The sequence below is a fragment of the uncultured Corynebacterium sp. genome (genome assembly GCF_946998835.1).
Classification (GTDB): domain Bacteria; phylum Actinomycetota; class Actinomycetes; order Mycobacteriales; family Mycobacteriaceae; genus Corynebacterium.
This window is the reverse complement of the sequence record NZ_CAMQAZ010000003.1, coordinates 57,672-115,342: the sequence shown is the minus strand read 5'-3', so window position 1 is coordinate 115,342 and position 57,671 is coordinate 57,672. Positions and strand designations below refer to the sequence as shown.

Annotated in this window: 44 protein-coding genes (2 of these 44 cut by a window edge); 25 read left to right on the top strand and 19 right to left on the bottom strand. The window is 58.9% G+C overall.

Annotated elements, in window-relative coordinates:
- Both Q0U90_RS01880 and Q0U90_RS01875 read left to right on the top strand, forming a co-directional pair.
- Positions 1-1,114, top strand: partial view of a DUF3068 domain-containing protein gene (locus Q0U90_RS01880; protein ID WP_297450853.1) — the 3' portion only. The gene continues 47 nt to the left of window position 1, outside the view; only the last 1,114 of its 1,161 coding nucleotides appear in the window; its start codon lies off the left edge, out of view; the stop codon is at positions 1,112-1,114.
- A gap of 112 nt (positions 1,115-1,226) precedes the next feature.
- Complete coding sequence (locus Q0U90_RS01875; protein ID WP_297450850.1) at positions 1,227-3,071, top strand: hypothetical protein; 1,845 nt, start codon at positions 1,227-1,229, stop codon at positions 3,069-3,071.
- Here Q0U90_RS01875 and Q0U90_RS01870 read toward each other — a convergent pair.
- Positions 3,051-4,229: a glycosyltransferase family 4 protein gene (locus Q0U90_RS01870; RefSeq protein WP_297450847.1), complete on the bottom strand. Its 1,179-nt coding sequence runs from the start codon at positions 4,227-4,229 to the stop codon at positions 3,051-3,053. The two genes, Q0U90_RS01875 and Q0U90_RS01870, sit on opposite strands and share 21 nt — an antisense overlap.
- Before the next feature lie 94 nt (positions 4,230-4,323).
- Between Q0U90_RS01870 and Q0U90_RS01865 the strand changes: the two genes are divergently transcribed.
- The 12 genes from Q0U90_RS01865 (at position 4,324) to Q0U90_RS01810 (ending at position 22,398) form a co-directional block, all read left to right on the top strand.
- Complete coding sequence (locus Q0U90_RS01865) at positions 4,324-5,145, top strand: class I SAM-dependent methyltransferase (protein WP_297450843.1); 822 nt, start codon at positions 4,324-4,326, stop codon at positions 5,143-5,145.
- Positions 5,146-5,312: 167 nt separating this feature from the next.
- Positions 5,313-6,890, top strand: coding sequence for a type I restriction-modification system subunit M (locus tag Q0U90_RS01860; protein WP_297450840.1), 1,578 nt, complete (start codon positions 5,313-5,315; stop codon positions 6,888-6,890).
- A complete protein-coding gene (locus Q0U90_RS01855) occupies positions 6,883-7,920 on the top strand; it encodes a virulence RhuM family protein (RefSeq protein WP_297450837.1) in 1,038 nt (345 codons plus the stop codon). The genes Q0U90_RS01860 and Q0U90_RS01855 overlap by 8 nt, the downstream gene beginning before the upstream one ends.
- Complete coding sequence (locus tag Q0U90_RS01850) at positions 7,917-9,140, top strand: restriction endonuclease subunit S (RefSeq protein WP_297450835.1); 1,224 nt, start codon at positions 7,917-7,919, stop codon at positions 9,138-9,140. The genes Q0U90_RS01855 and Q0U90_RS01850 overlap by 4 nt, the downstream gene beginning before the upstream one ends.
- A 135-nt stretch (positions 9,141-9,275) precedes the next feature.
- Positions 9,276-10,598: an ATP-binding protein gene (locus tag Q0U90_RS01845; RefSeq protein ID WP_297450832.1), complete on the top strand. Its 1,323-nt coding sequence runs from the start codon at positions 9,276-9,278 to the stop codon at positions 10,596-10,598.
- 8 nt (positions 10,599-10,606) lie between these two features.
- Positions 10,607-11,206: an RloB family protein gene (locus Q0U90_RS01840; RefSeq protein ID WP_297450829.1), complete on the top strand. Its 600-nt coding sequence runs from the start codon at positions 10,607-10,609 to the stop codon at positions 11,204-11,206.
- A gap of 71 nt (positions 11,207-11,277) precedes the next feature.
- Positions 11,278-14,487, top strand: coding sequence for a type I restriction endonuclease subunit R (locus Q0U90_RS01835; protein WP_297450826.1), 3,210 nt, complete (start codon positions 11,278-11,280; stop codon positions 14,485-14,487).
- 262 nt (positions 14,488-14,749) lie between these two features.
- Positions 14,750-15,985 (top strand): acetyl-CoA C-acetyltransferase, encoded by a 1,236-nt coding sequence (locus Q0U90_RS01830; protein ID WP_048760224.1) that lies wholly within the window; start codon positions 14,750-14,752, stop codon positions 15,983-15,985.
- Positions 15,986-16,059: 74 nt separating this feature from the next.
- Positions 16,060-18,291 carry a 3-hydroxyacyl-CoA dehydrogenase NAD-binding domain-containing protein gene (locus Q0U90_RS01825; RefSeq protein WP_297450820.1) on the top strand — a complete coding sequence of 744 codons (2,232 nt, stop codon included), beginning with the start codon at positions 16,060-16,062 and terminating at the stop codon, positions 18,289-18,291.
- Between the two features lie 917 nt (positions 18,292-19,208).
- Complete coding sequence (locus Q0U90_RS01820; RefSeq protein WP_297450816.1) at positions 19,209-20,024, top strand: hypothetical protein; 816 nt, start codon at positions 19,209-19,211, stop codon at positions 20,022-20,024.
- A 31-nt stretch (positions 20,025-20,055) separates the two neighbouring features.
- Entirely contained in the window at positions 20,056-20,580 is a 525-nt protein-coding gene (locus Q0U90_RS01815) for an MOSC domain-containing protein (RefSeq protein ID WP_297450813.1), read from the top strand.
- 48 nt (positions 20,581-20,628) lie between these two features.
- Positions 20,629-22,398 (top strand): protein adenylyltransferase SelO family protein, encoded by a 1,770-nt coding sequence (locus Q0U90_RS01810; RefSeq protein ID WP_297450810.1) that lies wholly within the window; start codon positions 20,629-20,631, stop codon positions 22,396-22,398.
- Between the two features lie 121 nt (positions 22,399-22,519).
- Here the strand turns inward: Q0U90_RS01810 and Q0U90_RS01805 are convergent, their stop codons facing one another.
- Positions 22,520-24,013 (bottom strand): YeeE/YedE thiosulfate transporter family protein, encoded by a 1,494-nt coding sequence (locus tag Q0U90_RS01805; RefSeq protein ID WP_297450807.1) that lies wholly within the window; start codon positions 24,011-24,013, stop codon positions 22,520-22,522.
- Between the two features lie 204 nt (positions 24,014-24,217).
- Between Q0U90_RS01805 and Q0U90_RS01800 the strand changes: the two genes are divergently transcribed.
- Positions 24,218-25,273, top strand: coding sequence for a hypothetical protein (locus Q0U90_RS01800; RefSeq protein WP_297450805.1), 1,056 nt, complete (start codon positions 24,218-24,220; stop codon positions 25,271-25,273).
- On the opposite strand, the gene Q0U90_RS01795 is transcribed toward Q0U90_RS01800, so the two are convergent.
- From Q0U90_RS01795 to betT, 3 genes are all read right to left on the bottom strand, one after another.
- Positions 25,270-26,100 (bottom strand): CDP-alcohol phosphatidyltransferase family protein, encoded by an 831-nt coding sequence (locus tag Q0U90_RS01795; protein ID WP_297450802.1) that lies wholly within the window; start codon positions 26,098-26,100, stop codon positions 25,270-25,272. The genes Q0U90_RS01800 and Q0U90_RS01795 overlap by 4 nt on opposite strands.
- A 168-nt stretch (positions 26,101-26,268) precedes the next feature.
- Positions 26,269-27,837: an aldehyde dehydrogenase family protein gene (locus Q0U90_RS01790; RefSeq protein WP_297450799.1), complete on the bottom strand. Its 1,569-nt coding sequence runs from the start codon at positions 27,835-27,837 to the stop codon at positions 26,269-26,271.
- Positions 27,838-30,018: a choline BCCT transporter BetT gene (betT, locus tag Q0U90_RS01785; RefSeq protein ID WP_297450796.1), complete on the bottom strand. Its 2,181-nt coding sequence runs from the start codon at positions 30,016-30,018 to the stop codon at positions 27,838-27,840.
- A 387-nt stretch (positions 30,019-30,405) separates the two neighbouring features.
- On the opposite strand from betT, the gene betA reads away from it, so the two are divergent.
- Positions 30,406-32,145, top strand: coding sequence for a choline dehydrogenase (betA, locus tag Q0U90_RS01780; protein WP_297450793.1), 1,740 nt, complete (start codon positions 30,406-30,408; stop codon positions 32,143-32,145).
- A 111-nt stretch (positions 32,146-32,256) separates the two neighbouring features.
- On the top strand, positions 32,257-33,363 hold the full coding sequence (locus Q0U90_RS01775) for a nitronate monooxygenase (RefSeq protein ID WP_297450790.1): 1,107 nt from the start codon (positions 32,257-32,259) through the stop codon (positions 33,361-33,363).
- Between the two features lie 115 nt (positions 33,364-33,478).
- On the opposite strand, the gene Q0U90_RS01770 is transcribed toward Q0U90_RS01775, so the two are convergent.
- The 6 genes from Q0U90_RS01770 to Q0U90_RS01745 all read right to left on the bottom strand — a co-directional run bounded on the left by Q0U90_RS01770 (position 33,479) and on the right by Q0U90_RS01745 (position 39,747).
- Positions 33,479-34,675 carry a globin domain-containing protein gene (locus Q0U90_RS01770; RefSeq protein ID WP_297450788.1) on the bottom strand — a complete coding sequence of 399 codons (1,197 nt, stop codon included), beginning with the start codon at positions 34,673-34,675 and terminating at the stop codon, positions 33,479-33,481.
- A gap of 203 nt (positions 34,676-34,878) precedes the next feature.
- Positions 34,879-35,352, bottom strand: a complete 474-nt coding sequence (locus Q0U90_RS01765) for an Rrf2 family transcriptional regulator (protein WP_297450785.1) — start codon at positions 35,350-35,352, stop codon at positions 34,879-34,881.
- 123 nt (positions 35,353-35,475) lie between these two features.
- A complete protein-coding gene (locus Q0U90_RS01760) occupies positions 35,476-37,311 on the bottom strand; it encodes a phosphoenolpyruvate carboxykinase (GTP) (RefSeq protein WP_297450782.1) in 1,836 nt (611 codons plus the stop codon).
- Positions 37,312-37,609: 298 nt separating this feature from the next.
- Positions 37,610-38,035, bottom strand: coding sequence for a DUF6802 family protein (locus Q0U90_RS01755; protein ID WP_297450779.1), 426 nt, complete (start codon positions 38,033-38,035; stop codon positions 37,610-37,612).
- A gap of 45 nt (positions 38,036-38,080) precedes the next feature.
- Positions 38,081-39,223: a hypothetical protein gene (locus Q0U90_RS01750; RefSeq protein ID WP_297450776.1), complete on the bottom strand. Its 1,143-nt coding sequence runs from the start codon at positions 39,221-39,223 to the stop codon at positions 38,081-38,083.
- Positions 39,205-39,747 (bottom strand): hypothetical protein, encoded by a 543-nt coding sequence (locus tag Q0U90_RS01745; RefSeq protein ID WP_297450773.1) that lies wholly within the window; start codon positions 39,745-39,747, stop codon positions 39,205-39,207. The genes Q0U90_RS01750 and Q0U90_RS01745 overlap by 19 nt, the downstream gene beginning before the upstream one ends.
- Positions 39,748-40,151: 404 nt before the next feature.
- Here Q0U90_RS01745 and trmB point away from each other — a divergent pair, with 404 nt between their 5' ends.
- The 7 genes from trmB (at position 40,152) to Q0U90_RS01710 (ending at position 46,678) form a co-directional block, all read left to right on the top strand.
- The gene (gene trmB, locus Q0U90_RS01740) at positions 40,152-40,874 is read left to right on the top strand and encodes a tRNA (guanosine(46)-N7)-methyltransferase TrmB (protein WP_297450898.1); all 723 of its coding nucleotides are present in this window, start codon (positions 40,152-40,154) and stop codon (positions 40,872-40,874) included.
- A 3-nt stretch (positions 40,875-40,877) separates the two neighbouring features.
- On the top strand, positions 40,878-41,561 hold the full coding sequence (locus Q0U90_RS01735) for an NYN domain-containing protein (protein WP_297450770.1): 684 nt from the start codon (positions 40,878-40,880) through the stop codon (positions 41,559-41,561).
- Between the two features lie 97 nt (positions 41,562-41,658).
- The gene (locus Q0U90_RS01730) at positions 41,659-42,702 is read left to right on the top strand and encodes a YbhN family protein (RefSeq protein WP_297450768.1); all 1,044 of its coding nucleotides are present in this window, start codon (positions 41,659-41,661) and stop codon (positions 42,700-42,702) included.
- Between the two features lie 63 nt (positions 42,703-42,765).
- The gene (locus Q0U90_RS01725) at positions 42,766-43,137 is read left to right on the top strand and encodes a DUF3054 domain-containing protein (RefSeq protein ID WP_297450765.1); all 372 of its coding nucleotides are present in this window, start codon (positions 42,766-42,768) and stop codon (positions 43,135-43,137) included.
- A 146-nt stretch (positions 43,138-43,283) separates the two neighbouring features.
- Complete coding sequence (locus Q0U90_RS01720) at positions 43,284-44,810, top strand: peptide MFS transporter (RefSeq protein ID WP_297450762.1); 1,527 nt, start codon at positions 43,284-43,286, stop codon at positions 44,808-44,810.
- 219 nt (positions 44,811-45,029) lie between these two features.
- The gene (locus Q0U90_RS01715) at positions 45,030-45,299 is read left to right on the top strand and encodes an ACT domain-containing protein (RefSeq protein WP_016421638.1); all 270 of its coding nucleotides are present in this window, start codon (positions 45,030-45,032) and stop codon (positions 45,297-45,299) included.
- A gap of 14 nt (positions 45,300-45,313) precedes the next feature.
- Positions 45,314-46,678: a PFL family protein gene (locus tag Q0U90_RS01710; RefSeq protein ID WP_297450731.1), complete on the top strand. Its 1,365-nt coding sequence runs from the start codon at positions 45,314-45,316 to the stop codon at positions 46,676-46,678.
- A gap of 25 nt (positions 46,679-46,703) precedes the next feature.
- Here the strand turns inward: Q0U90_RS01710 and Q0U90_RS01705 are convergent, their stop codons facing one another.
- The 8 genes from Q0U90_RS01705 to Q0U90_RS01670 form a co-directional block, all read right to left on the bottom strand.
- Positions 46,704-47,627, bottom strand: a complete 924-nt coding sequence (locus Q0U90_RS01705; protein ID WP_297450728.1) for a cutinase family protein — start codon at positions 47,625-47,627, stop codon at positions 46,704-46,706.
- A gap of 5 nt (positions 47,628-47,632) precedes the next feature.
- Positions 47,633-48,121: a DUF732 domain-containing protein gene (locus Q0U90_RS01700; protein WP_297450725.1), complete on the bottom strand. Its 489-nt coding sequence runs from the start codon at positions 48,119-48,121 to the stop codon at positions 47,633-47,635.
- 37 nt (positions 48,122-48,158) lie between these two features.
- The gene (locus Q0U90_RS01695; RefSeq protein ID WP_297450723.1) at positions 48,159-50,285 is read right to left on the bottom strand and encodes an alpha/beta hydrolase-fold protein; all 2,127 of its coding nucleotides are present in this window, start codon (positions 50,283-50,285) and stop codon (positions 48,159-48,161) included.
- A gap of 442 nt (positions 50,286-50,727) precedes the next feature.
- On the bottom strand, positions 50,728-51,777 hold the full coding sequence (locus Q0U90_RS01690) for an alpha/beta hydrolase family protein (protein ID WP_297450720.1): 1,050 nt from the start codon (positions 51,775-51,777) through the stop codon (positions 50,728-50,730).
- 427 nt (positions 51,778-52,204) lie between these two features.
- Positions 52,205-53,224 carry a decaprenyl-phosphate phosphoribosyltransferase gene (locus Q0U90_RS01685; protein WP_297450895.1) on the bottom strand — a complete coding sequence of 340 codons (1,020 nt, stop codon included), beginning with the start codon at positions 53,222-53,224 and terminating at the stop codon, positions 52,205-52,207.
- Positions 53,225-53,253: 29 nt separating this feature from the next.
- A complete protein-coding gene (locus Q0U90_RS01680) occupies positions 53,254-53,853 on the bottom strand; it encodes a phosphatase PAP2 family protein (protein ID WP_297450717.1) in 600 nt (199 codons plus the stop codon).
- A complete protein-coding gene (locus tag Q0U90_RS01675) occupies positions 53,837-55,897 on the bottom strand; it encodes a glycosyltransferase (protein WP_297450713.1) in 2,061 nt (686 codons plus the stop codon). Before Q0U90_RS01675 ends, Q0U90_RS01680 begins: the two co-directional genes overlap by 17 nt.
- Before the next feature lie 234 nt (positions 55,898-56,131).
- On the bottom strand, positions 56,132-57,091 hold the full coding sequence (locus tag Q0U90_RS01670; protein WP_297450710.1) for an EamA family transporter: 960 nt from the start codon (positions 57,089-57,091) through the stop codon (positions 56,132-56,134).
- A gap of 367 nt (positions 57,092-57,458) precedes the next feature.
- Here Q0U90_RS01670 and Q0U90_RS01665 point away from each other — a divergent pair, with 367 nt between their 5' ends.
- A protein-coding gene (locus Q0U90_RS01665) for an NYN domain-containing protein (RefSeq protein ID WP_297450706.1) crosses the window boundary here: on the top strand, positions 57,459-57,671 show its start. The gene runs 342 nt beyond the window's last position; 213 of the gene's 555 nt are visible here — the first part of the coding sequence; its start codon is at positions 57,459-57,461; its stop codon lies beyond the right edge, outside the window.

The window sequence follows — 57,671 nt, the reverse complement described above, 5'->3', positions numbered from 1 at the left end:
GATTGTCATTGCCGTCCTTCTGCCGACCTTCCTGGTGCCTCGCCTCCGGGTCATTCCGCTTGACACTGTGAGCGATACCGTCACGGAGGTGCGCGACGGCACTCTGTTGGACTCCGGCCAGCTGGGCAAGAACGAGCCAACTCCAAACCGCAAGAATGACCCGCGCTGTAAGGCAGAGTCGGACGAAGAGAAGCGAGAGCTTCCGATTCACTGCTTCATCAATGACCAGACTCCGATGCAGTCGAAGCGCCATGTGGAGATTGAGGAGCCGTCTGATGACAAGATTGCGACCCTCCAGGTCGGCACCACTCTGCTGCGCGATGACCGCGAAGAGCCGAAGAACCTCATCAATGCAACCCTGGACCGCATCACTGTCGACCGCAGCACTGCGTACCCGGTAGATGACCCGATTTCCAGCGTTGCTATTAACGCACCGCAGGGTGGTTCGGACTCCAAGCCGCCGACGTTCACCCGTCCGGGCATTCAGTACCAGTTCCCGTTCGGCGCTGAGAAGAAGTCCTACCCGTACTTCGACGTGCAGGCGATGCGTAACTTCGAGATCGACTTCGTCGGTGAGGAAACTCAGGATGGTGTCAAGGTCTACAAGTACTCCATGACCATTCCGCCGCAGAACCTCTACGAGTCCCTGACCGAGCACTTCACCCGCGATGGCCGCAAGCTCACCGAGGCCGACAAGTCCTCGCTGGCTTCCATGCGCCTGAGCTTCCCGGCTCACAAGTGGGGCCTGGAGGGTGACGACGACGTCGAGATGGATCGTTACTACACCAACGTCCGTACCGTTCGCGTCGAGCCGACCTCCGGTGTGATTGTCAACGGTACTGAAGAGATGTTCATGTACTACGCCAAGGACGATAAGGAAGCTGAGGAGATTGCTTCCCAGTCTGGCCGCGAGAAGGAGGCCAAGGAGCAGAACCGTACTGCGATGAAGTACACCGCGCAGTGGGACGAGGGCTCCCAGGGTCGCCAGATGGACCGTGCTAAGGAAGCACGTAAGTCGCTGACCATTGGTGGCACGGTCGCACCGTGGATTCTCGGTATCCTCGGCCTGGTCCTCATCGTGATTGGCTTCCGTATTCGCAGCAAGTCTGCCTAAGCCATCAAAATCCGATGTGCCTCGGATTCCTCAGGCACTCGCTTATACCCTGGAGTTGCACCTCGCATGGCGTTTCACTGAGGGAATCTAAAAATAATTTAATATAGGGCACGTGACACAACGTTTCCGCACTACTTTGACCCAGTCGGCTCGCTCTCATTCGGAGCGAGTCGCCTGGGTTTTTGTGTTGTCGTGGATTCTTGTGCTGACGGCTGCCGTGTGCTGGCCGCTCTTTGTCCCTCACAAGGTGCCAGCTGACAGTCACTTTGGGGCACCGATGTTTCTGCTGCGCGACATGGTTATCCCCAATCACCCACCGCTTACCGACGCAGCCCTGGGCCTCGGCCCCGCTGCGGCACGAGCGGTTCCGCAGGACACTGCCCTGTGGGCATTGGGTTATTTTGTGGATGTCAGCCACTGGGTGCGCTTCGCCCTGGTTGGCACCTGTTTGATCGGCGGTCTTGCGGCTGCTGAACTCGCCCGCAGGCTCACGTTCGGCAGCGCTGGTACTGGTGCTGGCGCCGGTGCCGCACCCGGCTCCGGCCTTGTTCGCATGACCCCGAGCTTGGTCAGCCAGCTGATCGCACCGACCATGCTGCTCTGGAACCCGTTCGTGGTCGAACGACTTCTCCAAGGGCAGTGGTCACTGGTCATCGCTGTATTGCTACTTCCAGCAGTTGTTCTGGCAACGCAGATGGGCAGTGCTCTGTGGCGCACCAGTGCCATTGCTGCCGCGGGACTCACGCCGACCGGCGCTCTCTTAGCTGGTATCACCGGATTTATCGCCGCTCGCGATAACCGCAATCGCGCATGGATTGCGGCCACAACCGTAGCGGTCAGTTCCCCGTGGTTGGTCGCATCTTTACTGAATCCGAGTGCGGCTGGGTCCTCCGATGTGGCTGGCGCTGCCGCATTTGCGGCCAGAGCAGAGGCTCACGTCGGCACGCTCGGCAGTCTGTTGGGGCTGGGTGGCATCTGGAATAAGCAGGCTGTGCCGCTGACTCGCGAGGTTGGTTTTTCGGCCATCATGGTGCTTCCGCTCTTGGCGCTGATGGGTCTCGGATTCCGTCGCGTCTGGCATTCGCAGGAGCGCTGGCGGGGCCTGATTATCACTGGTGCCGCCGCCATCGTGCTGGTGGCTCTGGCCGCGACGACGCCGGGCATTCTGGCGATGGGCTGGGCGCTGGAGCATATTCCGGGAGCGGGTCTACTTCGCGATGCGCAGAAGTGGATTGCGCTCGCCATCCCCGCCTATGTCATCCTCGCCGCCAGTGGTGCGGAGTACCTGGCACGCCGCGCGCGCAGTGCCACCGCCGATGTCGGTCAATGGCTGGCGACTGGTGTCAGTGCACTCATTATCATCGCGGCTGTTCCGACGCTGCCCGCCGATGTCGCTCCGCTACGCCCCATTCCGTCGTGGGAGGGCTGGTCTGCGGTCTCCGGTGTCGTCGCGCTTGACGACGATCACGTTGCGGTGCTGCCCGCCGGTTCTTATCGCATCATCAATGGGCGTCCTGTCCTCGACCCGGCTACGAAGATTCTGCCTGCTCCGGTGGTGAACTCGGGTGAGTTAATCGTCTCTGGGCAGGCGGTATCCGGTGAGGGAGCCACAACAGTTGAGCGCACACTGCTCGGTGGTGCGAAGACACAGGAGGAGCGTGAGTCTGCACTCCAGAGTCTTCGCGATCAGGGCGTTGGCTGGGTTCTGGTGGAGAATTCGCCCGGTAACTTCGGTGATTCCGCTGAGATTGTGGCAGCTTTGAACCCGGTGTATGTCAGCCCTGACCTGGAGCTTTACCATGTCCCGGGCGTTATCGAACCGACCACGCGACCGAGCCAGGGTTCCTATGTGGCTGCGTGGGCGGCCTTTGGAATCTGGACACTGTGCCTGCTGGCTGGACTACTTGCGGCACTGATGACTGGAGCAAGGGAAGCGCTACTGCCTCGTCGCAGGTAGCAGCTTGTCCAGTGTTGGGTTTTCCAGGACTTCCAGGACTGCCTCGCCAGTTTTATCCCAACCAAACTCCTCGGCGCGAGCTACGCAGGCCTTGGACATTGCGCGATGTAGTTCACCGTCATCGAGAATCTGCCGCGTCTTGGCGATCAGGTCAGCTTCATCGCTGGCCAGGAGGCCAGTTTCACCGTCGTTGACTGAGTCGCGCAGGCCCGCCGAGGAGCGGTAACCGACCGTTGGCACGCCGTGTTGCGCCGATTCGATGACGGCGAGTCCCCAGCCCTCCTTGCGGGATGGCATTAAGTGCAGGCACGCGCCAGAGAGGATGCGGTGCTTATCCACCTCGGTGACCTGCCCATGAAAAATGACATGGTCGGAAACACCCTTATCACGAGCATATTCCACGAGATTGTCGTGCCACCAACCCGAGCCAATGACGTCAAGCACCGCACCAGGTCGATCCTGCACAAGATCTGCAAGCACATCGATGGCGTGTTCAATCTGCTTGTGCGGGACCAACCGCGACAGCGTCACCAGGTGGGGTGCTGGACCGTCGCATTCGGACAGGTCAGCGACAATTTCGGTCGACTGCACCTCCTCCGGAATCGGGTCCACACCATTGCGGATTACCGCGATACGTCCCGGCGACACCCCGAGTTCTTCCAATTCCGCGGCACTCGGCTCGGAAACGGTGATGTAGCGGCAGCGACGGTGAATCATCGGCGACAACCGCGACTCGATGAACCAACCCAACTTGCTGATAATCGGGCCCGCCACTGGCCACTGCTCACGGTGGCAGTGATGTGTCAGCAGTACCGTCGGCGCGCCGGAGAAAACCCGGGCGAAAAAGGGGACGCCATTTTGAGTATCGACAACGACATCGGGCTTGCCGCCGAGCGCCTTGGCAATTGGCCCGAGACCAAAACGTGCACCCAACATCGCTGCCCAGGCACGCACGTAGACGGAAAAATCTCCACCGGCGCGGGAGAAAGTCACGCCGTCGCGACGCGATAGTGCCGGTGCGCCTGGGTAGCTGGCCGTGCGGAACACCACGGTGTGGCCTTGGTTGGCAAGGTACCCCGCGACGCGTTCCAAATAGCGCTCACTGCCTCCACCTTCGGGGTGGCCAGTGTCGCGCCAACACAACAGTAAGATTTTCATAACAATACGAGCCTAACGCTCGACGAGGATTTCGTTGTCGCTTTAGCTCAAAATCCGCGCTCACCACCCCACCCAGTCCATTAGATTGATTGACGTGACCAGCTTTCGCTTTCCCGCTTTTATCGTCCCACCTGCTCTGAAAGAGCTGCGCAGCTTCGCCACGCTGTCGCGCTCATTCGGGCTGCTCAACGACTTCAAATACGAGCAAACCGATCCCGATATCTTCTACGGACACCTGGCCGAGGACACCATCGGCTTGCTCGAAGGCATCGCAGCTGGGGCTGATGGTGCGGCGGGTTCGGCGGACACCTCTCTGCGCGGCAAGCGCATCCTTGATGTCGGCGGCGGCCCTGGGTACTTTGGCCGAGCGTTTGCCCAGCGTGGCGTGGAATATTACACCTGCGAACCCGATGTGGGCGAGATGGCGGCGGCGGGGATCAAGCTGGAGTCGTCGGTACGCGGATCGGGACTGGAGCTGCCATTTCGCGATGACGCGTTTGACCTGACCTACTCGTCGAACGTCGCCGAGCACGTGCCCGAGCCGTGGACGATGGGCGAGGAAATGCTACGCGTAACCAAGCCGGGCGGGCTGGTCGTTTACTCGTACACCATTTGGTACGGCCCGTTCGGTGGCCACGAGATGGGGATGACGCATTACCTGGGTGGCGACCGCGCGCGGCGCATGTATGAGAAGAAGCATGGCAAGCGGCCGAAGAACTACTTTGGCGAGTCCCTGTTCAAGGTCGGTTGCGGTGAAGGGTTGAAGTGGGCTCGCGCTGCGGCGGAAGCTGGTGACTGCGAGCTGCTGGCCGCGTTTCCGCGCTACCACCCGTGGTGGGCCTGGTGGATGGTCCACGTGCCGGGGCTGCGGGAGTTCGCGGTGTCGAACCTCGTGCTGGTGCTGCGGAAGCGGTAGGGGGTTGGGCTGAATTACAAGGTGGGCACCGAGCTTGACGCTTGACGGCGCTCCCTTCTCCCCTACCCCCGCCCAGCTTTGCTCATCACGTTCTCCCCTGACTTCGTATCGTCTGCCACTAGACTGGAAACTCAAGCATTTTTACTGATTGAGCGGGGATTTTCACTATGAGTGACGCAGACCGGGCACAGCTGCACAGGACTATTTGGAACATCGCCAACGACTTGCGTGGCAGCGTGGATGGTTGGGACTTTAAGTCTTATGTGCTCGGCATGATGTTCTACCGCTTTATCTCGGAGAAGCTCTCCGAGTACATCGATGACGGCGAACGCGCAGCTGGCAATGAGGACGCGGACTACGCTTCCCTTTCTGACGAGGATGCCGAGTGGGGCCGGGCCAGCATCGTCGAGGAAAAGGGCTACTTCATTTTGCCCTCTGAGTTGTTTACCAACGTCTGCAAGCAGGCGACGGACGAACATTACCGCGAGAACCTCAATGAACGACTGCAGCAGGTGTTCAAGAATATCGAGGCGTCCGCGCAGGGCACCGCTAGCGAAAGCGATCTTAAAGGGCTTTTCGACGACATCAACCTGGACAGCAGCAAGCTTGGCAACTCGGTCATCGAGCGCAACGACAAGATCTTCGAGCTAATGCGGCATATCGGCAATATGCCGCTCACCGTTAAAGCCGATGACAACTCCATCGACCTATTTGGTGATGCCTACGAGTACTTGATGGGCATGTATGCCTCTCAGGCAGGCAAGTCCGGAGGCGAGTACTACACGCCGCAGGAAGTCTCTGAGCTGCTGACCCGGATTACCGTGGTGGGAAAGAAGAGCGTGAACAGGGTGTATGACCCGGCTGTCGGCTCCGGTTCGCTGCTGTTGAAATTCAAGAAGGTGCTTGGCGAAGGTGGTGTCCGCGAGGGCTACTACGGCCAGGAAATCAACCTGACCACGTATAACTTGGCACGCATTAACATGTTCCTGCACGATGTGAACTTCGATAATTTCGACATTGCGCTGGGCAATACCCTCACCGAACCTGCGCACTGGGACAACCAGCCGTTTGAGGCGATTGTGTCCAACCCGCCCTACTCCATCAAGTGGGAGGGCGATAACAATCCTCTGTTGATTAACGATCCACGCTACGCACCGGCAGGCGTCCTGGCCCCGAAGTCGAAGGCCGATTTGGCTTTTACGATGCATATTCTCTCGTGGCTTGCGACGAACGGCACTGCCGCAATTGTTGAGTTCCCCGGTGTGCTTTACCGCGGCGGCGCGGAGAAGAAAATTCGCAAGTACCTGGTGGATAACAACTATGTGGATACGGTTATCCAGTTGCCGCCGGATCTTTTCTTCGGCACTACCATCGCGACCTGCATCATCGTGTTGAAGAAGTCGAAGAAGGACAATTCGGTTCTCTTCGTCGATGCCTCCGCAGAGTTTGAGCGAAGTGGCAACAAGAACCGACTAAATGAGAAGAATCAGAAGAAGATTCTGGATTCCTTCACTGCCCGCGAGGATGTGGAGTATTTCACCAAGCTGGTGCCCGCTGAGGAGATTGCAGAAAACGACTACAACATCGCGGTTTCCTCCTATGTCGAGCCGGAGGACACCCGCGAGGTCATCGACATCGTGGAGCTGAATAAGCAGATTGTTGGCATCGTGGAGCGCCAGCGTCAGCTGCGCGAGGCAATCGATGAGATTGTGGCAGATCTTGAGGGAACCCGCACCGATGTCTGACACGAACGGCGACATGAGCATGGCGTCTGCGGGCGAGCTGGTGATGTTCCGCACGGACGACGGCGCTACTCGCATTGAGGTACGGCTTGTCGACGAAACCGTGTGGCTCACTCAGGCCCAGATGGTGGAGCTGTTCCAGTCGTCGAAGGCGAACATCTCCGAGCACATTAGGAATGTGTTTGCGGAAGGCGAGCTCGAAGAGGATTCAGTTGTTCGGAAATTCCGAACAACTGCGGCCGACGGAAAGAACTACCAGGTCAAACACTACAACCTCGACGTGATTATCTCCGTGGGCTACCGAGTGAAGTCCTTGCGGGGTACTCAGTTCCGACAGTGGGCACTAGGCGTCTTGCGCGAATATCTGATTAAGGGCTTCGCCATGGACGATGAGCGGCTGAAAGAGGGCGGCGGCGGAACGTATTGGCGTGAATTGCTGGAGCGCATCCGCGATATTCGCTCTAGTGAGAAGGTCATTCATCGCCAGGTTTTAGATTTGTACGCCACCAGCGTGGATTACGATCCGAGGGCCGCTGTGAGTAAGCAGTTCTTTGCGACAGTCCAGAATAAGCTTCATTTTGGTGCTCACGGCCACACGGCAGCCGAGGTGGTTTTCGAACGTTCGGACGCCACAAAGCCAAACATGGGGATGACCAATTGGAAGGGCGAGCGCATCACCAAGGCCGAGGTGGAGATTGCCAAAAACTACCTTGCCGAAGACGAGCTAAAACACCTGAATACCTTGGTTTCTGCCTACTTCGATGCGGCAGAATTCCGTGCGCAGATGCACCAGCCAACGTATATGGCGGACTGGATGGATCACCTCACCACAATGATTGCGGCCATGGGCGGCAAGTCCTTGGAGGGAGCAGGAACGGTTTCCCACCGCCAAGCAGTACAGAAGGCCCATGAGGAATACGAGAAGTACAAAACTGTGATGGATACCCAACCCAGTGGCGTGGAACGGGATTATCTCAAGGAAATCACTGCAGTTCAGAAACAGATTCAGCAACCACCGAAGGAGCAGAAGTGAACCAGATCGAAAAGCTCATCGAGGAACTCTGCCCGAATGGTGTGGAGTACAAACCGCTGGGTGAGGTTGGCACTTTCAGTCGTGGTGGCGGACTCCAGAAGAAAGACTTCACCGAAAGCGGTGTCGGCTGTATCCACTACGGCCAGATTTATACCCACTACGGAATCTGGGCTACGGAAACTAAGTCGTTTGTCAGCGATGACTTCGCCGCTAAGAAGCGGAAGATGTTACCTGGCGATGTGTTCATCGCTACCACGTCTGAAAACGATGAAGATTTGGGCAAAGCCACGGCTTGGCTCGGCACTGAGGAAATTGTTATAAGCGGCGACGGTTATGTCTTTCGACACAGTATGAATCCAAAGTTTGTTTCATACTTTTTCAATAGTTCACTTTTCCACCGATCAATCGAGCGCTGGATTACTGGAACAAAAGTTCGTCGTATTTCTTCAGCAGCAATGTCGAAAGTGATGGCACCATGCCCTCCTTTGGAAATCCAACAAGAAATCGTAAAAATCCTCGACACCTTCCAATCGCTGGAAGCGGAGCTGGAAGCGGAGCTGGAAGTGAGGAAAAAGCAGTATGAATTTTATCGTGACCAACTGCTGACGTTTACCGAGAGCGAGAGCGTCCGGTGGGCAACATTAGGCGAGGTTTCCCAGCGGGTCAGCTCAGGCGCAACTCCGGCAAAATCAAACAGAGGTTTTTACCAAGGTGGAAAGATACCTTGGCTTCGAACTCAAGAGGTCGTTTTCAACGAGATTTACTCAACCAACGAATTCATTACCGAGCAAGCTGTCGCACAAACAGGGGCGCACTGGATTCCGGAAAATTGTCTGATTGTTGCAATTTCAGGAGCAAGCGCCGGCCGTTGTGCAGTGAATAAAATCCCACTAACCACTAATCAACATTGTTGCAACATAGAACTCGACGAAACAGCTGTTAATTTTAAGTTCGCTTTCTACTGGACAGCTGCTCACTATGAAGAATTGAAGGCATTAGGACGCGGTGCGCGTTCCGACCTTAACTCCAAAATTATTAAGAATTTCCCCATCCCCATCCCTCCCCTCGAAGAACAGCAGCGCATCGTGAATATTCTCGACAAGTTCGATGCACTCGTGAACGACCTCGCCTCCGGCCTGCCTGCCGAGATTAAAGCTCGCCGGAAACAATACGAGTACTACCGAGACCAACTACTCAAATTTAAGAAACTCTTAGCATAAACGAGGCGCATATCTACAGTCAGCGCATTACAAAACCTCCACTCCTATCAGCACCTGAATTGAAACCCCGAGAGCATATCACCCACTTTTGGCACAAAATGTGCATATTCCCTCCGCAGGGGTTAAAATTTCGGCATGCTACTCGCGCTTACTGTAGACAATTTCCGCTCCTTCGGGGGTGCATCGACGCTTGATCTACAACGACGAGCCTTCACCACCCAGAGACCTCGCGCAGGCGAATCATGGCGGGAGTTAACCTGGCGACGTGCTGCAATTTTTGGAGCCAATGCCTCGGGCAAATCGAACGCACTTAAGCCTCTAGGACTCCTCAAAAACGCAGTTTCACAATCGCTCAGAAATGACGAATGGGTGAAAATACTCCGCAACCCGCATCTCCTACAGCAAGATAAATCGACGTCGTTCGAAGTCGACTACACCTCGCATGACGTACGATTTCGTTGGAGCTTGACGCTTGACGACGCTGGAGTGGTTGCTGAAACCCTTTTAGCGAACCCTAAACTACGCTGGCAAAAAGTATTTGATCGAAACCGAAGTGAGCTGAAGTTTGGAGCAAACTCCGGAATTTCGCAGGCTGCGAGAGAAAACATCGAGCAGTTTATGCAGCCATGGACGCTCGTGTTTTCAGCCTGGGCTACAGTCAAAACTCCTGGACACTATTCATCGGCATTAGATTGGTGGAGTCGAGTTCTGCCACTCATCGTCGGTGGCGATGCAGACCAAGATAATCGCCACCGCTGGCTGGTGCAGCTCGCCAAGGAAAACCCCAACTGGCTAGCCGCACTACGCGCAGTAGTTGCCGTCGCAGATGTGGGAATTAATGATATCGATATCGAGGAACACGCACCAGAGGCCCTGCATAGTATTCACATCAAGCTAAAGTCAGACGGAGACGATGAAATCTCTCATGAATTGAAATCGTCCGAGATTAACGAGTACCTTCGATACATCCTTTTCGAACACCGAGGTTACGATCGTTCATTTAGCCTTCCCGAGAGCGAAGAATCACAAGGGACTCGAACTTGGATGGACCTTGCTATACCGGCGCTGTTTGCCCTGCTGGTAGGCGGCGTTCTTGCAGTAGATGAGATTGATGGATCACTTCACCCCCTTCTTGTCCGCGAACTGGTCGCACTCTTCGACGACGAGCGCCTAAACCCTCTAGGAGCTCAATTGCTGTTCAGTACTCATGACACAACCCTGTTGGGTCGTCATCCAGTGGAAGTACTGAATAGGGGTGAAGTTTGGTTCGTAGAGAAAAACAACTCCTTCTCAGAACTTTTTGCACTCGATGAATTTCGCATCAGAGAAGCCCACAATATAGAAAGACGCTATCTACAAGGAAAGTACGGCGCACTACCACTCACAAATGCCGAGGCTTTGCTCCCAATTCTCAATACCTTGCGTACTAGATATCTGGATCTATCTCCAAACAAGTAGAGGCAATAATGAGTACACGCAATCGCCGTCGCGGCAAGCCCGGGTCGCGAAAAGAGAAGAAGTCGCTACTTCTGGTGCTGCAAGGAACCGTTACAGAGAAAGAGTATTTCCAACGGCTAAGAAAGCTGTACCGCTTGCCCGGAGTACAAATCCTCACTGAACCACACTCCCCCGACCGCATCGTTCAAAAAAGCAAAAACCACTTCACTCAAGGTTCAGGCGCCCCTTATGATTTCGTGTTCTTCGTGGTCGATGTGGACGATTCAAGCAACGTACAGTTTCAAAGAGGGTTTAAGCAAGCTCGTGAGTTATCCACTAAAACAACCACATGCAACTTCGTGGTTTCAAACGAATGTTTCGAAGTCTGGCTGCTAGCCCACTATGAAGACATTCGTAACAAAAAGCTCTCCCGCGCCACGCTCTCCCAAAAACTCAAACAGCACAAGGCAATCGACACCAAATCAGGAAAACATCTCTCCGATTCTTTTCCCATAGAGATGCATACTGACGCCACCAACAACGTTAAGAAGATTTCCTTTGACAGCCTTGGAACCTCCACCGGTACGGCAATTCCTAGTCTCGTTGATTTACTTCTGAACTTAAAGTAAGCACGCAGAAGTATTATTATTTTTCGACAGCTAAAGAACCTCTCACACATAAATTAAGAAGGACTCTTTGCATGAACCAGGACGGCGTCGGCAAGCGACGAGTAACCAAGTACGACCCGATCGCTGTCGGTGAGCAGAGCACCGTCGTCGCGGAGTACCAGGCCGAGGAGCGCACCTCGGAGGACTACCAAACCGAGGCGCAACTGGAGCAGGAACTCATCGACATCCTCCAGTCGCAGGCCTACGACTACCTGCCTATCCACAGCGAAGCAGACCTCGTTGCCAACCTTCGCCGCCAACTAGAAACCCTCAACCACGTCACCTTCAGCGACGCGGAATGGGAACGGTTCTATCGCACCTGCATCACCAGCGCCAACGACGGAATCAAGGAAAAGACCCGTCGCATCCACGAAGACCACATTCAGGTTCTTACGCGTGACGACGGCACGAGCAAAAACATCCGACTGCTGGATAAAGCAAATATCCATAACAACCGACTGCAGGTCATTAACCAGTACGAGGTGGAAAAGGACGAAGGCGGTGCGAAACACTCTAATCGTTACGACGTCACCATCCTGGTCAATGGCCTTCCCATGGTGCATATCGAACTCAAGCGCCGTGGCGTAGAGCTGCGTGAAGCCTTTAACCAGATCAGGCGCTACCAGCGCGACTCTTTCTGGTCTGGTGACGGTTTGTTCGATTATGTGCAGCTGTTTGTCATCAGTAACGGCACTCTGACCAAGTACTACTCCAACACCACCCGTGAACTGCACATCAAAGAAACGGGAGGAAAAGGCCGCCCGGCGCGCGGTGCTAAGAGCTTTGAATTCACATCGTGGTGGGCTGACGCAAACAACCAACCCATCCGGGATCTTGTTGGCTTCACTAAGACATTCCTGTCCAAGCACTCGCTTCTCAATATTCTGACCAAGTACTGCGTCTTCACCGCTGCGGAAGAACTACTGGTGATGCGCCCGTACCAAATCGTCGCTGCTGAGAAAATTCTGCAACGAATTGAGATTTCCAATAACTATCGTGAACGCCTTGGCACCACGGAGGCCGGCGGCTACATCTGGCACACGACCGGTTCGGGGAAAACCCTCACCTCATTCAAAGCCGCACAGCTGGCTAGCAAACTCTCGCATGTAGATAAGGTCCTCTTTGTCGTCGACCGCAAGGACCTCGACTACCAAACCATGCGTGAGTATGACCGCTTCCAAAAGGGTGCTGCCAACTCCAACACCTCGACCGCCGTGCTGAAGAAGCAGCTGGAAGACGACGATGCAGCCATCATCATCACCACAATTCAGAAGCTGTCGAACTTCATCGCAGGCAACAAACACCACGATGTCTACAGCAAGCACGTGGTCATCATCTTCGACGAATGCCACCGCTCCCAATTTGGCGACATGCACACTGCCATTACTAAGGCATTCAAGAAGTACAACCTCTTCGGTTTCACCGGAACGCCCATCTTCGCCGACAACTCCACCAGTGGCACCAAGGCCAACCTCAAAACCACCGAGCAGGCTTTCGGCAAACGACTCCACGCCTACACCATTGTCAATGCCATCACCGATAAAAATGTCCTGCCCTTCCGGATCGACTACGTCAACACCATCTCGGTTGGAAACGTTAAAGACAAGGAAGTCACAGGCATCGATACTGAAGGCGCACTCCTGGCGGAGCCTCGCCTGAAAAACGTCGTCGACTACACGCTCGAACACTTCGCGCAGAAAACGAAGCGGGAAACCTTCTACGAACACCGCGTTGTCGAGAACGTATCCGCCTCAGCAAAGGCCCGACACCGCGGTCGAATCAAGGAAATAAAGAAAAATCAACGAGTTCGTGGCTTCAACGCTATCTTCGCCACTGCTTCTGTTGAGGCTGCTTACACCTACTACAACCTCTTCAAAGAAGCGCAAGCGTCACTGCCTGAAGCAGAGCGCCTGAAGATCGCCATGATTTACTCATTCGCGCCAAATGAGGCCGAAAAGGATGAGTCACCGACGATTCCGTCGTCAAGCGAAAAGAAAAACGCTGCGGCAGCTACTGCCGTGGCCGACGAGACAGGCTTGCTCCTTGAAGAAGGCATGGAGCCCGAGCAGCTACCCAAGGTTGCGCGCGATTACCTGGAAGCGGCGATTGCCGACTACAACGGGTATTTCAAGACCAACTACGACACCTCAGCCGAGAAATTCCAGAACTACTACAAAGACCTCTCCCTGCGAATGAAGAACAGGGAAGTCGATATGACCATCGTGGTCAACATGTTCCTCACCGGATTCGATGCCACTACCTTGAACACCCTGTTCGTGGACAAGAACCTGAAGTACCACGGATTGATTCAGGCGTTCTCGCGTACCAACCGAATCCTCAACTCAGTCAAGACGTACGGCAACATTGTCTGCTTCCGGGACCTCGAAGATGCCACAAATGAGGCGCTGCGACTCTTCGGCGACACCGATGCGCAAAGCGTAGTGCTGCTCAAGCCCTACGCTGAGTACTTTGCGGAATACGCCGAGCTGGTGAATCAGCTGCTCCAGGAATACCCGCTGGATAAGGTCATTGTTGGTGAGAAGGCGAAGAAGGAGTTCATCAAGCTCTTCGGCGCGATACTGCGCGTCCAAAACATCCTGACTTCCTTCGACCAATTCGCTGATGACGCGCTGCTGACGCCTCGCCAGGAGCAGGACTACCGCAGTATCTACCTCGACCTGTTCGCGGAATTCCGTACTGAAAGCGACGGGGAACGGGAGTCCATCAACGAAGATGTGGTCTTCGAGATGGAGCTGATTAAGCAGGTAGAAATCAATGTCGACTACATTCTCATGCTCGTCGAGCAATACCGCGAAACCCACGGCAGTGACGAGAGAGAAGAAATTCGTGCCCAGATTTCTCGTGCTGCAAACTCCAGCCCATCGCTGCGGAACAAGCGCGACCTGATCGAAGAATTCGTCAACACCGTGAGCCTGACCCAGCCCGTTGACGAGCAGTGGGAAGAATTCATCAGGACCAAACGCACGGAAGAACTCAATGCGATCATTACCGAAGAGAAGCTGCGGATGCCGACGGCGCAATCTTTCATTGAAGAGGCGCTGACCACCGGCATTGTCAGCACGCTTGGCACCGGAATTGTTCGAGTTCTTCCGCCAATGTCGCGGTTTACTCCAGGTAATGAGCGTGAGAAGGTCAAGACGCGGGTGCTGCAGCGCATCCAGGCCTTTGTCGAACGCTATCGGAACTTGGGGTTCGCGGAGGATGATGGAGAGGCGGCTTGATGGTTGCGGGCGGACGTTTGCGGGCGGGCGTTTGCGGAAATTCGACTTTTGCCGGTCTGCCTCCGCGACTCTGCGCAAAAGTTTCCGCGGCACCACCCCAAAACTACTTATGTAATTACCCCCGGTTTCTCCCATAACCACAGGTGAAATGGTGTGGTTGGCCTCTTTTCCCTACAACACCCCTCAAATCACCCCCGCCAATCCGCCTTTCGTTATAGAGTGACGCACGACACTTTACGACGAATCTGTGAGGTAAAAACACATGACTTCCGCCACCATTCAGCCGGGCGGCGAAGCCTTCATCTACGAGGCAATTCGCACCCCGCGCGGCAAGGGCAAGAAGGACGGCTCCCTCCACGAGGTACGCCCGGTATCACTTCTCGTCGGCCTCATCGACGAAATCCGCAATCGTTTCCCTGACCTGGACGAAGAGCGCATCAGCGACCTCATCGTGGGCTGCGTCAGCCCGGTCGGCGACCAGGGCGCGGACATTGCCCGCACCGCAGCACTCACCGCAGGTCTGCCGTACCGCACCGGCGGTGTCCAGATCAACCGCTTCTGCGCTTCCGGCCTCTCCGCCATCAACCTGGCTGCTCAGAAGGTCCGCTCCGGCATGGACGAGCTCGTTCTCGCTGGTGGTGTGGAGTCCATGTCCCGCGTGCCAATGATGTCCGACGGTGGCGCAATGGCAATGGACGCACAGGTCTCTTTCGCGACCGACTTCGTCCCGCAGGGCATCTCCGCTGACCTGATTGCATCGCTCGACGGCTTTGACCGCGAGTCCCTCGACGAGATGGCAGCACTCTCCCACGCTCGTGCTGCAAAGGCATGGTCTGAGGGTCGCTTCGACCGCTCGGTCGTCCCAGTCAAGGACGCTAACGGTCTGACCATCCTCGACCGCGATGAAACCATTCGCGAAGGCGTCTCCGCAGAGTCCCTCTCCGGCCTGCGCGCAGCCTTCACCATGATGGGCGAGCAGGGCGGCTTCGACGCAGTTGCACTGAAGAAGTACCCGCAGCTCGAGCGCATCAACCACGTCCACCACGCAGGTAACTCCTCCGGCATCGTCGACGGCGCTGCACTGACCCTGGTTGGTTCTGAGAAGGCCGGCGCTGACATGGGGCTCACCCCACGCGCACGCGTTGTCGCCACCGCAGTCAATGGTGTCGAGCCGACCATCATGCTGACCGGCATCGAGCCGGCTGTCCGCGAGGCACTGGCCAAGGCAAACCTGACCGTCGACGATATCGACGTGTGGGAAATCAACGAGGCGTTTGCCGCCGTCGTCAAGCACGCTCAGCAGAACCTGGGCATCGACTACGACAAGCTCAACATCAACGGTGGCGCAATGGCCATGGGTCACCCGCTGGGTGCAACCGGTGCCATGATCACCGGCGCCGCAATCGACGAGCTGCACCGCACCGGTGGCCGCTACGCCCTCATCTCGCTCTGCGTGGCTGGCGGCATGGGTGTTGCAACCATCATCGAGCGCGTCTAAAGCAAACCGGAACGAAACTCACAGCGACAATTACCGCGGTCACACCGCGATAACCACAAAGGACTGACTGATTTATGAGCACAGATAACATGTTCCGGTGGGATCAGGACGACGCCGGAATCGTCACCCTCACCATGGATGACCCGAATGCGCCGGTCAACACCATGAACAAGACCTTCCAGGACGACATCCGCGCCACCGTGGAGCGCCTGGAAAACGAAATTGGCGACGGCTCTGAGACCTCCATCAAGGGCATCATCATCACCTCTGCGAAGAAGACCTTCTTCGCAGGTGGCGACATCAAGCAGATGTCCAAGGCCACTGAGGACGATGCAGCTGACATGTTCAACATGGTCGAGGACATGAAGGCCTCCCTGCGTCGCCTGGAGAAGCTCCCGGTGCCGATTGTTGCTGCCATCAACGGCGCGGCACTGGGCGGCGGCCTCGAGGTCGCACTGGCTGCTAACCACCGCGTTGCTGCCGATGCCCGCGGTTCCAAGATTGGCCTGCCGGAGGTCACCCTCGGCCTGCTGCCGGGTGGCGGCGGCGTCTCCCGCGTCGTTCGCATGCTGGGCATTCAGGACGCGCTGATGAAGGTCATTCTGACCGGCGCGCAGATGAACCCGGGCAAGGCTCTCGCAGCTGGCCTCGTTGACGAGGTTGTTGCTCCGGAGCAGCTCATCGACACTGCTCGCGCATGGCTGACCAGCGAAGATGCCAAGGCAGCACAGCCGTGGGACGAGAAGGGCTTCCGCATCCCGGGTGGCGACCCGAAGACTCCTAAGTTCGCAATGAACCTGCCGTCCTTCCCGGCGAACCTGACCAAGCAGCTCAAGGGCTCCCCGATGAAGGCTCCGCGCCTTGCTATGCAGGCTGCCATCGAGGGCTCTCAGGTCGACATCGACACCGCACTGCGTATCGAGTCCCGCTACTTCACCGAGCTGGTCACCGGTACCCAGTCGAAGAACATGATGCAGGCGTTCTTCTTCGACCTCAACCACGCTCAGGGCGGCGGCTCCCGTCCGCTGCAGGCTGACGGCACCCCGTACCCGAAGCGCGAGTTCAAGAAGGTTGCCGTTGTCGGCGCCGGCATGATGGGCGCAGGTATTGCCTACGTGTGTGCAAAGGCTGGCATGGAAGTTGTCCTGAAGGACATTTCCCTGGAGAACGCCGAGCGCGGCAAGGCCTACTCCGAGGGTCTGGAGGCCAAGGCTCTCAAGCGCGGTCGCACCACTGAGGAGAAGTCCGCAGCACTGCTGAACCGCATCAAGCCGACCGAGTCCTACGATGACCTGTCCGACGTCGACCTGGTCATCGAGGCCGTCTTCGAGAACACCGACCTCAAGCACAAGGTTCACGCCGAGATCGAGGCCGCAGTTCCGGAGACCTGCATCCTGGGCTCCAACACCTCCACCCTGCCGATTACCGAGCTGGCTTCCCACGTCAAGCGTGAGAAGGACTTCATCGGTCTGCACTTCTTCTCCCCGGTGGACAAGATGCAGCTGATTGAGATCATCTCCGGCGATAACACCGACCCGGCAATCCTCGCCGCTTCGCTGGACTTCGCTGTTGCAATCCGCAAGATTCCGATTGTCGTCACCGACTCTCGCGGTTTCTACACTTCCCGCGTCATCGGCACCGTCATCAACGAGGCTCTGCGCATGGTTGCCGAGGGCTATGACCCGGCCATCATCGAGGCCGCTGGCCGCCAGGCTGGTTACCCGGCACCGCAGCTCCAGCTTGCCGACGAGCTGAACCTCAAGCTCATGGAGAAGATCGCTGGCGAGACCCGCGCTGCCGCCGAAGCTGCAGGTCAGACCCTAGACGAGGGCGGCGTGCCGGCCCTGGTCGAAGCCATGCTGCACAAGTTCGAGCGCCCGGGCAAGCTCGAGGGCAAGGGCTTCTACGAGTACGTCGACGGCAAGCGCTCCGGTCTGTGGCCGGGCCTGTTCAACGAGCTGCGCGAGGAGCTGAACATCACCCCGATCGCTCCGGAGGACACCGACCTGCAGGAGCTGGTCGACCGCATGCTCTTCATCGAGGCCATCGAGACTCAGAAGTGCGTCGACGAGGGCGTTCTGCTTCACGACGCCGACGGCAACATCGGCTCCATCTTCGGTATCGGCTACCCGGCCTGGACCGGTGGCACTCGCCAGTTCATTAAGAACTACGACGGCGCCACTGTCGTCGACCCGGCTGCAGCTCACCCGGAGCGCCGCGGTGTCGCGGGCTTCGTCGAGCGCGCCGAAGAGTTGGCTGCGAAGCACGGCGAGCGCTTCAACGCTCCGGAGTCCCTGAAGAAGTAGGGCTCTTTTCACCCCGGCTAGCTAGTTCACTAGTTCATACGGCTTAGGCCATACAGCACACCAACCAGCCCCGACCGGCAGTTTTTAACTAACTGCGGGTCGGGGTTTCGGCTTTTCGAGGCAAGGTTGGTGGACTTGGATCCGTCGTAAAGCGAAAACAACGGTTATCGCCATTTAACAGGGGTGTTTTGACGCAGACTCGCATGTTTGGTGGGCTTCAAATTAGAAACTCCCAGGTCAGCTCCCTGGATTAGGGCAAAAAAGGCACCAAACATGCGAGTCTAGGTAATTTTGACCCTTGTAAACGCCTTTAACTGTTACTTTTGGATCTGCAGTCTGGCTCAATTGATGTGTTATCCACAGTCCGAAAACTATCCACAGAAAGTTGATTTACAACGGTCTTTGGCCAGCGGGCTTCCGCACCATCGATGAGAATGTCCGCCATGCGGAAGACGAGCGAGCTCATTTTCAATTCCTCCGGAATTGTGCACCTGCGAGAACAGACTCATATCAGCCGAAATACAGCACGAGGGATTCTCAGTCGGGCGGTCGAGCGCGGTGAACTTGTTCAGTTGTTTCGGGGCACTTACACGGATGCACGAATATGGCCATCTAACAGCGATTTTCCACGAGGAATTCTTGCCATTAAGGCCGAACTCATCCGGGCACGGATTCAATGCATTGCCATTTCACAGGCACACCCAGATCGCGTATTAACCGGAATCGCAGCAGCGCTGATACATGGCCTGCCACTGCTCGATATTCCGCAAACGCTGACGCTCAGTTCCAGTGTAAAAAGTGGGTCGTCGACACTTAAAACACACCATGGCCTGCAATTTCACCAGAATTACTTAGCATTGCCCCCAAGTGCCACGACCGCCATCGATGGCGCGCGGGTCACTACTCTGGCGCGAACCGTGGTTGATATCGCTGCTGCTCAGCCGCGCGTCGACGATGCCACGCGCCGCAAACCCGAGGTCTTTCGACGCTTTGCCGAAGCTATTGCGCTTGCCGACGGCGCCCTGCGCGGCTCGGTCGGAACACTTGGCTCGACGGGAATGCAGCCTCAGCAAGCCCCGCCGTGGCCGGAGGCGCCGCCGCGCTTTAAGCCACCAAATTGGGACATTGAACAGGAGTTTCCGCAGCTCGCAGCGCCGCGGCACGTGGCCATTTCCAGTACTGATTTCTTACCCCACGTGCACGACCAACGGGGTCGAGTGCGTGGGCCCCGCGCGCTGGAGGTGCTGATGGTGGCATCGCCGTGGTCGGAAAGTGCATTTGAGTCGGTGACAAAGGCGTTGCTCGTGGAGCTAAAGCTGTCATTTGTGCAGCAACCGCGAATAGTAGATGAGGCCGGGGTGTTCGTTGCGCGTGTGGATTTCCTGCTTCCGGCTCACGGAATCATCATCGAGTGCGACGGGCGGATGAAGTACGAGCCCGCGCAATCAACTGCGCAGTCGAGAATGCAATCAACAGTGCAATCAGAAACGCGCGCTGCCGCCGGCCAACACCACGCGGGCACAGCCAGCATGTGGCATGACCGACGTCGCGACTACCAACTCATCAACCTCGGCTACGCCATCATCCACCTGACGTGGGATGCGATCTTTGACGGCTCGGCGGCGGGCATGATTCGTAAGGCATTGGCAGGCTCAACGACACCGCGTGGACGTTGGTTTGATGCCATTACTGCACTTCCAAAAGGCGCATACAAATTCTCCTTTTCTGGCTAAATCGCTTCTAGTCATGTGACAGACTCAAAACATGAGCCCGCAGACCCAGCCAAGCCACCAACGACCAAGCCACCAACTCCCAGAACTCATCGGCCGAGTGCGCCGAGTCCGCACAGGCCCGGTAGTGACGCAAAAGTGGAGCGACCGTGAAATCAGCACCGGCGCGGCCAAAGCACCACACGCGGGTCGCGTAATAGCCACAGAAAACGGCCTTGACGGCGACGCGCAGGGCAATTTGAAGGTCCATGGTGGGCCAAATAAGGCGATGTGCTGCTACCCATTCGAGTTCATGGCTCAGTGGGCGGCTGATGGATTCGATTTGCCGGAGGGCACTTTCTTCGAAAATCTCACGCTAGAAGGTCTTCCTGACCAGGTGGTTTATCTGGGTGACATCTTCGAACTGAACGATCTGACAGTCCAGGTCACGCAACCGCGTCGACCGTGTGCCACCGTCTCCTCGCCGCCCCGGAAATTCCCCGAGCGGTGGCGAGCAACGCTCTATCGCCGCTTGAACGGCGAGTTTGAAGATGACACCGCTCGCCTCGGCAAGCCTTGAGCATAAAAGCTCAAATTCTCAATCCGCCCTACCCGCTAGACTGCGCACATGGCTCGAAATGTCGCTGATCTGCCCACCGCACTGCCTGAACTCGCTATCGACCAGCAGGGGTTTGACGCCCCATCGCCGCAGCTGGTCATGCTTAACGACGAGCTCGCGACCCAACTCGGCCTCTCCCCACAGTGGCTCCGGTCGGACGCTGGCCTGAAGTTCCTCACCGGCCACGGCGCCAGCAGCGAAACTGACACCCCACCCGGCCTATACGAAACTCCGGTGGCCACGGCCTACGCCGGCCACCAGTTCGGCAACTTCGCTGGCCTGCTCGGCGACGGCCGCGCGCTCTTGCTCGCCACCGTCGAGGCTGAACCGGGCCTGACCGGGCTGCCTAGTCAGCCCAGTCAACCCAGCCACTCCAATCAGCCCAGCGACCCCAACCATGGCAACCGCCCCAATCAGCCCAGCGCCCCCAACCATGGCAACCGCCCCGACCAACCCAGCGACGCCAATCAGACCAGCGGCCCCGATTACCCCAATCAGCCACCCCACAGCGACAGCACCCAGGCATATGAGATCCAAGCCAAAGGCACAGGCCCCACACCCTTCTCCCGTGGTGGTGACGGCAAAGCCACGCTGACCTCCGCCCTGCGGGAGTACCTCATCAGCGAAGCCATGTATGCGCTCGGAGTCCCGACCACCCGCGCACTGGCGGTCATCGCAACCGGCGAGGAAATCTACCGTGGCTCGCAAACCCCTTTCGACAACACCGACCCCACCACCGAACTTCAACCGGGCGGCATCATCGTGCGAGTAGCATCCAGCCACCTGCGAGTCGGTACGTTCGAGTTGGTCGCACGCTCAGGCGCGGACACCGGAATCATGGACCGGCTCATCGAGTTCGCCGCGCAGCGGCACGGCTACGAGGTTTCGGCGGAGTTGGTTCTCCGGGACGTCGTAAAGCGGCAAGCGAATCTCGTTGCGGCGTGGATGGCCTGCGGATTTGTCCACGGTGTGCTGAATACCGACAATGCTAGCATCGCGGGCGAGACCATCGATTATGGTCCGTGTGCGTTCCTGGATGCGCACAATCCGCGGGCGGTGTTCAGCAGCATTGACCGGGGTGGTCGGTACGCGTATGGCGCGCAACCGACGATTGCCGGGTGGAATATGGCCAGGTTAGCGGAGGCCTTGCTGCCGCATTTCGCAGGCACTCCAGACGACGCCCTCGCACGTGCCCGCGACATTCTGGGCGAATTCGCCAACGAGTTCACCGACGCGCTCAGCCGCAAGTGGCTGCCCAAAATCGGCCTCCCGGCCTCGCTTGCCGACAATCCTGCCGCCGCGGAGGTGCTCCAACAGTGGCAGGGTGTGCTGGTCCAGTTTGGGCTCGACCACACGAATGCTCATCGGGCGCTGATTGAGGTTCTAGCCAGGGATGATGGGGAGGAAGCTGCGGAATCCAACGCGCTGACCTCCCTGACCGCGCTGACCAGGCTGTCCGCTGATCCTGCTTTCTCCGCCGCTGTGGCTGAGTGGGGGCAGTTGTGGAAGCAGACGCGGGAGGAGCTGGGAATCAACCGGGCAACGGCCCTGGCTCTGATGAGGGAGACCAATCCGCTGTACATTCCGCGGAATCACCTGGTCACGGAGGTTCTGGCGACGGCAGGGGCGACAGGAGAAGCAGGGGCGGGGGATTTGGCCGCCTACCGGCACCTGCTGGAAGCGGTAACCAACCCCTTTGGGCCGCAGGATGTCCCAGCGGATTTCACGGAGCCGGCACCGCAGGAGTTGGGTGCGTTCCACTCGTACTGCGGGACTTAATCTAAAAACCACTTCACGACACGGGTGTCACCTCGTGCCAGCTGTGGAGGTGGCATGAGGTGACATAGATGTCGTGAAGTCGCGGGAGCGGGGCGCAACCCCGTCCCGGTGGCCCCTTCCCCTACTTCCCGCGGCGAACGGAAATCGTCCAACCAGCCTCGCCGGTCTGCTCGAAGTTGGTGACCTCGTGGCCATCCTTCGCAGCCCAGCGCGGAATCGCATCCGTGGCCTGGGTGCAGTCGAATGGAATCACCAGCTCCTCGCCGACCTCAATCTTGCCGATCGCGTCCTTGGCCTCGATCAGCGGGAAGGGGCACACGGCACCGACGGTGTCGAGCTCGTAACGACCATTACCCAGTGGCTTGAGCTTGCCGTCTTCCTGCTTAACGACGCTCCGGTCGAGCAACGCCACCGGCGCAACAGCAAAGGCACCTGCCAGCGGGGAGGCCTCGGTGCCAGCGGCACCGTCGCTGCTCGGCAACGAAACAGAAGAAGTAGCAGCCGAAGCAACCGGGCCTGCCGAAGCGACCGGAGCTGCCGATACCGCCGTGTCGTTGGTGGTGGAGGGGGTGCTCGGGACGTCGTTAAGCGAAGGTGCGGACGGCTTCAGCCAGAGCTTTGCAGCGATAGCGACACCAGCGGCGATGGACGCCAGCGCGAGCCAACCCTGGTAGCTGAACAGCGACGTCTGGACCATGCCGTTGCCGACGGTGCAGCCGCCAGCCCACGCAGCGCCGACACCCATGAAGATGCCGCCGACTACCGAGCGGGCGCCCTGGGTGGCATCCGGGACACGGAGGCGGAATTCGCCAGAGGCCTTGGCCGCGATGAAGGAGCCTACGAGGATGCCGAGGACGAGGAGGACGCCCCAGTCGAAACGCTCGGTGTCACCAGTGACAACGTAGTTGGCGAGGTTGGAGGACGGAGTGGTGATGCCGAGGCCATCGTTGCGGCCGGTGGCGGCGGACAGTGGCCAAGCCAGAACGCCGAGCGCGCCGACGATAGCGGCGGTGGCGTACACGTGCCAGGGCTTCTCAGCCAGGATATGCGCGAGACCGGACTTGCGTGGCGCCAGAGCGACCGGGCGCGGGCCGGAGAATTCTTCGCGCAGGTAGCGAACGGCGAGGAATGCCGTCAGGGCGCTGAGAGCGATGACCAATGGCCAGATGCTAATGCCGAGCGAGGCATGGATACTGGTCAGGCCGACGGTGCGGTCCTTCAGGGAATTCTGCAGGCCGCCCAGGAAGCCAGTCTTCATAGCAGCAGCGGATAGGGCGTAAAAGACCAGGGCAATCCAGGAACCGATTAGGCCCTCACCGGAGCGGTACCAGGTTCCCGAGGCGCAGCCGCCGGCCAGGACGATACCCAGGCCGAAGATGATACCGCCGACGATAACGGCTAGAGGAGCTAGTTCCTTGTATTCGGGAGTAATCACGCCGGCGCTGGTCAGAGCGGCCAGGCCGATGGCGTGGACGGAAATAACAATCAGCAAGGCGACGAAGCCGCGCCAGCTGCGCTGAGTGAAGATATCGCGCAAGAAGCCGGTGACGCAGAAGCGTCCTCGCTGCATAACAAAGCCGAGCACGGCGCCCAGCGCTAGTCCTGTGATGAGCATGAAAGTAGTTCTCCTAAATTTATGAGCCAGCCCGCCATCAAAGCCACAATGAACCGAGCTGTCTACCTGTGGAGTAGAAACTACTTCACACATCAGAGAATGTCCAACTTAACGATGTTTTTGCAGGGCATGGAGGCGAGCAATAGACAGACCGAACCGTATGGTTACTAGAAAAATGCGCAAGTTGTGGCAAGCTAAAAAGCTATGAGCGCGCATACTTCAGCCCTGGCCGGGCACCCAGGGCAACCGGGGCAACAGGCGCAACCGGCGCAACCGGGGTACCAGCGGCTCCTTGCCATGCGCTCAATACTCGACCTGCCCTTTGCCCACGCTTTCACCCTTGATCCACAACTGGTCATTGACATTTCCGGCGTCGCCCGTCTCAGCGAGCTCAACGCCAAAAATGCCGTAACAATCGACAGCTTGCGTTCACTCGCGCACACCAACACGCAGGACTTTTATGCCATCGATGACGCAGCGGAAGCCCTGGGCACCGCCTTGCGAATGGCAATTTCCTCCCGGCAGCTGCTCTGGTTCAGCTCGCTGCCCGAAAGTGATGTGGAGAAGGTACGCGGCATCCTCGGCGGCGACATTGTTCATGTGGTGGGCGAGGCGCTGGCCGTCGATAAGCTCGATGACGATGTCCTGGAGCTTCCCGATCACCTGAAGCAGACCGGCGAACCGCTAGTGCCCATCGCTGTTTCGCCGACCGAGCTGGTGCAGACCTGGGCGCACGGCACGCACGAGCAGCAAAAACTGCTGGCGTACCTGATGGATAGCACGAATACGCTGCTCATGCAGCAAAAGAATCTGCAGGCACTGCGCAAGGTCGGGACGAAACTCATCGAGCGCAATCCCGTGTGGCGTCTGCTCTACAACCCGAAAGTCCTCGCCTACCTGGTGGTGATGGTCTACTCATCGCTCCGCGCGCTGCCTGTGGTTTTCGTCCCCGGATTCCACGGCAATGTCTGGGTGCTCTGGACTATCGACATCATTACCGCTATCCCCTACACCTGGGGAATTGTCGAGATGATCACCGGCCGCTCATTCGGCCGAAGAATGCTGGGACTCCTGGTTACCCTGGTGACTTTTGTTTCGCCGTATGTCTATTTCTGGGCCAACGGGCGCGATTATCCCGTGTGGGTCACCATCTTTGTCATTGCGCTCATCGTTTCCGCCTGCGCCGTCGAATACGTCCGCTGGCTGCGCGACCGGGTCATCTACACAGTCCTGCGACAACCACCCTCCGCACGCTGCTAGCGTCCGCTGAGCGAGCGCCGCACACCGCCGATAATCAGCCAGGCACCAGCGGCAACGTTGACAGCCACCAGCCCGTGGATAGACGTCATGCTTAACGACGCCGCCGCCGTCTCACTCGCGATGAGCATGCCAGTCGAGAGAATCCAGATGAACGTTGCGGCAATGTTGGCCACCCTGCCGCGTTCCACGCGGAATGGGTGGGTGTAGTGCAGCGGAACCACCGTCATTGCGCTGAAGATAAAAATGGCAGCGATGCACACGGCCATGGGCGCGTTCCATACCCACAGCAAGACCGCAACGATGTTCCACGCAGCGGGGAAACCAACGAAGTAGTAGTCGCCGGATTTAGCGGCTTCGTTGGCATAGCAGAACATCGATGACACCAGGACCAGGATGACCAGGGAAATTGCCAATGGGCGTGGCCCCAGCGGCAGATACATGACCATAAAAGCGGCGGGTATGGCGGTCCAGGTGAGGTAGTCGACGATGTTGTCCACCACCGCGCCGTTAAACCACGGGACGACTTCCTTGATGCGATGTTTACGCGCCATATTGCCGTCGACACCATCGACGACGAGGGCAATGCCCAACCAGAGCCACATCCAGTGCGGGCGGCCCTCCAGCAGTGCGACCACCGCCAGCGTTGCCCACACCAAACCGGTCAGCGTGAAGGCATGCACAGCCCAGGCGATGACATGCTGACGCCGGGTGAAGCGGGTGAAGGTCGCGGCGGTGCTGGCAGTACAAGTGCTGGCAGCGGCATGGCCACCGGTGGCTGCGGCGGAACTGGCAGCATCGGCCTTGTCAGAGCGAGTAGTAGCGTTCACGGCAAATGTCCTTAGAGAACAAAAGCGCACAACTGCAAACCTTTATCGCAGTTGTGCGCAGAGTCGATTTTTCAATCGGAGAGTATAACGGTTCGTTGCCGCTTTCCCGTATTTTTGCTCGGACTAGTGCCCGAGGTGCTTATGCCCGAGTCTCTTGCGCCCAAGCCTTTAGCGACGATCCTCGAACCAACCGGTGACAGCTGGTGCCGTGTTCTCGTAGACTAGCTTGGCCTCGGTGTACTCCTCCAAGCCGGTCGGGCCCAGCTCGCGGCCAATACCGGACTGGCCGAAGCCACCCCATTCGGCCTGTGGCAGGTAGGGGCCAAAGTCGTTAATCCAGACGGTACCGTGGCGCAGCCCGCGGGAGACGCGCTCAGACACCTCACGGTTGGATGTCCACACCGCACCGGCCAGGCCGTATTCGGTGTCGTTGCCAATCTCGATGGCCTCGTCAACCGTGGTGAAGGTCTCCACCGTCACCACCGGGCCAAAGGCTTCGTCGTGAACGCAGTCCATCTCGCGAGTGACCTGGTCAATCACGGTTGGGAGGTAGAAGTAGCCGTCGGCAAGCGAGGCGGAACCGTCAGCGGTCGCGCCGGTGGCAATCTCGCCGCCCACGCGCACGCGAGCGCCCTGTTCACGGGCCCGATCGACGTATGCCGCAACCTTATCCAGGTGCTGCTTGGAGATCAGCGCACCGGTCTCGGCCTTCTCATCGAGTGGACCGCCGAGCTGGATATGCCCGGCGCGCTCGACCAAATCGTCGACAAACTTCTCGGCGATGGATCCCTCCACAATCAAGCGAGCGCCGGCCGAGCACACCTGACCGGAGTGCAGGAACGCAGCGTTGAGGGCGTTGTCCAACGCGGCTTCGTAGTCAGCGTCGGCGAAGATGATGTTCGGGTTCTTGCCGCCGAGCTCGAGTGCGACCTTCTTCACGGACTTGGCCGCCTCACCAGCAATAACCTTGCCAGTAACCAGACCGCCGGTGAAGGAGACCATGTCCACCTTCGGATGCGAGGACAGCGGTGCGCCCGCTTCGGCGCCAGCACCAGTGATGAGGTTGGCAACGCCTGCCGGAACGCCCAGGTCATCGATGACGTGCATGAGCAGAATAGCGGTGTGCGGAGTCAGCTCCGCCGGCTTCAGCACAAAGGTATTGCCCGTAGCTAGACACGGTGCGACCTTCCATGCCGTCTGCAGCAGTGGGTAGTTCCACGGCGTGATCAGGCCACAGACACCGACGGGTTCACGCACAATGCGCGCGACGACGGACGGGTCATCCGCATCCACGAGACGACCGGCATCATTGCCCGCGAGCTTCCCGAAGTACTCAAAGCAGGCGATGATGTCATCCATATCGGCTGCCGCCTCTGGCAGGCGCTTACCGGTATCCATGGCCTCTGCCCAGGCAAATTCATCCTTGCGCTCCCTGATGGCAGCACCGATGTCGAGCACCAACTTGCTGCGCTCGGCTGTACTCCAGGATGCCCAGGAGCCTTCTCCGGTACGTCGGAAAGCAGCGTCGGCAGCGGCGATGGCGCGCTCGGTGTCGGTGGCATCTGCTTCCGCGACCTCGGCAATGAAGGAGCCGTCGGCCGGACACTCGATGGTGCGAGTGTTGCCAGCGGCTGCGGCGGACCATGCTCCGTCGATAAACAGCGTGGCCGCGCCTTCGTGGGATTTGGCGGTCTCGGGTGCGAGGGCCTTATCAGTGGTTGAAGGCTCAAAGGTCATTTAGGAATCCTCCTTGGAGTAGTCATCAGACCATTCACGGACGGGGTCGGCATTGTCGGACAGATCTGAGGTGCCCGGGAGATCAGCCTGCATGTGCAGGAACTCCAGGTGCCGTTCGTAGAGATCGAGGACATCGGAAATCAGCTGCTCTTGGGTGTAGCCGTAGATGTCATAGCCAAGAGAGCCGGTCAGCGTGAAGACCTCGAGGCGGTAGTAGTAAATGTCGGCATCACTGTCCAGGTGTACCAGTCCAGCGAAGGACGGTGTCAAGTACTCAACCGGATAGACCTGGTAGCGGAAGTCCTTCTCATCGCCGAAACCGACCTGCAGGTCGATCTGGTCAATGCCGACCTCTTCGGTGGGTTCACGGTGCAGCGCCACCTCACCGCCACGTTCCTTGATGGCCTCCGCGACCTGCTCAAGTGCTGGCTGCACGACTCGGTCGAGGTAGCGCGTGACCGGCTTCTTGCCCGGGAAGGACATGGAACGGGCAAGGCGCTTTCGCCAATCGCCCTGTTGACCATCCACGGCACGCCCCGACATCGCGCCGTGGAGTGCACGACGTGTCGAGTCCTGCTGTATCAGCTCTAGCCGCAGTGACTTGAATAGGCCATACATCACCAGATAGATGACAAAAGCAAACGGCAGGCCCATCACAATCGTTGCCGACTGCAGCGTTGGAATACCGCCGACGTAGAGCATGGAGATGGTCAGCACGCCGACCACAACAGCCCAGAAAATGCGGGTCCACTTCTTGCCGTCCTGCTGGGTGTCGGTGATCTTCGACGTGAAGTTACTCATCACCAGCGCTGCGGAGTCGGCCGAGGTGATGTAGAGGAGCAGACCAATCAGAGAGGCGACTGCCGCCACCAGCATCGGCGCCGGGTACTGCTCCAGCAGCAGGTAGAAGGCGCGCTCCGGGTAATCCAGTGCAGTCTGACCAAACTCTGAATCGCCATTAATGACCAGGTCCAGCGCCGAGTTACCGAACACGGAAACCCACATCAGGACGAAGAGGAACGGAATGGTCAGCGTGCCGACGACAAACTGACGCAGGCTACGGCCACGGGAAATACGGGCCAGGAACAAACCGACAAACGGAGCCCAGGCCACCCACCAAGCCCAGAAGAACAGAGTCCAGGCATTCAGCCATTCCTGTGCTCCCGAGAAGGCGTAGGTATCCATCGTCATGGACGGGAACTTGGAGACGTACTCGCCGACGTTCATCACCAGCGCGTCGAACAGGAACGCAGTGCGGCCGGTGATCAGGATGTAAAGCATCAGGCAGATAGCCAGGCCGACGTTGAGCTCCGAGAGACGACGAATGCCCTTGTCAACACCGGAGACAGCCGACGCGATGGCCACAGATACAGCCACCACGATGAGCGCAATCTGCCAGGATGTACTCTCCTCCACTCCGAACAGCACGCGCAGGCCGTAGTTCAGCTGGACGACGCCGATACCCAGCGAGGTTGCCACACCGAAAACGGTGCCGAGCATCGCTGCGATTTCGACCGCTTCACCAGCGGGGCCGTGAATGCGCTTGCCGATAATCGGGTAGAGCGCCGAACGGATGGTCAGAGGCATGTTCAGGCGGTAGGCGAAGTAGCCGAATGCCATGCCCATCAGGGCGTAGAGCGCCCAACCGGTCACTCCGTAGTGGAAGAGCGTGAAGACGACCGCCTGACGCGCGGCTTCGATGGTCTCCGCGTCTCCTGTCGGCGGGCCATAGTACTGTGCGACCGGCTCTGCCACCGAGAAGAAGAGCAGATCAATACCGATACCTGCGGCAAAGAGCATGGAGGCCCAGGAAAACAGGCCGAACTGCGGCTTGGCATGATCGGGGCCGAGCTTAATCTGCCCCGTTCGCGAGATGGCGATGTAGAGCATGAAGAGCACTGCCGCCGTCGCGGTCACAATATAGAACCAGCCGAAGTTCTTCGACACCCAGGCGACAATGCCGGCCAGGGTGTCAGCGGCGTTCTCCGGGGCGAAGATTGCCCACAGTGCAATGGCGAGAATACCGACGCCTGAAATAATAAAAACAGGCCAGTTGACCTCGGGTTCAGAGGTTGCACTCGATTGCGATTGTTGCGAAGAGGCAGGCATTGATCGCTGCAGTTCCTGTGGCGATAATGACTCCCCCTCCGCCGCCTTCTCAGTTGGCGGAGTATCAGACATAGGAAAATCCTTCAGATTCGGGAACTAGTTCAGCATACCCAGTTTGCATAATCCCTCAAACCGTAAAGGCTGGCCATGAAGCATTTCCTCTCCCATCTATTAGATCCCCACCTGCACATATGACTGTTTTTCAAAGCCGCAAAAATCGTTCTAAGTGGCATTGAATGCCAATTGTGTGCAATCCTGAATAGGGCAAGGGTATTTGAGATACAGCTCTTAGCTACCTTTCTTGAAGCTGACATATAGGGGTTAACTCTAAATGCGCTCAAGGGAAATCAACCCAAGAGCGCAAACAGGCTCAAGGGAAGTACCCCAAGAGCTTTCTCGCACGCCCTCAAAATCATCCGATACACATCGGCACAACAACCTACGGAGGTACACCAGAACATGGGAGCTTTCCCGGCTGTCTTCAACTTCGGTAAAAAGAATGGCACCACATCGGTCGAACACCGCGATGTCGTCATCGTTGGCGCTGGTTCGGCCGGCTCCGTGCTGGCCAACCGACTGTCCGCAGACCACACCCAGCAGGTGCTCGTGCTCGAGGCCGGCCGTATGGACTCCCTCTGGGACCTCTACATTCACATGCCTTCGGCATTCTCCTTCCCGATCGGGAACAAGTACTACGACTGGCAGTACGAGTCCGAGCCGGAACCGGAGATGAACGGCCGCCGCATCTACCACGCTCGCGGCAAGGTCGTCGGCGGTTCGTCCTCCATCAACGGCCAGATTTACCAGCGCGGCAACCCGATGGACTACGACAAGTGGGGCGACACCAAGGGCCTGGAGAACTGGGGCTGGAACCACGTCCTGCCGTACTTCAAGCGCATGGAAAATGCACTCGGCTCCGACAAGGACGATCCGCGTCGTGGCCACGACGGCCCGCTGCGCATGAAGCGTGGTCCGGCCGACTCCCCGCTGTTCAAGGCTTTCTTCCGGTCTGTGCAGCAGGCTGGCTACAACTACACCCCGGACGTCAACGGCTACCGCCAGGAAGGTTTCGGCCCCTTCGACGCGAACATCGACAAGGGCCGTCGCCTCTCCGCTTCCCGCGCATACCTCCACCCAGCCCTGCAGCGTCCAAACCTGGAGCTCCGCACCCGCGCAGAAGCCACCCGTATCCTCTTCGAGGGCACCAAGGCCGTCGGCGTTGAGTACACCTGGAAGGGCCGCACACGCCAGGTGCGAGCAGACAAGGTCATCCTCTGCGGTGGCGCTTTCAACTCTCCGCAGTTGCTCGAGGTCTCCGGCGTTGGCGATGAGAAGATCTTGAATGCTGCCGGTGTGAACGTCGTCAAGCACTTGCCTGGCGTCGGCGAGAACCTACAGGACCACCTGGAGGTCTACATCCAGTACAACGCCACCCAGCCGGTCTCCTCGCAGCCGTACCTGGAGAAGTGGCGTTGGCCGTTCATCGGTCTGTGGTGGATGCTCACCCACAAGGGCCCGGTGGCGACGTCGCACTTCGAGGGCGGCGGTTTCGCACGCTCCAACGACGACGAGCCCTACCCGAACTTGATGTTCCACTTCCTGCCGCTGGCCATGCGTTACGACGGCACGAAGATCGATAGCCCCCACGGTTTCCAGTTCCACGTTGGCCCGATGTACTCGGACGCCCGTGGCCATGTCCACATCAAGTCCTCGGACATCAAGGTCAAGCCGTCGATTCTGTTCAATTACCTGTCCACCGACCAGGACCGCCGTGAATGGGTAGAGGCCGTGAAGGTCTCCCGTAAGCTGCTGGATACCCCGGCCATGAAGGAGTACACCGACGGCGAGATTTCCCCAGGCGCGGATGTGCAGACCGACGAGGAAATTCTCGAGTGGGTCCGCAAGGATGCCGAGACCGCACTGCACCCATCCTGCACCTGCAAGATGGGCCCGGCCTCCGACGAGATGGCCGTAGTCGATCCGGAGACCATGCAGGTCCACGGCACCGAAGGCCTCTACGTGGTTGACGCTTCGGTCATGCCGGGCATCACCAACGGCAATATCTACGCGCCGACCATGATGATTGCCGAGAAGGCCGCTGACCTGATCGCCGGCAAGACCCCGCTGGCACCGCAGGACATTCCGTTCTACCGCGCCGGCCAGGGTATGCCGTTGGATCCGCCGGAGGACAATAAGTAGTTCTTGAGGCGATAGCGCGGCATCGCTAGTCGGTGTCGTTCGAACGCCGTTCGTCGGCATTGGCCGGGTTCTCCCACGCGGGGAATCCGGCCTTAGTGTTACTCTCGCCCTATGAGCAGCACAACCTCGCAATCACCCGAAAACCTACGACGCTCATCAATCATTTTGGCGCCGATGGCCGGTGGCCCATCCACGCCCGAACTCGTCGCTGCCGTTTCCAATGCTGGCGGGGTTGGCACCCTTGCCGCCGGCTATCTCACTGTCGAAAAGCTCACTGAACAGGCGCGGCAGACTTGCGCGCTGCTTGACGACGGCAAAGGTTTCGGCATCAACCTCTTCTGTCCCAACGCCAACGGCACCGGAGGCGGGACCTCAGAGGAGGAGCTTGCACAGTGGACCGCGTTTCGTGACCGCTTAAAGCCGGTTGCTGCCCACTTCGAGGCCGACTTGCCTGACACTCCGACCTGGTCAGATGACTACTTCTCGGCGAAAGTCGAGGCAATTCTTGCTGATAATTTTCTGCCTAATCCCGATGCGCTGAAGTTCGTCTCCTTCACCTTTGGCTACCCGGATAAAGAAATCATTGCTCAGGTAAAGGAGTCTGGCCGCAAAGTGGTACTGAATGCGACCTCAATTGAGGGTGTGCGGGCAGCTGCGGAGGCTGGCGCTAATCGCATTGTTCTGCAGGGACTAGCTGCGGGTGGGCACCGCGCGTTTGTGAAGGGGCAGGATTCGTCCGACAGCATTGGGGCCTCTGTAGAAGAGCTTGCCCAAGCAGTCACCGAAGCATGTGCAGTTACCGATGTACCTATCATCGCCGCTGGTGGGGTGGGTAACCGAGAGGACGTCGTCAAGCTTATGGAAGCCGGCGCGGTGGCTGTGCAAGTTGGCACACGGTTCCTCACCAGCGCGGAGGCGGGTACGAAGGAGACGCACCGACGGGCACTGCGTGATTTGGTGGGGCGTGACACCGTTTTGACTCATGCCTTTTCTGGCAAGCCAGCGCGTGCCATCGAGAACACGTTTACCCGGGAGTTTTCTAGGGTCGCGCCGGAGCTTTACCCGCAACTGCACTACTTGACCACGCCGATTCGCGGCGCGGCGAATAAGGCCGGTGATCCGGAGTATCTCAATTTGTGGGCAGGTATCGCGTTTGCGCAGTGCGAGAACCAAACTGCAGGCGATGTTGTTGCGGAGCTTTCCGGCTCAGCCGAGTAATACGAAGCCACCGAAGCTACAAACAGCACAATGACCAGCCCCGAACATATATCGCGACTGGTCATTCGGCTTTATTTGTGGCGATGGCTTTTATGACGACGGCGCGGTTGCGGCATTAAGCGTCTAGCAGCCAATCGTTCGGACTGAACAGCTCGAAGTGAACGTTATCGCGAGCAACACCGCGATCGGCGAGCTGCTGGCGAATGGCCTGTAGGAAGCCGTTTCCTCCGCAGAGGTAGTACTGCGCCCCCTCCGGCAGGTCAATATCGGTCAAATCCATCAGCTCCGGCTCGTACCACACCTGCTGGCGAGCATTGGCGAGCGCGGCGATTGCATTGTCACGCTCTGCTCGCAGAGCATCTGCGGTTTCTGCGCGGTCCGCGTGGAGGACGACAACATCACGCTTGGAGTCGGCTGCCACCAGGGCATCCAGCATGCCAATCATGGGTGTGGCGCCAATACCTGCGGAAATAAGTACCACCGGATTGTCGGACTTAGTGTCCAGCACCAGATCGCCTGCAGGCAGAGAGATTTCAATGGCATCGCCCGGCTGCACCTTTTCCCACAGCTGTGTGGAAACCTCACCTGCTGGCAGATTCTCAGAGGCATCGACACGCCGGACTGCGAAAGTCAGAACACCTTCCTCGCCGCCGACTAGGGAGTATTGACGTAGCTGGCCGGCGCCGTCCGGCATGGTCTGGCGTACAGAGATGTACTGTCCCGGGAGGTAGGAAACTGGGGTTTCGTCGTCAAGCTTGACGGAGAATACTGCGACATCATCACCGCGCTCTTCACGAGAGACGACGTGAGCGGCGCGGAAGACATCACCTGCTTCGACACCGAGGTCGTCATAGAGCCCCTTCTCGAAGTCGATGAGAACACGCTGCATCTCCAGGTAGACGGCATCCCATGCGTCGCGGACAGCTCCCTGAAAGACCTCTGGGGTGAGGATTTCCTCGATGGCATCGAAGAGGTGCTTGTGCACGATTGGGTACTGTTCTGGCTTGATGCCAACGGAAATGTGCTTGTGGCCGATGCGGGAAAGCAGTTCTTCCGGGGCAGGAGCGTCTGGGTCGACCAGGGTAGCTGCGAAGGTAGCGACGGATGCTGCCAGTGCCTTCTGCTGAGCACCCTGCTTCTGGTTGCCACGGTTGAAGGTATCGGCAATGAGCTCAGGATGTGCTGCGAACATCCGGTTGTAGAAGTTCGGCGTAATTTTTTCGATGTTGGCACCGACGACGGGCAGGGTTTGAGTGACGATTTCAGCCTGCTCTGGAGTCAGGCCGTTCTTGTTAACATTCAGGTTTGGCATGACTTCACAATAACACCATATTGCGCATTCTGTTTGCGTATTATTTCCCAATGGTGTCCATAACTACTCTTTGCGGTTGAGTTTTACCCGTCTTGAACTGCACAAATGGCGATACCGAAAAATTCACCAGAAAATTTCGACGGCACAGTTCTTAGCGATCTCAGCGCAAAACCGGCCCGAGACCAGCTTTCCGCCCTCTGCAGCTAAACCGGACGAATATTGAGCTGGGTTTCCTCGGTCGGACTGCCTCCCTCGGGGAGATTGGCATCCGCACCATTAGCCGATTTTGGCGGAATGAGATCCGCAATCAACACCGAATCCAGCGAGGCGAAAAACGCCTCCTGCGCAACCGCTAGCTTGCCACGCAACAGGCACGTCGGCAGCAGCGGGCAGTCAGTGCCGACGCAATCGACGACCTCATTATTTTCCAGGGTGCGCAACAGCTTGCCGACGGACTTCTCCGTAGCCGACTCGCGCAAATAGATGCCGCCGTTGCGGCCCTTCACCGCATCCAGGAAGTCCAGCTCAACGAGCCTCGAGACGACCTTAGAGACATGCGCGCGAGACGCATTGAGGGACTCCGCCACCTCGGCGGCGGTGTACTTTCGCCCCGGCTCCCCCATCGCCATCAAAGTGATGACACGCAGGCTTAAGTCAGAGAAAAGCGTCAATTGCATTGCGTGTCACCCTTCGTCGTCAAATTGCGCAAACCACCCCCTTGCCAGCCACTTCGGGCAGCAAGGGGGTGGTTCCAAGTTCTAGCTTTCAGCATCTAGCAAAGCTAGCTAGCTAGCGGACTCTTAGTCCTGCAGGCTCTTCTCGATACGAGCCTTCAGAGCCTCGAACTCGTCCCAGACTTCCTGCGGAACGCGGTCGCCGAGGAACTTCAGCCACTCCTCGTTGTCCGGCAGGTCACCCTGCCACTTAGCAGCCGGTGCCTTCAGGGCTTCCTTGACATCTTCAAAGTCGATGTCCAGACCGGTCAGGTCCAGGTCCTCTGCCTTTGCGGTGTGGCCAACGACGGTCTCCTTGGCACCAACGCGGCCCTCAATGCGGTCGATGATCCACTTAAGGACGCGGGCGTTGTCGCCGAAGCCCGGCCACAGGAAGCGACCATCCGCACCACGGCGGAACCAGTTAACCAGGAAGACCTCTGGCATCTTGTCGCCGCCCTTGACGCCCATGTCGACCCAGTGCTGCAGGTAGTCACCGACGTTGTAGCCGATGAACGGCAGCATTGCCATCGGGTCGTGGCGCAGGGAGCCAACCTTAGCCTCAGCGGAAGCAGCGGTCTGGCCGGAAGCCAGGGTTGCACCGATGAAGGTTGCGTGGTTCCAGGACAGAGCCTGGGTTACCAGCGGCACGGTGTCCGGGCGACGGCCACCGAACAGGATGGCGTCAATCGGGACACCAGCGGGATCGTCGTACTCCGGTGCAGCAACCGGGCACTGCGAAATCGGGGTGCAGTAACGGGAGTTCGGGTGCGAGGACAGCTCGTCGGAGTCCGGAGTCCAGTCATTGCCCTTCCAGTCAATGAGGTGATCCGGCTTGCCTTCCATGCCTTCCCACCAGACATCGCCATCGTCGGTCAGTGCGACGTTGGTGAACAGGGTGTTACCGGCCTCCATGGTCTTCATGGCGTTCGGGTTGGAGGAGTAGTTGGTGCCCGGTGCAACACCGAAGAAGCCGTTCTCCGGGTTGACGGCGTACAGGCGGCCGTCCTCACCGAACTTCAGCCATGCGATGTCGTCACCGACGACCTCGGCCTTCCAGCCCTCGATGGTCGGGGTCAGCATAGCCAGGTTGGTCTTACCACAAGCGGACGGGAATGCAGCGGCGATGTGGTAGGCCTTGCCCTCCGGGTTGGTGAGCTTCAGGATGAGCATGTGCTCAGCCATCCAGCCCTCTTCCTTACCCATAACCGAAGCGATACGCAGTGCGTAGCACTTCTTGGCCAGGATGGCGTTTCCGCCGTAACCGGAACCGTAGGACCAAATCTCCTTGGTCTCCGGGAACTGGGTGATGTACTTCTCATCGTTGCACGGCCATGCAACGTCCTCCTGGCCCTCCTCCAGCGGAGCACCAACAGAGTGCAGTGCGTGGACGAAGTCGCCGTCCGGACCAATCTTGTCCAGGGCCTCCTGACCCATGCGGGTCATGATTCGCATGGAGAGAACCACGTACTCCGAGTCGGTCAGCTGAACACCCAGCTTCGGCTCCGGGTCGGTGATCGGGCCCATGCAGAACGGAACGACGAACATGGTGCGGCCCTTCATGGAACCGCGGTAGTGCTCGGTCATTTCCTTCTTCAGCTCGACCGGATCCGCCCAGTTGTTGGTCGGACCAGCGTCCTCTTCCTTTTCGGAAGCGATGAACGTGCGGGACTCCACACGAGCAACGTCCTTCGGGTTCGAGCGGGCAAGGAAAGAGTTCGGGCGCTTTTCCTCATTCAGCTTGATAAGAGTTCCCTTATCAACCAAGTCCTGGGTAAGGCGGTTCCACTCTTCTTCCGAGCCATCAGCAAAGACAACCTTGTCTGGCTGGGTCAGTTCTGCGACCTCAGCAATCCAGCGCAGCAGTTCGGCGTTCTCGGTCGGGGCCTGGCCCTCGAGACCAGGAATAGAAGGTGCGGACATCAGTTCTCCTGACTCATTGATTCGCGTCTTGATTTAAGACTACCGGGGGTTACTGAAAGTTGCCGGTCCCCAAATCGGCAATCAACCTGCTCCACCATTTTCGAGCGGTTTTCTCACGGGTTTACGACAAAATTTTTCGCCCGCCCCATTATCGCGACCTGTTCATTTACGGCTACAACCAGCAAATGAGGCCAGCCTCACCACACAAATCCACAACCATTAATCGGCCGGCAACAGTTACCCCCATTTGTAAGCAACGAGAACACAGATACCCCCGCGAGCAATGTTTCCAAAGTCGTTAGTTCCAATTCCCTCGCGCGGATTGCTCCCATGAGTACGCATCCCACTTCCCCGCAGATGACTCAGCTTCCCCCGTCGATTCTTCCGTCCTGTCAACAGCCTTCACATCATCACTGCTCCATGATTCCCAGGTGCCGTCAAAACGGACCGTCGTAACGTGATCCACCGTGCCGTCACCGTCCAAATCCGAATAGATTGACAACCCGGAATCGTCGGCAAGCGTGATTGACCCCTCGTCATCACCGAGGTCATAGAGCTGTCCGTCGACCTCCACGACCAGCCCAGCGCCCTCGCCGCCCACCGACTGCCCATCAATCGGCGTCGCTGCCTCCAACCCGCACGGCGTGCCGAGCGACTGGTTCCCCAACCCGCCATCGGACGGAGGCTGTTCGGAAAAGTACTGCAATAAAGAAAATTCGTCCATCGTTCAGTTCCCCGTTTCTCCTAATAATTCTCCTGGTTGTCACAGCTATCTGGCGGATGCTCCGGTGTACTCCGCCAGCTGTTCTATTCGCCATCCCGGACCACGCACGCCGAGCGATTCCCGCACCGCAGTCTCCACGGACTGCGCCCATCTTCGCCGCAGGTGGGCAAGATAGTTTGCCCGCCACTGCGCAGTGCGTTGGCGTGCGTTACGACGAATCGTTGCGCCCACCGCCACCACCGCAACACAAAGCCCCACTGCCAGTGCGACCAGCTGCGCCGCGATTATCGGCACCCCGACCCACATCAGCACCCCGTGGAGGATCCGCACCGCGCCGAACGCCACACCCAGCGATGCCACCGCCACCACAGCTTCCATGACATAGTTGGGACGAGCTGGACGCTCTGGAGCGGGGACCTCGGCGTTGACACGGAAGCCCAATTCTTCGCTACACCGCTGTTGAAGTTGCGCCGCTGCATCTTCGGCACGGCTCTGCAGTTCAGCTTGGTCACCTGCGGGTTCCTCGGCCACGACCCGCAGCGCATCCCTCACTGCCTCTTCAGCGGCAAGCTGCAGTTTCCGCTGCAATCGCGCCGCCGCCCCGGCTCCGCGCGATCGCTCCTGTGCCAGCTGCGCTCGAGCGTTTCGAGCCCGGCGGGCCCTCGAGTTTTCCCCTGAGCTTCTCGGCGGGCCCTCAGCAAGGAGAACAAGGGTTCTGGCCATCCTCGCGTCCAGTGCTCCCATCGGAATTGTGCTGTCGATTTCTTGACGCCAAGCTTCGGCATACTCACCATTGCCAATCAACCCGACGGCAACACGGCCGGTGGCCTGGCTAATTGCCGCAACCGTGCTGACGCATTCCCGCGTTGGCTGCACCTCACTATCGGCGACATAGAGCACGACGGCGCTGCGTTTATCCACAAACTCCAGACGACGGGGCGGAGTTGCAGTGTCAACAATCTGCGAGAAGTCCGCGCGGTCCGCTGCGTTCCCAGCTTTGGTGATAAGGATTGGCGGCTGCTCTGGCACTTGTGGAGGTGCCTGCATAGGCGCTGGCCCCGCTACAGACGCAGGTTCCGGCGCTGCCGCAGGCAACTTCACCTGCCCCGACACTTCTGCCGCCGTACTCGCCTCCGTCTCGGTTACGTCAGTTACGTCAGTTACCTCGGTTAGCTCCGGTGCTGCCATAGCAACTCCTCCAGGCTGTCTCGTGCAGAGGGAAAAGCCACTGCAATCTCGGTCAGCTGCATTGCGAGTAGGCGGTCATCATCGTGGAGCCTGCTCTGTGCGCTACGACGGTCCATGATTTTTCGCAGCGCCGAGGTGAACAAAAAGGTGTGTTCAGCTGGCTCGTTTGTGGTGATGTCGCAATACTCGTCGGCAAGCGAGCGGCGTATCGGCTGTTGTTCGATGACCAGCGCGACCGTTTCGGGCAAATCTTTAGCCAGCTCTGCGTGGCATTGCGTGAATGCCTCACGAACTGCGGACTCCCTCACGCCTCGGCGCAGCCGCGCGCAGACTGTCAGCGGTTGTTTCCTCCGCTCGAGCGCCGTGGCAACGAGCACTTCCGCCCCGTCCGCACTCGCAGTGTCCGACCGCACCCGCTGACGTGAAGACAGCCAATCCACAACAGCGGCGTGCAACGTCGACGAAGCGGATTCCCCTGGCACCTGCATTGTTTCCGTGACATCGGTTGCGGAAATAAGGTCCATTCGTCCTAGTCCCCTCCCATAAAACCCCGTGCGGTTCCGCGCGAACCCCACGTAACCCCCGTACGACCCGTAAGCCGGATTCCGCGCTGCACGAAAGGACTGTTTGAAACAGCTTTCACATATTTCTTCAGGAAACGAACAAGCGCGGCTTCGCGTTCAGACTACAACGGACCGCGGATTCGGCAAGTCGGCGATTGGATAGTTCGACGTTGTCGTGGACAATAGGAAACGTGACTACTTCTGATTTTTCTGAAAATATTGAACAGCCTGCAGTTTCGCAGGAATCTGTACCATTGTCGGCGCAGGAATCTGCACCAGCAGAACAGCAGTCCGAGCAGGGTTCGGAGCAGCAGGCAGAACGGGCCCCTGAACGGCAACCAGAACGCCAGCCGAAGAAGGGCGAGTTGCCCGCTGGCCGCCCGGAAAAGACCCAGTTCGACGACGGTCTTGACTACCCGCGCATCGGCAATCTGTCCTTCCGCCGGGGCACGCTGACCCCTAACCAGGAAAAAATCTGGGAAGAAAACTGGGACACCTACGGCAAGGTCCTCTCCGATGAGGTCATTGACGTGGAGGAATGGTTCGGCCGTAAGGGCCCGACCATCGTCGAGATTGGCTGTGGCACCGGAACCTCCACCGTCGCGATGGCCCCGCAGGAACCGGACCACAACATCATCGCAGTTGAGCTCTACCGCCCTGGCCTGGCAAAACTGCTTTCCGCCACCGTGCGCAATGAGGTGTCGAATATTCGCATGGTCCGCGGCGACGGCGTTGAGGTCCTGCAGCGCATGATTGAGCCAGAATCGCTGGCCGGCGTACGCCTATTCTTCCCGGATCCGTGGCCGAAGGCGCGCCACCACAAGCGCCGCATTGTGCAGTCTGGCACGTTGCGCTTGATTTCCTCACGACTGAAGCCCGGCGGCATCTTCCACGCCGCCACTGACCATGCGGACTACGCCGAGTGGATCGAGGAACTCCGCGAGGTAGAACCGACGCTGGAACCCATCGCCTGGCCATGGCCGGAATCCCCCATGCTTCTCGACCGCCCGACTACTAAGTTCGAAGCCCGCGGCCTGAACCTCGACCACGACATTCACGAGTTCATCTGGCGCAAGAAGGAGGCCTAGGAAATGAGCACCACACAGAACACCTCCGCCAGCTACAACACCGCTGAAACGCACCCCACCGCGCTGCTCGTGTGGGACGCCCCGAACTTGGACATGGGTCTTGGCGCCATCCTGGGCTCCCGCCCGACCGCCGCGCACCGTCCACGCTTCGACGCCGTCGGCAAATGGCTTATCGACGAAGCCGAGCGCGTATCCAAGAAAATCGGCTCCGATGTCCTCCCCGAGGCCACGGTCTTCACCAACGTCAACCCGGGCTCTGCGGAAATTGTCCGCCCCTGGGTGGAGGCTCTGCGCAATGTTGGTTTCGCGGTCTTTGCAAAGCCGAAAATCGAGGAGGACACCGATGTCGATCCGGACATGATTGCGCACATCCAAAGGCGTTACGACGAGGGCGTGCTGCGCAGTGTCGTCGTTGCGTCTGCCGATGGCCAGAACTTCCAGGAACTGCTGGAAAAGCTCGCCTCCGAGGGCATTCCGGTAACCGTCATCGGTTTCCACGAGCACGCTTCCTGGGCACTGGCCTCGGATGCGATTCGGTTCGTTGACCTGGAGGAAATCAAGGGTGTCTTCCGCGAACCACTACCGCGTATCGACCTCGACCGCCTGCCCGATGGCGGTGCCTGGCTGCAGCCGTTCCGTCCGCTCACCTCGTTGCTCAAGGAGCGCGATACCAAGAGCGACGACTAAGGCGAGAGCAAACGCTAATCCAGGACTCCACTGAGCACTACTGCTCACTGCTTTCATCGCCGTTAGGATGAAGGGACACCGAACAGGCTTCTTACTTATGTCACGACTTAAAAATGTCCTCAAAACCGGCAATACGAGCTGGCTACGATTGATAATCCTCGTAGCCCTCGTCATTGTCGGTGTTGTCCTGACGGTAAGAAACTGGGACAGTGTCGTCCAAGGCCTACACATCCTTGCAGATGTTGACACCAAGTGGCTGCTTTTTTCCATTGGCTCTGTGGCTTTTTCGCTCTACGCCATGGCGGAAGTGATGCGACTGCTGCTGCGGGCCGGAGGCGTCAAAGCAGCCACCCGCCGGAGCACCAATGCGCTAACCCTCGCCTCCAATGCGTGGGCGGTCACCGTTCCCGGCGGCGCCGCATTTTCCACAGCGCTGCAGATCAAGCGCATGATGCAGTGGGGCGCGTCTGCGGTCCTGGTCAGTTGGTTTGTTCTCTTTTCGGGCGCATTGTCATTTTTAGGCCTGGCATTTCTGGGGCTTGGCAGTCTCTTCTTCGTCGGCCAGGGTGGCACGACCGCAGTGCTCGTCGCTATGGCAATCGTCGTGCTACTCGCGACCATTTTGCTGTGGCGGTTTTCGCAGAACCCAGCTTTTGTCAACAAGGCCGGCACGTGGTGCCTGCATGTCTTTAACAAGATTCGAAAGAAGCCCGCTGACACCGATATCGACCGGCTTGAAGAGTCCGTCACACAGCTCACCAGCGTGAAGCTCCCCGTGCAGACGTTGGCCCTTTCCTTCACCTGGTCCTTTATCAACTGGGTGGCGGAAATCGTCTGTCTCTACGCCGCTATCCGTGCTGTTGGCATCGACGACATCTCGGCGACAAAGGTGCTGCTGGCCTTTGTGACCGGCAAACTCGCCGGCTTCATCCAGGCCACTCCGGGCGGCATCGGCACTGTTGAGGCCGCCTTGACCGCAGCTCTCATCGCGGGCGGCACCACCGGCGCCGAGGCGTTTGCGTCAGTGCTGGTCTACCGCATCGTTTCCTTCGTGCTGGTGGCAATCGTGGGCTGGATCATCTACGCCCTCGGCTTCGACCACAAGGACGAGCCCAAGCGTCAGCCGGTCACCAACCGTTAACCGCCACTTTTGGGGCTAGCCTCTGGTCACCCCACCAATCTGAGGGGTCGCTAGACTATGGGCATGAACATACGCGTATCGACGTTCTTGATTGACATCCTCGCCATCTTTATTTTCGCCGTGTTAGCGCGCCTGGCTCACAACACGCCGGAGGATCCTTTTACGTTCATCAATATCCTCGATACCTTCTGGCCGTTCGCCTTCGGTGTCCTCCTGGGCACCGCACTGATTAAGAATGAGCCGAACCCGCGCGCCGTGAGCGCAGGCGCAATTGTGTGGCTCGGTACTGTCGTCGTCGGCCTGGCTGTGTGGGCCACCCGCAATTCGGCGGTCCCGCACTGGTCCTTCATCCTGGTCGCATCGGTCATGAGTGCCTTGCTGCTGCTGGGTTGGCGCGCAGCCTCGAACGCGGTGGCCCGCAAGTCACTGGACTAAGTCTTCGGGCCCGTCCCCTACGCCTTCGGGTTTGTCCCTTGGTCTTGGGGGTTAGGTCTCTACGCCTTCGGGTTTGTTCTCTGCCTAAATCTGGTTTTACCCAAATCCAGTTTTTAATTTCTGTCCTGCACCTCAATAATTGAAGAATGGACAATTCTTCTGACGAGGCTCTCGGCAACCAACCAACTGCCGAGGCCCAAACATCAACTAACCCCACAGGGGCTACACAAGAACGTACATTTATGGGCCAGCCATGGGGCCTTGCCAACCTCTTCGGCGTCGAAATGTGGGAGCGCTTCAGCTTCTACGGCATGCAGGCCATCCTGGCTTTCTACATGTACTACGAGACCACACAGGGCGGTCTCGGCCTGGACAAGGGTGCCGCGACATCCATCGTCGGTGCCTACGGTGGTCTTGTCTACATGGCAGCGCTCCTCGCCTCCCTGGTCGCTGACCGTCTCCTCGGCTCGGAGCGGACACTGTTCTACTCCGCCATCCTGGTCATGATTGGCCACATCTCCCTGGCGATTATTCCCGGCGTTACGGGTCTGGCCATTGGTCTTGTCGCTATCGCAATCGGTTCCGGTGGCGTGAAGACCAATGCACAGGTTGTGCTGGGTCAGCTCTATGCCAAGGACGACCCGCGTCGTGATGCGGGCTTCTCCATCTTCTACATGGGCGTCAACATCGGTGCGCTGTTCGGCCCACTGCTCACCGGCTGGATCTGGGGCATGAAGGGCTTCCACTGGGGCTTCGGCCTGGCTGCTATCGGTATGGCTGCCGGCCTGATTCAGTACATTCTGATGCGCAAGTCCACCATCGCCGAAGCTGGCCATGACGTTCCGAACCCGCTGCCAAAGAAGCAGTACCCGGCATGGATTGCTATCGCCGTGGTCATCGCTGTTGTCTCGGTTGCGCTAGTTGCCACCGGTATTGTTCCGGTCACCGCTCTTTCCACTGTGGTCACTGTTATCGCACTGATTGCCGCTGTGGTGCTGTGGTGGCAAATGTACTCCTCGCCACTTACGACGGCATCGGAGAAGACTCGCCTGGTTGGCTTCATCCCGATGTTCATCTCGGGTGTGCTGTTCTTCGGTATCTTCCAGCAGCAGTTCACGGTGCTGGCCATCTACTCGGATATCCGCCTCGACCGCGAGATTTTCGGCTGGGAAATGTCCCCGGCTTGGATTAACTCAGTCAACCCGATCTTCATCATCGCCTTCTCGATGGTCTTCGCAGCCGCCTGGTCCAAGCTTGGTGACCGCCAGTGGTCCACCCCAGTGAAGTTCGGTGTCGCCAACATCATCATCGGTATCTCGCTGTTCTTCTTCATCCCGTTCTCTGGTGGCGGCGAGAACTCCACTCCTCTGTGGGCGATTATTTGGATTCTCTTCCTGTTCACCATGGGTGAGCTCATGCTGAGCCCGGTCGGCAACGCTCTTGCCACCAAGGTCGCTCCGGCGGCATTCCCATCGCGCATGATGGCTGTCTGGCTGATGGCGATTGCTATGGGTACTTCGCTGGCAGGTACGCTGGCCGGCTTCTACGACTATGAAGATGCCGCTGCTGAGAACACCTTCTTCATCACCCTGGGCATCGCCTCTGTTGTCCTGGGCCTGATTCTGCTCGCACTGCGCAAGTGGATTGTCAAGGAGTTCGTCGACGTCCGCTAGGGCTGCAGGGCTGTAGGGCTGTAGGGCTGCAAGGCTGCAAGGCTGCAAGGCTGTAGGGCTGGCTCCCGCCCTAGCATGGCTGCGTACCCACTTCACGACACCGGTGTCACCTCATGCCACCTCCACAGCTGGCACAAGGTGCCATAGGTGTCGTGAAGTGGCGTTAGTGGGGAGTGAGGCCCCACCACGCACACCACCCCACCGGCTAAAATTGAGGCCATGTTTGCCATCATTACCGTCACCGGCGAGGATCACACCGGCATCATCGCCGCCGTCACCACTGCTCTAGCGGAGCAGGACGTCAACATCGTCGATGTTTCCCAGACCCTCATGGACAAATGGTTCACCATGATCCTGCGGGTGGAATTCAACGAGAAAGCCACCCCTATTAGCACGCTGCAGGGTTACATGGATTCCGTCGGCAAGCGGGAGGGGCTTGTCATCCGAATCCAGTCTGAGGCGCTATTCAACGCCGTCAACGAGATTTAAAGGGCGCGACCAGGATGGATTTCAACTTCGCGCAATCTAAGTTCCTCGACACTATTGACATGATCGAGAAGTACCGCCTGGATATCCGGACGGTCACCATGGGTATTTCGCTGCTCGAATGCTCTCGCTCCGAGATGGAAGCCACCGCGCAGGCGGTGTACGACCGCGTGACTCGGCAGGCCTCTCGTCTCGTAGAGGTCTGTGAGGGCATCGAGGCGGAGCTGGGCATTCCGATTGTCAATAAGCGTATCTCCGTCACTCCTGTCGCTCTGATTACGGCCGGTTGCGAAGGCGACCCCACCGTGGTGGCCAAGGCGCTCGACCGCGCCGCCCGCGATTCGGGCGTGAACTTCCTCGGCGGCTACTCGGCGCTCGTCGAAAAGGGCGCGACGACCAGCGAGAAGCGACTCATCGACTCCATTCCGCACGCTCTTAGCGAGACCGAGTTGGTGTGCAGCTCGGTCAACGTTGCGTCGTCACGCGCGGGCATCAACATGGATGCGGTGCGCCGCATGGGCGAAGTGGTGAAGGAAGCCGCGGCGCAGACCGCCGACCGCAGCTCGATTGCCTGCGCCAAGCTGGTGGTTTTCGCCAATGCGGTGGGTGACAATCCGTTCATGGCCGGCGCGTTCCACGGCGTCGGGGAGCCCGATTGTGTCGTGTCCGTCGGCGTTTCGGGTCCGGGTGTGGTCGATCGCGCGCTCGGCAATCTGGAGGGCGCCAGCTTCAACGAAGTCGCCGAGGAGATCAAGAAGGCGGCGTTCAAGATCACCCGCACGGGTCAGCTGGTCGGCACGATGGCATCGGAGCGCCTGGGCGTGCCCTTTGGCATCGTGGATCTCTCGCTCGCGCCGACGGCCGAGATGGGTGATTCTGTCGCTCACATCCTGGAGCACATGGGGTTGGAGCAGGTCGGTACGCACGGCACCACTGCCGCGTTGGCGCTGCTTAACGACGCCGTGAAGAAAGGTGGCCTGATGGCCTGCTCACGCGTCGGTGGTCTGTCCGGGTCGTTCATCCCGGTCTCTGAGGATAAGGGCATGATTGATGCTGTGCGTGCGGGGTCAATCAGCATGGACAAGTTGGAGGCGATGACCTCTATCTGCTCGGTGGGCTTCGACATGATTGCGATTCCGGGGGACACCCCTGCGACCACGATTTCCGGCATGATTGCCGACGAGGCCGCCATTGGTGTGATGAACCACAAGACCACCGCTGCCCGCCTCATTCCGGTGCCTGGTACTAAGCCTGGCGATGAGGTGAACTTCGGTGGCCTACTCGGCTATGCGCCTGTTATTGATGTCAATGCCAAGGGCAATGCCGAATTCATTGCCCGCGGCGGCTACATCCCGGCGCCGGTGCACGGATTCAGGAACTAGCGCGCCTGCAGCTACCGCCCCGCAGCTACCGCGCCAGCGATTGGTCAATCAGTTCGCGAGTCCAGCCCTCAGTCCAGGCCAACGGAGTGGTTCCCGGAATTGCCACATCATTCGTGGCGTAGGTCGCATGCGCACCCGCGCCGGCAATCATCTCCTGCGCCCGGGCAATTGCGTCGGCAACTGCCGGCGGCACATCGCAGAAGGAGTCCGACGGCACGCAGACGTTCTGGACCTTGTCGTTAATGGAGCCAAAGCCAGGTCGGGGGCCGCGCATCGATGCGCCCGGAACTACTGCCTGAACAATGCCGCCGAGTGGGTGCAACGACAGTTCGACACCCACACCCGCCAGCGGAACGCCCTGGTTAACACCCTGGTTTGGGTCACGTCGAGGATCACCCAGCAGTGCCACACCCGCAATGCGCTCGGCGGGAACCGCACCATGGCCATTGCCAATGTCGGAGGCCAAATCGCCTGCAATGGCCGCGCCCTGCGAGAAGCCCATCAACACAAAGTCCGTCAGTGGGCACTGCCCGTGCAGGTCAGCCATTTCCTTGGCGGTGACATCGCGCCCAACTGCCTGCGAATCATCGTAGGTCAGCTGGTCTGGCATCTGATGTGTCTTAATCTGGGCCGGGTACGGCGTGGTCCAGACCTTGACATCGCCCTCCGCGTAGGACTGCGAAATCGAGTTCGTGAGGCCTAGGAGCAGCGAGTGTGGGTTCGCGGTCGGGGCCATCGGGTCGTCGTCGGCACGCGATTCCGCGGTGCCGGGAACCGCGATGACTTCAACGGCCGGGCACCACTCGGGTTGTTCGGCCAAAACCCCGCCTTCGTCACCGGGGGGCGGTGGGGTTGGGGCGCTTTGGTCGTCGCCAAGCCATTGCACGACGCCAAAACCAATCGCGGCCACCAACACGATGACCGCCAGAATTGTCAGCACTTTACGCATGAGTGCTAGCAATACGCCTTTTTAGCGGAGGTTGCAATGATCTTCGCCACTTGCTCGGCGCTGTCCTGCGAGCGTTCCTGTGCGACCAGCTGCCCGGCAATCGCCAGCGCGATGACCTGACGATCCTCCTCCGGCGCTTCCGAGCATGCCGCGCGACCAGTTCCGATGAGCTGATCCTCCACCCCGTCGACATCGATTCCCGCTTTTTCCAGCGCTTCGAGGTACGAATCGTCAGCCTCACTGAGCTTCATCTGCCCATCGGGAGCTTTGTCGACGCGCTTGGCTTGGGGGTCGGTAATCTCCGACGCTTTCTTGTCGCTCGACTTCGGCGCGGAGGTCGTCGTGCTTGACGACGTCGTGGAGGTCTTCGTAGCCGTCGACGAGGTGACCTCAGAGGACTCGACAGTGGAACTGCCACAAGCGGCCACTCCGAGGGTCAGCAGCGCGACAGCTGCGGTTGTAGCCACTGCGCGGAAGGACTTGTTCATGGACATTTGGCTATCCCTTATTCAGTGTCCTACGTTGATTGGCTTACTTGTCGTCACCGTTGTCGGCGGCCGGGGCTGGTGCTTCTGGCGTATTGCGCTCCTCGACGATCTTGCCGTTGAGCTGGCGGATCCAGCCACCTTCGAACTGCTGCTCCAGTCCACCGGCCTTCACTGGCTGCAGGGGGCCGACCGGGTAACCGAACGGGCCATTTTCGTAGCCCGTGCTGCCCCAGTGGTCGGTAATGTCATTGTCCCGCACCGGCTGTGCGCCGGTTTCCGGAGTCCAGTAGATGGCGCCGTGTTCGAAGCGCTGGAAAGCGCCGCGGGTGAGCTTGAGCTCGTCGGCGTCGACAGGCAGGCCCAAGTCAGACCCTGCGCCGCCGAGTTCCTTGTAGATACGGCCGATTTCGCCGCGGACGATTCGCGGTTCTTCGCCGCCGATCTTGACGATGGTGCCGCCCTGGAAGTCCTGAGCTACACCTCCTGGGATGTCACGGTGGTTGGCGATTGGGTAGCCCAGCGGGCCGGTCTCGAAACCGGACTTGCCCCAGACGTTCATGATGTCGCCGAGAACCTCGTGAGCTCCGCCTTCCGGAGTCCAATAGATGGATCCCTTTTCGAAGTGGACGAATCGTCCCTTCCCGTCCGGGGTGGCCAGTTCGTTGGTCAGCGGGTAGCCAAGTGGCGAGGATGGGCCACCGAGCTCGTTGTAGCGCGAGCCGATGCGCCCCCAGACCACGTGTGCTCCGGTATCCGGGTGCCAGTAGGCGGTACCGCCGGTGAAGTCCTGGGCGACGCCGTTCTTGGCGGCACCGTACTCATCCGACAGGCAGGTACCGATTCCCGGCAGTGAGGCGACAGCCTTTTCAATCGCGCCGCCTACGCGGCAAACTGCACCTCGGTCGGACTCTGGCAGCTGTAGCGCGTCGGCGAGAGTCGGCCAGGCCTGGCTGACTTCGAACTGCCAGTACGGCCAGGTGTGCGTGCCCGAATTGCGGAAGTTCACAACTGGTTCGACGCCCTTGGCTTGAGCCTCACGGATAAAGGTTTCGCTGGTCATGCGGGAGAGCACTTCCAGTGCGTAACCGGTCGGGTTTTCCGGCTTGGTCGGGTCGACCTTTGACGGCACGTCCCACTCGCCGGTGTTACCGTTACCCGCCGAGATGTACAGCGACATGCCCTTGAGCTTGTCGATGTTCAGCTTCGGGTCATTGTCCTTCCAGCGCTGGGAACCGAGCGGACCCCACATCTTGGTGGCATCGTAGCCGCCAGTGTTTTTCATCGCCAGGGCGATTGCCTGTGGCATGCCCGGCGAGCTCATATCCAGGTAACCGGAGAGGCTACCGGCGAACTTCCACAGTTCTGGGGAGTGCGCTGCGACATTGTAGGCACCGGTCGCGCCCATGGAAATGCCGAAGATGCCGCGGTCGTCGTTGCCGCGGAAACCGTTGGTGATAACCGGCACGAGCTCCTTGGTAATGAAGCTCTCCCACTGGTAGTTCTGGCCGTTATCCGGCTGGTCCCAGTCGGAGTAGAACGAGGACGTACCGCCGGCCGGCATAACTACCAGGACGTTCTTATCCTCGTAGAAGCGCTCGATGTTGGTAGCACGGATCCAGCCGGAGTAGTCATCAAACGATGCCATACCGTCGAGGTGGTAGACGCTCGGGAAGGTGCGTTCCTTGTCGCGGTACCAGTCACGTGGCAGCAGAATCTCTACTTGAATCGGCTTTTCTGGCATAACGGCGGAGCGAATGTGGGCAATGACGTGGTGGTCCGTGAACCACTCGACCTTTTCCACACTGACGCCACTTGGCAGGTTCGCCACTGCCGGGGTATCGACCCTGAAGGGTGTGCGCTCTGGCCCGGGCATCGGCTTTGGCATTCCCAGCCCAGGTAGCTGCTGGCCTGCGGCCTGCGCTGCTTCAGCTGCCTTGGCCAGCTCCTCCAAGTTCTCCGCACTCCCTGCCTGAGGTAGCTGGCCCTGAACGGCCTGGATCTCCTCGTAGCTGGGCAGACTCTGCTGTGCTGGCTCAGGGGCTGCCCCTGCGGTCGGCGCACCGAGAGCAAGTGTCAGCGGTAGGGCTAAAACTGCGGTCAACGCTCGCGCCGGCGACGTCCGCAGGTTCTGGCCGACGCCACCTCGGAGGAATTTAGCGGTTACGCGCATATGAGGGCTTCCCTTTACAAAGTCGCTAATGAAGATTGATTGGCAAAGAGTGCTCAGCTTCGCTCATGCCACCCACAATCGCGCTAACTGCATACCGTGGCGAGCAACGATTCCGGAAGTTCCCCTCTTCCGGCTTTCGCCACATGCTATCTGCCACGTGTTTTTCGCAGTTGTTCGCAAGTGCAACGGCACAGCTACTGAAATAGCTTCACCCTTTACTTTAAGGTTCGGCTTCTATTTTTACTCTCTCCGCAGCCAAAACCCGTGGAGACACACGCAAAAGGTGCTGATTTCAGCTTTCTTAGCGCCTCTTCTCTGACTTTCCTCCGCTTTACGACGGCCCGTCGCCCACCCCACTCCGCGCCAAAAGGCAAAAAGACTGTCCCCGTGGGCGACCCACGGGGACAGTCTTTTTAGTCCGAGTTAGAGCTTTTTCAAGGAACTACACACCAAGCGCGCGGAGGATATGCGGGCGAGCCAGCGCTGCGTCACGGCCCCACAGCTCCCACGAATGGATGCCGTTCGGGCTGTAGACAAACTGAGCGTTCAGGCCAGCTCGGCGAGCATCCTGCTCAAACATCTGGGTCGATGCGCGAGAGACCGACTCCATCACCGAGCGCCAAACGGTATCTGGCAGCTCCGGAACCGGACGGTTCAGGACCGACGGATCACTCCACAGGCTGGATACACCCTGTGCCGAGGAGATGTACATCGGCAGACCCTGGAGCTGGTTGAGAAGCAGCGACGGATCGTGAGCCAGACGCTCCGGCGATGCCGGGAACGGCACACCCCACATATCAAACGGGTTGGCGACACCAGTAGACGCGACCATCGCGGTGGTACCGGTGGCAACAATCGGGTTGGACGTCTGGTAGTAACCGGACAGGGAAGTTACGTGCTTGAACTGGTCGCGGTGGCGCGCAGCGAGAGACATAGCTGCCGCAGCACCCATGGACAGACCGGCAATCGCGTTGCGGTTCGGGCTGACACCGAATTCACGCTGCAGGTAAACCGGCAGCTCCCGGGTCAGGAAGGTCTCCCACTTCTGGATCTTCGGACCTTCAGGGGTCTGGGCCGGGCGGTACCAATCGGCGTAGAAGGAGCCGTCACCAGCAGCCGGTGCGACGAGGGTGATGTTGTCGTGGTTGAAGGTCTGCGCGACATGACCCGACCAAATCCAGCCGGATGCACCGGGGTTGAAGCCGTAGAGGCCGTCGAGCATGTAGAGCGATGCATTGCCGCCGCCGACGGCCGCGCGAATCTGAACCGGAATTTCGCGCTGCATGGATGGCGAGTACACCTTGCAGTACTGGACCCACCAGTTATACGGATCCCACACACATCCCGGACGCAGACGATCACGGTTTGCATCCGGCGCTGCGGCTGCATCCTTGGCGGAAACAACCATCAAGCCAACGAAAGCCATCGCAACAGCGACAAGGGCGGCCACAACCTTCACGGCAAAGTTGCGCCTCACTGTAGTAAAGCTCATTGTTCTCCTCTAATTACTTTCGGACTATCCCCACGCCATTCTCCGCTGAGGCTACTGCCCAAAAACAGGCTTCGCTAGCTGTTTTCAACTGTGACGCAATATCTGAGGACTACTCCTCAGGGAAATCTCAATTACATAACAGTACTAAAGAGGTGCCCAACACCCAAGCGGAAACGTAATCTTTTCGTGATATTCACAATGTTTATCTACAAAATAACGGCACGAGCCCTATAAACACCGCTAGATGCTGGGAGAACTACAAATTTGTAATTCCACCCCCGAGTTAGGTTCTCATCCAAAACCTGAGTGCAACCCAAGCCCTACCCAATAGCCAGCCCAAGCGTTATCCAAGCGCCAGCCAAGATGCTTCCGAAAGGAGCACCCGCGAGCCGAGCCCGCAATCAGAAACCGCGAGCCGACTAGAAAGTTACGCCATAGCCGGAACAGCGTAGACAGCGATGGCAATGGACAGCAGCCATAGAACGGCCAGTGCCTGCAGTGGGCGGTCCTTCAGTGCGATCTCATCCGGGCTACCCGCATCACCGCGGTCAACGTCAGCGGCAAAACGCAGGATGGCGACGGTGAATGGGACCATCGAAATCTCGTACCAAATAGCCGAAGCGGAGGACGTGCCCGGCGCGCGGCCCATCTCAAAGCCCCACAGTGCGTAGCTGAGTACCACCGCAGTCGCGGCCAGTGTCCACACAAAGCGCAGGTAGGTCGCGGTGTAGCCCTGCAGAGACTTGCGAATCTTCTTACCCGTACGTTCCGCCAGCAACAGCTCTGCGTAACGCTTGCCGGCTGCCATAAACAGGGAACCAAAGGCGGCAACCAGCAGGAACCACTGCGATAGGTTAATGTTCGCGGCCACACCACCGGCCATTGCACGCAGCATGAAGCCCGAGGACACCAGCGCAATATCAATCACCGGCTGGTGCTTCAAGCCAAAGCAGTAGCCAAGCTGCAGCGCAATATATACAGCCACGACAATTGCCAGCCCCGGCCCCTCGGAAGCAACCCAGGAAACCGCAATCGCACCAACAATCAGCACGACTGCCATGACATACGCCACGCTCACCGGCAGCACGCCAGCGGCAATAGGACGGAAGCGTTTGGTCGGATGCGCGCGGTCAGCCTCGACATCGCGGGCATCATTAATCAGGTAAATCGACGATGCCGCCAAGCAGAAAGCAACAAACGCCACCAGGATGTCGACAGCCAATGTGCCAATCGAGCGTCCCGAGTCCATAATCTCGTTGCCGGCTGCCAGCGGAGCCGCGATAACCAGGACGTTCTTCACCCACTGCTTCGGGCGAAGCGCCTTAATCATGCCGTCCAGCAGATTCTTCGGCGGATGTCCCTGCGGGTGTGCAGGCTCATCGATGCCGGAAGTATGCGGCTCAGATCCAATCCTTGATTGAGAAGTTCGTCGCTGATTGGCCGACACATTGGCCAAGTTGTCGTTCTCCGCCTGTGTCACTGTGCATTCCTTTCCGCAATGGAGGGCTGTCCGCCCCGGTTAGGCTGGTTATGCTGCGCCTTTTTCGGCTCGATGACCTTATCACCAATCTTGTCCACCGCAATAGCGGTAGCTGTGCCCAGCGCCGCGCCGAGAGCAACATCTGTTGGGTAGTGCACTCCCAACACCAGCCGCGAGAGCATAATCGCTGGCACACCCACAGCCGGCGCTGCCGGGTAACCCAACTTTGCAATCCCCATCAGTGCTGCCGTCGTCGACGTCGCGTGCGAGGACGGGAAGCTCAGCTTGCTCGGCGTACCTACGCCAATTGCTATACGACGGTCATGGGGACGCGGGCGGCGGACAATGCGCTTCAATACCACTGATGCCGCATGCGAGGTGAAGGCTGCCACACCAACCTTTGCCCAACCAATGCGTCGCTCCTTATCCACCGCCGCCCCGAGGGCCGCGAGCCCCATCCAACCGAGGGCGTGCTCGCCGAAATAGCTCATGGCACGCGCGGTGGGCAGCACACCCGGAACGTCGTTAAGCGTGTGCTGAATATTAACGAGAACGTCGGACTCGCCGAACGGATCGCCTTTAATTTTCGAAGACATTCGCCCAGGCCTTCCTACTGGTCAGATCGTCATAGGCGGCGCGGTAGCGTGCCTGCATGTGCTCAAAGCGCTCCTCAACCTGCTTCTGCAGCTCCCAGGATTCCTCCAGCAGCGCCTTGGCCTTGTCGCGGTCACGCTGACGGTACACCACGCCGCGGCCATCAGCGGTGGTCACAGTTGCGCCATCGAGACGAGACAGAGAGAACCAGCGAGCCTCCAGCGGAGCCAGGTTCGCCTGTGGCACTGCGTGATGCTCGGACTTTTCCGGGCGCACACTGTGGAGCAGACCCTTTGCCAACCAACCGACCTTCTTCAGCTTGCCCAGGCGACCACCGACATCCTTAGTCGGAACCCCCGGAATACCGGAGGGCTTCGGCAGATCGCCTGCACTCGGCAACACAACCGCGTCGGGGAAGTTCTTCCGAAGAGTATTGATGCGCGGCAGCGAAGACTCAAGAATGTCGAAAAGATGCTCCGGGCCTGCCAGGAAGTCCTTCATGGCTTCATTCTGAATGGCAACAGTGGAGTACTCCAAGCACAGGAGGTGCTTGAAAGTGGCCTTGCGCATCGAACGCACGATGCCGGCAGTATCGCCCTCGTGCTGGAGAGCCGCGACAATCAGGCGGTTGCGCAGGTGGAAATACGCCTGCCAGTCAATCGCGTCGTCCTTATCCGACCAGGCCATATGCCAAATTGCCACGCCCGGCCACGTGGCCGTCGGGAAGCCGGCCTTGCCTGCACGCAGACCGTATTCGGCATCGTCCCACTTAATAAACAGTGGCAGCGGCTGACCAATAGTCTCTGCGGCGACGCGCGGAATCAGGCACATCCACCAACCGTTGAACTCAACATCGATGCGGCGGTGGAGGTCCTTCGAATCCACAACCTCACCGGACGCATTCGTGCCATGCTCACCGCGATCGCGCAGCGGATGAGAGTAAAAGTCGTGGTCATAGTGGACATGCGGAGCGGAGGTCCACATGAAGTCGTGGCGGCCGATGACCTCGCCCATCGAGTGCAGATGACTGCGCTCCTGGAGGTTCAGCATCTGGCCACCAACCAGCATCGGCGACTTCGCGAATCGGCCCACAGCAACCGCGCGCAGGATGGAATCCGGCTCGATAGCGATGTCATCATCCATGTAGAGAATGAACGGGCTGTCAGTCGCGCGCTTCGGATCGGAGTCCGCGCCACCGAGGGCCTCGTACATAATGCGGGAGTAACCGCCGGAACCGCCGAGGTTCCCCTGCGGGAAAATACGCAACCGCTCACCGAAGTGCTTGGCGACGGCATCAAAGCCCGGCTCATCCGCCGGATGCTTAGTGCCCTGGTCAGGCATCAAAACAGCATCGATAATAGCGTCAACTTCCGGGTCCGAGGACAGCGCCTCAAGCGCGGCAACCGCATCGGTCGGCCGGTTGAACGTCGGAATGCCAATAGTGACGCGACCCTCCGGCGCCGGGCGCTCCGTGCCGTCCGGGTAGGTCTGATTCGGAGCGGCAATGTCGGAATACCAACCTGCGGAGTGAATTACCACGTCCGTCTCACAGGTCAGGTCGAACCAGATCCAGCCGCCGTCCTCGAACTGAGTCAGCGGAACCGCAATCTCGCAGACGTTGATGTTCTCCTCGTCCACCTTCGCGGCCGCCCCTTCAGAGGCGTCGACAAGCGAGCCGACAACCTGACCGGTCACGGCGATACGAGCACCGTCGATCTTGGAGCGGTAAATGTCGACGCGGGCGGTGCCGGAAATCTCAAGCCGCAGGACGACATTGTCCAGATTGGTCCAGCGACGCCAGTAGCTGGCCGGGAAGGCGTTGAAGTAAGTTTCAAAACTGACCTCATCACCTGCGGGAATGGTCGCCGAAGTGCGCGAATGCGCCTGTACGCGACCAGCGTTGGTGTCCGGCTCTACCAAGTAGAGGGAGCGGACATCGCGAGGTTCGCCGAGCTTCGGCAGCAAGATGCGCTGCAGACGCTCCACGGCAAGGCTTGACGACGTAGTCGGATTTTCTCTCCGCTGTTGTTCGGGCTGTTCTGCCATGAGACGTATCAACCGCTTTCCGTGTGGTTTACCGGGTATCGTCGCCGATGTTTTACCGACGTTTCTGTCTCATAGCATCCTAATGCCAGTGGCGGATTGGCACTGTTTGCCACGCTATCGGCTCCCCAGAGAATGTGGCGCGGTGGGAATCATCAACCGCTCCGACATCAACCGATACCTCGTATCGACGTTCGTGGACGCGGCTGAATAAGGCCGGTCGGCTAGGAGTAAAACTCAGGCTTGCGCTGCCAATCCTCGCAGCTCACGCGATTCCCGCGCCCCACGCCAAGTAATAATTGCGCCGGCTACCGCAATCAGCACGATACCCAGCGCCATGGACCAGGTCAGCCTGTCACCGGAGAACGCCCAGCCCAGAATTGCACCGATGACCGGGTCCAGCGCGAAGAGCGTGCCAACGACCGCCGCCGAGACAATCCCCGCAGCGATGGTGTCCATCACGTAGGGAATGACAGCACCAATGAACCCGGAAATAACGATGGTGACCCACATCGGACCGTCGACAAGCGGTGCGGCGGGAACAGAAAACGGCGCGAGCACGATTGCTGCGACGACCACTGACAGCGCCAGGTCCGGCATGCCGCCGCCCTCGGAACTGCCCATTCGGGCGGAAAAGAGCGTGTAGGCGCCGAAGAAGATCGCGCCGATCACGGCGTAACCAATGCCGATAGGATCCAGGTCATTGGAGGATTGGGCGATTAGGGCAACGCCGATGAAAGCGACGACGGCCCACAGGCGGGATCGCCACATTTTCAGCCCCAGGAAAGACACGACGCAGGGGCCAAGGAAGTCGATGGTGACAGCGACACCCTGCGGGAGGCGGGCGATGGCGGCGTACACCATCATGCTCATCATGCCCATGGCGACGCCGTAGACCACAATGTTGATGGCGCGAGCCCGGGTCATTCCGGATAGTTTTGGCCGGAACAGAACCACCATGATGATGGCGGCAGCGGTCATGCGCAGGCCCGATATGCCCGGCGCGCCGACCGTGGAAAGCATGTCCGTGACCAGCACGGCCGCGGCCTGGGTGCCAAGAGAACCGATGAGAACCAGGATGACAGGTGCCACCGGCAGGGTGAGAAACCTGTTCACACCCTGCAGCAACGGCCCTTGTTGGGGAACCTGCCCAGTTCCCTGCTGGAGAATCTCGGTTTGGATTTTCTTACGCGACACTCGCGCAATACTAGTGCGCGGGCCGCACGCGACAAACTAGTGCCCGCGCAGCTAATCGATAGATTCATCGCAGGTCATACCGGCGCAAAATTTTTCCTGGAGCCAGATTGAGCGGGACCCTATGGCCAGGTTCACATCTAATCTCAGCCAGACACCCCGACATCTAAGCCGGAAGTGCACCCCAAGGCGCGTTCACACGATACTGTGAACATAGCTAGACCACATCTAAACACACGCAACTTCCTTCAAAAACCATAATTGACCAGCATTTCCCGACTGTTAACGTACATACACTTGACATATCTGTGAACATAGGTCTAATGTATTCATTGCAAGCAAGAGCAACACACCGAAAGAGACACAAGCAATGAACACAATCCGGTCCACCAAATCCCTTCATTCCAATACTGGTCCCCGTCGACTAATTCTCATCGATATTGAAAACTTCAATGGAGGCCCAATCCAGAGCTCCAACCAGGTCGAATGGTGCAAGACCATGCTTACCTGCTGGCTGGATATTGAAGATGGCGAGATTATTGTCATCGCATCAGACGAGAGCGGTCTCCTGGATGTGAACGCA

Bases quoted from the DNA above. Each gene is read 5' to 3' on its own strand.
- Q0U90_RS01715 (WP_016421638.1), top strand. From the start codon at position 45,030: ATGTTTGCCATCATTACCGTCACCGGCGAGGATCACACCGGCATCATC.
- Q0U90_RS01810 (WP_297450810.1), top strand. From the start codon at position 20,629: ATGGCTCGAAATGTCGCTGATCTGCCCACCGCACTGCCTGAACTCGCT.
- Q0U90_RS01730 (WP_297450768.1), top strand. From the start codon at position 41,659: ATGTCACGACTTAAAAATGTCCTCAAAACCGGCAATACGAGCTGGCTA.
- Q0U90_RS01695 (WP_297450723.1), bottom strand. From the start codon at position 50,285: ATGCGCGTAACCGCTAAATTCCTCCGAGGTGGCGTCGGCCAGAACCTG.
- Q0U90_RS01680 (WP_297450717.1), bottom strand. From the start codon at position 53,853: ATGTCTTCGAAAATTAAAGGCGATCCGTTCGGCGAGTCCGACGTTCTC.
- Q0U90_RS01860 (WP_297450840.1), top strand. From the start codon at position 5,313: ATGAGTGACGCAGACCGGGCACAGCTGCACAGGACTATTTGGAACATC.
- Q0U90_RS01705 (WP_297450728.1), bottom strand. From the start codon at position 47,627: ATGCGTAAAGTGCTGACAATTCTGGCGGTCATCGTGTTGGTGGCCGCG.
- betT (WP_297450796.1), bottom strand. From the start codon at position 30,018: ATGTCTGATACTCCGCCAACTGAGAAGGCGGCGGAGGGGGAGTCATTA.
- Q0U90_RS01720 (WP_297450762.1), top strand. From the start codon at position 43,284: ATGGACAATTCTTCTGACGAGGCTCTCGGCAACCAACCAACTGCCGAG.
- Q0U90_RS01830 (WP_048760224.1), top strand. From the start codon at position 14,750: ATGACTTCCGCCACCATTCAGCCGGGCGGCGAAGCCTTCATCTACGAG.
- Q0U90_RS01735 (WP_297450770.1), top strand. From the start codon at position 40,878: ATGAGCACCACACAGAACACCTCCGCCAGCTACAACACCGCTGAAACG.
- Q0U90_RS01800 (WP_297450805.1), top strand. From the start codon at position 24,218: ATGAGCGCGCATACTTCAGCCCTGGCCGGGCACCCAGGGCAACCGGGG.
- Q0U90_RS01700 (WP_297450725.1), bottom strand. From the start codon at position 48,121: ATGTCCATGAACAAGTCCTTCCGCGCAGTGGCTACAACCGCAGCTGTC.
- Q0U90_RS01770 (WP_297450788.1), bottom strand. From the start codon at position 34,675: ATGCCAAACCTGAATGTTAACAAGAACGGCCTGACTCCAGAGCAGGCT.
- Q0U90_RS01840 (WP_297450829.1), top strand. From the start codon at position 10,607: ATGAGTACACGCAATCGCCGTCGCGGCAAGCCCGGGTCGCGAAAAGAG.
- Q0U90_RS01725 (WP_297450765.1), top strand. From the start codon at position 42,766: ATGAACATACGCGTATCGACGTTCTTGATTGACATCCTCGCCATCTTT.
- Q0U90_RS01845 (WP_297450832.1), top strand. From the start codon at position 9,276: ATGCTACTCGCGCTTACTGTAGACAATTTCCGCTCCTTCGGGGGTGCA.
- Q0U90_RS01790 (WP_297450799.1), bottom strand. From the start codon at position 27,837: ATGACCTTTGAGCCTTCAACCACTGATAAGGCCCTCGCACCCGAGACC.
- Q0U90_RS01675 (WP_297450713.1), bottom strand. From the start codon at position 55,897: ATGGCAGAACAGCCCGAACAACAGCGGAGAGAAAATCCGACTACGTCG.
- Q0U90_RS01825 (WP_297450820.1), top strand. From the start codon at position 16,060: ATGAGCACAGATAACATGTTCCGGTGGGATCAGGACGACGCCGGAATC.
- Q0U90_RS01745 (WP_297450773.1), bottom strand. From the start codon at position 39,747: ATGGACCTTATTTCCGCAACCGATGTCACGGAAACAATGCAGGTGCCA.
- Q0U90_RS01775 (WP_297450790.1), top strand. From the start codon at position 32,257: ATGAGCAGCACAACCTCGCAATCACCCGAAAACCTACGACGCTCATCA.
- Q0U90_RS01710 (WP_297450731.1), top strand. From the start codon at position 45,314: ATGGATTTCAACTTCGCGCAATCTAAGTTCCTCGACACTATTGACATG.
- Q0U90_RS01690 (WP_297450720.1), bottom strand. From the start codon at position 51,777: ATGAGCTTTACTACAGTGAGGCGCAACTTTGCCGTGAAGGTTGTGGCC.
- Q0U90_RS01755 (WP_297450779.1), bottom strand. From the start codon at position 38,035: ATGGACGAATTTTCTTTATTGCAGTACTTTTCCGAACAGCCTCCGTCC.
- betA (WP_297450793.1), top strand. From the start codon at position 30,406: ATGGGAGCTTTCCCGGCTGTCTTCAACTTCGGTAAAAAGAATGGCACC.
- Q0U90_RS01765 (WP_297450785.1), bottom strand. From the start codon at position 35,352: ATGCAATTGACGCTTTTCTCTGACTTAAGCCTGCGTGTCATCACTTTG.
- Q0U90_RS01855 (WP_297450837.1), top strand. From the start codon at position 6,883: ATGTCTGACACGAACGGCGACATGAGCATGGCGTCTGCGGGCGAGCTG.
- Q0U90_RS01805 (WP_297450807.1), bottom strand. From the start codon at position 24,013: ATGCTCATCACAGGACTAGCGCTGGGCGCCGTGCTCGGCTTTGTTATG.
- Q0U90_RS01750 (WP_297450776.1), bottom strand. From the start codon at position 39,223: ATGGCAGCACCGGAGCTAACCGAGGTAACTGACGTAACTGACGTAACC.
- Q0U90_RS01870 (WP_297450847.1), bottom strand. From the start codon at position 4,229: ATGAAAATCTTACTGTTGTGTTGGCGCGACACTGGCCACCCCGAAGGT.
- Q0U90_RS01835 (WP_297450826.1), top strand. From the start codon at position 11,278: ATGAACCAGGACGGCGTCGGCAAGCGACGAGTAACCAAGTACGACCCG.
- Q0U90_RS01815 (WP_297450813.1), top strand. From the start codon at position 20,056: ATGAGCCCGCAGACCCAGCCAAGCCACCAACGACCAAGCCACCAACTC.
- Q0U90_RS01760 (WP_297450782.1), bottom strand. From the start codon at position 37,311: ATGTCCGCACCTTCTATTCCTGGTCTCGAGGGCCAGGCCCCGACCGAG.